The organism is Enterobacter sp. MGH119, assembly GCF_001037675.1.
Classification (GTDB): Bacteria; Pseudomonadota; Gammaproteobacteria; order Enterobacterales; family Enterobacteriaceae; genus Enterobacter; species Enterobacter hormaechei_C.
The window spans coordinates 57,672-114,746 of record NZ_KQ089934.1 but is presented as its reverse complement, the minus strand read 5'-3'; the positions used below and the strand labels follow the sequence as shown (position 1 = coordinate 114,746).

Below are 57,075 nucleotides of genomic sequence, written 5' to 3'. Positions count from 1 at the left end.
AATTGCAGAAGCACGAAGGGCCGCTGAATGTGTTCGAGAACATTGAGATGCCGCTGGTGCCTGTGCTGTCCCGCATTGAGCGCAATGGCGTTAAAATCGACCCAACGGTGCTGCATAACCACTCTGGTGAGCTGGCGCAGCGCCTGACCGAGCTTGAACAGAAAGCGCATGAGCTTGCTGGCGAGGCATTTAACCTGTCTTCACCGAAACAGCTGCAAACCATCCTGTTTGAAAAACAGGGTATCAAGCCGCTGAAGAAAACCCCGGGCGGCGCTCCTTCAACGTCTGAAGAGGTGCTGGAAGAGCTGGCGCTGGACTATCCGCTGCCAAAAGTTATTCTGCAATACCGCGGTCTGGCTAAGCTGAAATCGACCTATACCGACAAACTGCCGTTGATGATCAACCCGAAAACGGGCCGCGTGCACACCTCCTATCACCAGGCTGTGGCGGCGACCGGGCGACTTTCGTCAACCGATCCTAACCTTCAGAACATTCCGGTGCGTAATGAAGAGGGCCGCCGTATTCGCCAGGCTTTCATTGCGCCAGAGGATTACCTGATTGTCTCCGCGGACTATTCGCAAATCGAACTGCGTATTATGGCGCACCTGTCACGCGACAAAGGCCTGCTGACGGCCTTTGCCGAAGGGAAGGACATTCACCGGGCAACCGCTGCCGAAGTGTTTGGGCTGCCGCTGGAGAGCGTGACAAATGAGCAGCGTCGTAGCGCAAAAGCGATCAACTTCGGTCTGATTTACGGCATGAGTGCCTTTGGTCTTTCACGCCAGCTCAATATTCCGCGTAAAGAGTCGCAGAAGTATATGGATCTCTACTTCGAGCGGTATCCGGGCGTGCTGGAATATATGGAACGTACCCGCGCGCAGGCGAAAGAGAAAGGCTACGTTGAAACGCTGGATGGCCGTCGTCTCTACCTTCCGGACATCAAATCCAGCAACGCCGCGCGCCGCGCGGGTGCTGAACGTGCTGCGATTAACGCCCCTATGCAGGGCACTGCGGCGGACATCATTAAACGCGCAATGATCGCCGTCGATGCCTGGTTGGAAAAAGAGAAGCCGCGCGTGAAAATGATCATGCAGGTACACGATGAACTGGTCTTTGAAGTTCATAAAGACGATCTGGAGACGGTCTCTCAGAAGATCCATGAACTGATGGAAAACAGCATGAAGCTGGACGTTCCGTTGCTGGTGGAAGTGGGTAGCGGCGAAAACTGGGATCAGGCTCACTAAGGGCTAACGGAATAACGCGCGTTTTATGTAAGTAAGCAACATAAGTACGCGCGTTTTGTGACGATCATTAGAATTCCCTATGTAAAGAATGAAAAAAAACTACAAAAAGTGCTTTGTCCAGCGATAAAAAAAGAGTAGAGTTAACGACGTAGGGTACAGAGGTAAGATGTTCTATCTTTCAGACCTTTTACTTCACGTAATCGGATTTGGCTGAATATTTTAGCCGCCCCAGTCAGTAATGACTGGGGCGTTTTTTATTGCGGCAAAGAAAGTTTCAGGCGAAAAAAGCGCGGTCATCGCCGCGCCTGTTATTACTCTGCTTCCGCTTCTGTCGCCGGTTCCAGATCGTTAAACCAGCTGTCGAGCTTCTGACGCAGTTTATCCACGCCCTGCTTTTTCAGCGAGGAGAACGGTTCAACCTGTACATCACCGTTGAATGCCAGCACCGCTTCACGAACCTTATTCACCTGTGCCTTGCGCGCGCCGCTCGCCAGCTTATCCGCTTTTGTCAGCAGTACCAGCACCGCAATATCGCTTGCCACCGCCCAGTCAATCATCTGCTGGTCGAGATCTTTCAGCGGATGACGAATATCCATCAGCACCACCAGGCCTTTCAGACACATGCGTTTTTCCAGGTATTCACCCAGCGCACGCTGCCATTTGATCTTCATCTCTTCCGGTACCTGCGCGTAACCGTAGCCCGGTAAATCGACCAGGCGTTTGCCTTCAGCCACTTCAAACAGGTTAATCAGTTGTGTACGGCCAGGTGTTTTTGAGGTACGCGCCAGGTTTTTCTGATTGGTCAGCGTATTCAGGGCACTGGATTTTCCCGCATTGGAGCGGCCAGCAAATGCCACTTCAATCCCTGTGTCTGAGGGCAGGTGGCGAATATCGGGCGCACTGGTGACAAAATGCGTCTGTTGGTAGTTCCAGGTAGTCACGTGGTCGTCTCCAAAAATCGTAATCTGCGGGGATTATACCTGAATGCGGGCAAAAGGCTTTTCCCTTCGTCATTGACATGTAAGTGAAAGCCCTGCGAAATGTAAGAGATTTGCCCTTAAGCGTATGAGAAATTTAAGAGAAATCGCAGGGGCTAAAAAACTCAAGATATTAAAATTCAAAGAGTTATTAATGAGTAATTATCTGAAAATCCGGTTTTGTACCTTTTCGTTGCTTGTTAGTTTAAAGGAACAAGGTAAAGTGTGTGCTACGGCGAGGATGCCAACAGGATAACGACTTAAGGATAAGGGTCAGGAGCGCCAGGAGGCGAAGACTCAGGATTGTCAGGACGACCGGCGCCTGGAGGCGTTTTTAACAGGAAACGGAACCGTATCACGGACGGTAGTAGCCAAGGGATAAACAGGGTTTGTTGCAGGCAAACAGGGAATGTCTGACCCGTTAAGGGTTGTGAGTCAGGAAAAAAGGCGACAGATTGCTCTGTCGCCTTTTTTCTTTGCTTGCTTTCTGCTAGATTTCGCCGGAATTCTATACTGAAGAAAACGACTTAAAGATAAAACATCATGAAAAAACCGACCTCCGCTGCGGGCGCGAAACGCCCTGCAAAAGCACGCCGCAAAACGCGCGAAGAACTGAATCAGGAAGCGCGCGATCGCAAACGCGATAAAAAACATCGTGGCCATGCTGCGGGTAGCCGTGCTAACGGTGGCGGTGCCGCAGGCGCTTCTGCAAAAGGCAAACAGCAGAAAGATCCTCGTATCGGCAGTAAAACTCCCATTCCACTGGGCGTGACAGACACCCCGGTCACTAAGCAGCACAAACCAAAGAGCGAGAAACCTATGCTTTCACCGCAGGCTGAGCTGGATTTGCTGGAGAACGATGAGCGCCTGGACGCGCTGCTGGAACGTCTTGAAGAGGGTGAAACCTTGACCGCCGAAGAGCAGTCATGGGTGGATGCCAAACTGGATCGCATCGACGAGCTGATGCAGAAGCTGGGTCTGTCTTACGATGACGAAGACGACGAAGAAGAAGACGAAAAGCAGGAAGATATGATGCGTCTTCTGAAGGGTGGAAACTAACATTTGCACCCGGCAGGTACACTCGTCCTGCTTATAACCCTTCCGGTTATATGTTATCTGGTGTGGTTATTCGTTAAACTACGGCGGTTGTCGCGGCGACAGAAGTGGCTGCGCACCCGAATGATGGCCCGCAACGGGACCAGAACGGGCCGCCGTATACGAACGCGACACCAACGGAAGGAGTGAGCATGTCTGTACCATCTATCGACTGGGATTTGGCCCTGATCCAGAAATATAACTATTCCGGGCCGCGTTATACCTCATACCCCACCGCGCTGGAGTTTTCTGACGCTTTCGGCGAGGCGGATTTTCAGCATGCTGTGGTGCGCTATCCCGAGCGCCCGCTGTCGCTCTACGTCCATATTCCATTCTGCCATAAGCTCTGCTACTTCTGCGGCTGCAATAAAATCGTTACCCGCCAGCAGCACAAAGCCGATCAATACCTCGATGCGCTCGAACAGGAAATTCTGCACCGCGCACCGCTGTTTAAAGGGCGTCACGTTAGCCAGCTTCACTGGGGCGGTGGTACGCCAACCTATCTGAATAAAGCGCAGATCAGCCGCCTGATGGCGCTGCTGCGCGACAATTTCAGTTTTAACGACGACGCCGAAATTTCGATCGAGGTCGATCCACGTGAAATCGAGCTGGATGTGCTGGATCATTTACGCGCTGAAGGCTTCAACCGCCTGAGTATGGGCGTACAGGACTTCAATAAAGAAGTACAGCGCCTGGTAAACCGCGAGCAGGACGAAGCGTTTATCTTTGCCTTACTCAACCATGCGCGTGAAATCGGCTTTACCTCAACGAATATAGACCTGATTTACGGCCTGCCGAAGCAGACGCCGGAGAGCTTCGCCTACACGCTTAAACGCGTGGCTGAGCTTAACCCGGACCGTCTGAGCGTCTTTAATTACGCGCACCTGCCGACGCTGTTCGCCGCTCAGCGCAAAATCAAAGATGCGGATCTGCCTTCCGCCCAGCAGAAGCTAGACATTTTGCAGGAGACCATCGCCTCGCTGACCGAAACCGGCTATCAGTTTATCGGGATGGATCACTTTGCCCGCCCTGACGACGAACTGGCAATTGCCCAGCGCGAAGGTGTTCTCCACCGTAACTTCCAGGGTTACACCACCCAGGGCGATACCGATCTGCTCGGAATGGGCGTCTCCGCCATTAGCATGATTGGCGACTGCTACGCTCAGAACCAGAAAGAGCTGAAGCTGTACTACCAGCAGGTTGATGAAACGGGTAACGCATTGTGGCGCGGCATTGCGTTAACGCGTGACGACTGCATCCGTCGTGATGTGATTAAGGCGCTTATCTGCAACTTCCGTCTCGAATTCCGCGAGGTGGAGTCGCAATGGGATCTGCAATTCAGCGATTACTTTGCCGAAGACCTGAAACTCCTTGCGCCGCTGGCGAAGGACGGGCTGGTGGATGTGTCGGAAAGCGCGGTGGTCGTCACGCCGAAAGGACGTCTGTTGATTCGTAATATCTGCATGTGCTTCGATGCCTATCTACGTCAGAAGGCGCGTTTACAGCAGTTCTCGCGGGTGATTTAAGTTGAAAAGCCGGGTAAGCGAAGCGCCACCCGGCTTTTCATCAACAGCTCGTTAGCTAAACAGCCCAACCAGCGCCGCACACAGCACCGCCGCAACGGCAGTTTGTGGCGTGTGGCTTTCTGCTGCTCCGCTCGAAAGCAAAGTCACTAATGATTCCAGCATGATGCTCCCCCCTGTTTCCGGGCACGATCATACAAAACTCATCGGAACAGTAAAGCGCAAAATAACGGCACTTTGCGCTCAATTAGTAACCTTTACACAGCGGAGTAAGATCACTCCATTCCCAGCTCTTTCAGCTTGCGCGTCAGGGTGTTTCGACCCCATCCCAACAGGCGAGCCGCTTCCTGTTTGTGGCCCTGGGTATGACGAAGCGCGGTAGTTAACAGCGTGCGCTCCATCTCAGGCTGCGCTTCGGAGAGCAGATTTTGATGACCGGAACGCAGCGCGCGATCTGCCCACTGCGCCAGCAGCGTCGCCCAGCTGTCCGGCAGCGCATGTCCGGCGGTGCTTTCGGGCACGGTGGCTTCAAACAGCTCGGCGGGGAGATCCTGAATCAACACTTCCTGTCCGGCGGCCATCACGGTCAGCCAGCGACAGGTGTTTTCCAGCTGACGCACGTTGCCAGGCCACGCCAGACGGGTGAGGGCGGCATCCGTTTCCGGATGAAGCTGCTTGGCTTCCACGCCCAGCTCGCGGGCCGCCACTTGCAGGAAATGGCGCGCCAGACGCGGGATATCTTCCCGACGCTCGCGCAGCGGCGGCAGGTGGACACGGATCACGTTCAGACGATGGAATAAATCCTCACGGAATTTCCCCTCCTGCACGCGCAGCTCCAGGTTCTGGTGCGTCGCGGCAATAATACGCACGTCCACCTTCACCGGCGCATACCCGCCCACGCGGTAAAACTGGCCATCTGCCAGCACGCGCAGCAGTCGGGTCTGAACATCCAGCGGCATATCGCCGATTTCATCCAGGAAAAGCGTGCCGCCGTCAGCCTGTTCAAAGCGTCCCTGACGAATGGTATTGGCTCCGGTAAACGCCCCTTTTTCGTGGCCGAACAGCTCAGATTCAATTAAATCCTTAGGGATCGCTGCCATGTTCAGGGCGATAAAGGGGGCTTTCGCCCGCGGGCTGTGGCGATGCAGGGCGTGTGCAACCAGCTCTTTACCGGTCCCTGATTCACCGTTAATCAAGACGCTGATAGACGAGCGCGACAGACGCCCGATGATGCGAAACACGTCCTGCATGGCCGGCGCTTCACCGATGATGTCCGTCGTAGGCCCGAAATCCGGCGCGTGGCGGGGCTGCTGTTGCTCCTGATAGTGGCTGATGGCGCGTTCGACCAGGGCAACGGCTTCGTCGATATCAAACGGTTTTGGCAGATAATCAAACGCCCCCTGCTGGTAGGCGCTAACGGCGGCATCCAGGTCGGAGTGGGCGGTCATTATGATGACCGGAAGCATGGGGTGGCGCTGTTTGATCTGCTTTAAGAGCGCCAGTCCGTCCATGCCCGGCATGCGAATATCCGAGAGCAGAACGTCCGGCGTTTTGGTGGTGAGTGCGTCGAGCACCTCGCTGCCGCTCTCAAACGTCGTGCAGCTTAATCCCGCTCCTGTGAGTGCGCGTTCAAGCACCCAACGGATGGAGCTATCGTCATCGACTACCCAGACTATCCCTCGTTGCATAAACGTCACCTTTATTTTTTAATCGGCAGGAAAACCGAAAACTCGGTATGTCCCGGCCAACTGGTAAATTCAATTTTGCCGGAGTGTTGGTCAATCAAATTACGGGCTATGGATAACCCCAGCCCGGTGCCGCCTTCGCGACCGCTGACCATCGGGTAGAACAGAGTGTCCTGGAGATGTGGCGGGATCCCCGGCCCGTTATCTTCCACATCAATACGTGCCGCCAGACGATAACGCACGCCGTGCAGCGTCAGCTGGAACGCGGTGCGGGTACGCAGAATAATTTCGCCACCCTCCGGGCCCAGCGCCTGCAACGCGTTACGCACAATGTTCAACAGCACCTGTTCAATCTGGTCCGGATCGTGCGCCAGCTCCGGCAGGCTTGGGTCGTAATCACGCACCAGCGTGACGTTATCCGGCAGCTCCATAGAGACGAGTTTCACCACCCGCTCCGCGACCTTGTGAATGCTTTCTGAAACATGCATCCCCGGCTGCTGTGGCCCGAGCAGGCGATCGACCAGATTACGCAGACGGTCCGCCTGCTCAATAATGACGTTGGTATACTCCGCCAGGGCAGGGTCAGGCAGCGCTTTGGTCAAAAGCTGTGCCGCACCGCGTAAGCCGCCCAGCGGGTTTTTGATCTCATGGGCCAGCCCGCGCACCAGGTCGCGTGCCGCAATCTGCTGCGCATGCTGAAGCTGCTCCTGGCTGAGACGACGTTGGTTATCCATCGGCGCCATTTCCAGCAGAATCATGCCATCTGGCAGGCGCTGTGCGGTGAGGGACAAAATATGCGAGCGTCCGTCAATCACCAGCGTCACTTCGTTATCGGTGAAGCCCTGACCCGCCTGCAAACTCTCCTGCATCAGACCAATATTCAGCGAGAAATAGCTCAGCAGTTCCGGCAGCGGCGTGCCAAACAGTTTTCTGGCGCTTTGGGCGAGCAGCTGTTGCGCCGCCGGGTTGGCGTAATGCACCGCCAGCTCGTCGTCGACCAGCAAAATACTGTTAATCAAAGAATTGAGGATCTGCCCAGCATCGGGCAGCGTGCCAGTTGCCATTCAGCAGTCTCCTGGAGTCGTTGCACTATTTTAGTGCAGTATAGCGTTTTAGAGGTAAAAAGCGCGTGAGATCAGGTTGTTGGTGGAGAAAAAAGCCCATCCGAAGATGGGCTAAAGTTTCCACGGCAACTACTCCCGACGCGTATGCGCCGAGTAAAACAAAACAATTAAACGCTGTAGTACAGTTCAAACTCAACCGGGTGCGGCGTCATGCGAACGCGGTCGTTTTCTTCGGTACGCAGCGCGATGTAAGCGTCGATAGCTTCATCGGTGAACACGCCGCCAGCGGTCAGGAACTCGCGGTCTGCGTCCAGCGCTTGCAGGGCTTCTTCCAGAGAGCCGGCAACCTGTGGGATCTCTTTCGCTTCTTCTGGCGGCAGGTCGTACAGGTTTTTGTCCATGGCTTCGCCCGGGTGGATCTTGTTCTTGATACCGTCCAGACCGGCCATCAGCAGTGCTGCGAAGCACAGGTATGGGTTAGCCGCCGGGTCCGGGAAGCGCACTTCGATACGACGCGCTTTCGGAGACGCAACCACCGGGATACGGATAGAAGCAGAACGGTTACGGGCAGAGTACGCCAGCATCACGGGTGCTTCGTAGCCTGGAACCAGACGCTTGTAGGAGTTCGTGGTCGGGTTCGCCAGGGCGTTGATCGCTTTAGCGTGTTTGATAACACCGCCGATGTAGTGCAGCGCCTGCTCAGACAGACCCGCATACTTGTCACCAGAGAACAGGTTGGTGCCGTTCTTGGACAGGGACATGTGGCAGTGCATGCCGGAACCGTTGTCGCCAAACATTGGTTTTGGCATGAAGGTCGCGGTTTTACCGAAACGGTGCGCAACGTTGTGTACAACGTATTTGTAGATCTGAATCTCATCCGCTTTTTTGGTCATGGTGTTGAAGCGGGTAGCGATCTCGTTCTGGCCAGCCGTTGCCACTTCGTGGTGGTGCGCTTCAACAACCAGGCCCATCTCTTCCATGATCAGACACATGGTAGAACGGATGTCCTGTGAAGAATCGACCGGAGGAACCGGGAAGTAACCGCCTTTCACGCCCGGACGGTGACCTTTGTTACCACCTTCGTACTTGGTGGAAGAGTTCCATGCGCCTTCGATGTCATCGATAGCGACGTGGGAGCCAGAAATGGAAGCACCAAAACGGATGTCGTCGAACAGGAAGAACTCTGGCTCTGGCCCGAACAGAACGGTGTCTGCGATGCCGGTAGAGCGCAGGTACTCTTCAGCGCGTTTTGCGATGGAGCGTGGGTCACGGTCATAGCCTTGCAGCGTGCCAGGTTCCAGAATATCGCAGCGGATGATCAGCGTAGGTTCTTCGTAGAACGGGTCAATGAGCGCAGTGGTTGCATCTGGCATCAGAACCATGTCGGATTCGTTAATGCCTTTCCAGCCGCCAATGGAGGAGCCGTCAAACATTTTGCCTTCTTCAAAGAATTCGGCGTTCACCTGATGAGCAGGGATCGTGACGTGCTGTTCTTTACCTTTGGTATCGGTGAAGCGCAGATCAACAAACTTCACTTCATGTTCGTTCAGCATCGTCAAAACGTGTTCAGCGGACATACTTAACTCTCCAGATTGGTCATTGTCGTCGTGGTAACGAGGTCTTCAAATCGGCTGGGCTGCCATATTTTTACTGTATTTCTGTAAAGCGAAATCTGTGCCAACTTTTAAAACACCCCAAAAAGGCGTTATCATGCGCACCATAGTGCAGAAGGGCTGCACCACATTGGATTTGTTGCACCATTATAGTGCTTCTGTGTGAACATCGAGCACCATATTGGTGCAATTTACGTTAAAGTGCCCTTTTACCGCTCCGTGAAAGCGATCACAAAGCATCTCTGCAATACTTGTTTGCGGGGGATGTTTGTGATCCTGTTTTGTAGTGCGATTAATCCGTGTACAATAACGCGCTATTTCTAAATGCCTGAGGCAAAGTTGTGATCGAAAAATTGCGTAATATCGCCATCATCGCGCACGTCGACCATGGTAAAACTACCCTGGTTGATAAGCTGCTACAGCAGTCCGGTACGTTTGATGCTCGTGCCGAAACTCAAGAGCGTGTGATGGACTCCAACGATTTGGAGAAAGAGCGTGGGATTACCATCCTCGCCAAAAACACCGCTATCAAATGGAATGACTACCGTATCAACATCGTTGATACCCCAGGGCACGCCGACTTCGGTGGTGAAGTTGAGCGCGTGATGTCCATGGTGGATTCCGTGCTGCTGGTGGTTGACGCATTTGATGGCCCTATGCCGCAAACGCGCTTCGTGACCAAAAAAGCATTTGCCCACGGCCTGAAACCTATCGTTGTGATCAACAAGGTTGACCGTCCTGGCGCGCGTCCTGACTGGGTTGTTGACCAGGTCTTCGACCTGTTCGTTAACCTCGACGCGACCGATGAACAGCTGGACTTCCCTATCGTTTATGCGTCTGCGCTGAACGGTATCGCCGGTCTGGATCACGAAGACATGGCGGAAGACATGACTCCGCTGTACCAGACGATTGTTGACCGCGTTCCTGCGCCAAACGTTGACCTGGAAGGCACCCTGCAAATGCAGATCTCTCAGCTCGACTACAACAACTATGTTGGCGTAATCGGCATTGGTCGTATCAAGCGCGGTAAAGTGAAGCCTAATCAGCAGGTCACTATCATCGATAGCGAAGGCAAAACCCGTAACGGTAAAGTCGGTAAAGTGCTGACTCACCTGGGTCTTGAGCGTATCGAGAGCGACATCGCTGAAGCGGGCGACATCATCGCTATCACCGGTCTGGGTGAACTGAACATCTCCGACACCATCTGCGATCCGCAGAACGTCGAAGCGCTGCCAGCCCTGTCCGTTGATGAACCAACCGTATCCATGTTCTTCAACGTCAACACCTCTCCGTTCTGTGGTAAAGAAGGTAAGTTCGTTACCTCTCGTCAGATCCTTGACCGCCTGAACAAAGAGCTGGTGCACAACGTTGCGCTGCGCGTTGAAGAAACCGAAGACGCTGATGCATTCCGCGTTTCGGGTCGTGGTGAGCTGCACCTGTCTGTTCTGATTGAGAACATGCGTCGTGAAGGTTTCGAGATGGCGGTTTCCCGTCCGAAAGTTATCTTCCGCGAAATCGATGGCCGTAAACAAGAGCCGTTCGAAAACGTAACGCTGGACGTTGAAGAGCAGCACCAGGGTTCTGTGATGCAGGCACTGGGTGAGCGTAAAGGCGACCTGAAAAACATGAATCCAGATGGCAAAGGCCGCGTACGTCTCGACTACGTGATCCCAAGCCGTGGCCTGATCGGCTTCCGTTCTGAGTTCATGACCATGACTTCCGGTACCGGTCTGCTGTACTCCACCTTCAGCCACTACGACGACGTTCGTCCGGGCGAAGTGGGCCAGCGTAACAACGGCGTGCTGATCTCCAACGGTCAGGGTAAAGCGGTTGCGTTTGCGCTGTTCGGTTTGCAGGATCGCGGTAAGCTGTTCCTGGGTCACGGTGCTGAAGTTTACGAAGGCCAGATCATCGGTATTCACAGCCGTTCTAACGACCTGACGGTAAACTGTCTGACCGGTAAGAAACTGACCAACATGCGTGCGTCCGGTACTGACGAAGCAACGGTTCTGGTTCCACCGATCAAGATGACCCTGGAGCAGGCGCTGGAATTCATCGATGATGACGAACTGGTCGAAGTGACGCCTCAGTCAATTCGTATCCGTAAACGTCACCTGACTGAGAACGATCGTAAACGTGCAATGCGCGGTGCGAAAGAAGACTAATTCGGTTATGCCGTAGGCCGGGTAAGCGCATGCGCCACCCGGCAACGAAAAAGCCGCTGAGCGATCAGCGGCTTTTTTATTAGAACGAATACCGTAACCCTAAACGGATCCGGTACTGCTCCCGGTTGTAATCATTCCATCGGTCCAGCCACTGTAGCTCAAGATACGGCAGCCAGTTTCTGTCGATTTTATAGCTGAACTTGTTAGTAATTTCCCAGTGATGATCTTTGCCATTTTTGCTGTGGTAATCATTCACCCGCTGGAAAAAGTGCGGCTCAAAGGTGTAGAAAAACGCATCCGTCACTTTGAAATTCCAGTAGTTGGCGAATTCATGCGTGTCGTTCTTATCCATCTGCCCGTTATAGTCCGGCGTATCGTAATTGTTATGGTTATAGCGATAGCGGAACGTCAGATTAAACCAGTCCGTAAATTTGTAATTGGTATCTAAATAAACCGCGCCACCTGATCCTGCGCTGCTGTCATTAATTAAGCCGCCGGGCTGGAAGGTCAGTTTGTCGGTCGGTTTGAAGAGCGGATACCACCCCTCGATTTCGTTATAGCTGTGTTTCAGTTCGTCCCATTTCCCCACGTTATAAGCGTTGGTGAACATCAGCCCCGCGCCCATATCGAAGTTATAGCCCGCACGCAGGATCACTTCGTGCAGCTCTGAGGCGGTGTTGTAGGCTTCGCGCGTTTCGACGTAGGCCCCGGCAAATACCGGGCAGGACACAGACGACACGATCAGTACGGTGATGATTCTTTTCATAATTTGTCCATGTATCAGGTACAGAAAGGCCTCCCTCCTGATAAACAGGAAGGACATAGTGGCCGGATTTATTGTTATAAAGTGACTGCTGACGCTTTATTGTTGGTGGTTATCTCAGGGGTATTTGCTGTCTGTTTCTTCCGTTTTCCAATCTCCTCGATAATAAAGGCGAAGCGCGCTTCGTTGAGTTTATAAAATAGCCCCATGGTCACGGCGGCGACGATTGCCAGGCCGCACGGCCAGAGGAAAATAAGCTGACGCAACCCAAGCAGCGTGCCCGCGCTCTGCACGGCGTGAGGAACGTAGCCAATCTGGGTCAGCATGATGCCGGGCAGGAAACCGGCGAGCGCGGCGGAGATTTTGCGCGAGAAGGTATAGCCGGTATACACCGACCCTTCGGCGCGAATGCCGGTTTTCCACTCGCCGTAATCAACGGTATCCGGCACCAGCGCCCAGTTCAGGCTATTAACAAACGCCGTGCCGAAGAAGGCCATGCAGGAAAACAGCACGAACAGCAGGGAGCTGGTCCCCCAGAAAAAATTCAGCACGTCGCCCACCGCCCACAGCGTCAGCCCGCCCAGATAGACCGGCTTCTTGCCAAAGCGCTTCACCGCGCCGGGCACCAGAAACACGCCAATCAGAATGCAGCCCATGCTGAAAAAGCCCATCCACGACAGGAGATGCAGATCGTTCAGCACGTACTGGGTGTAATAGACCTGAATCGCCAGCTTGATGTTAAACGCGGCGAGGGTACAGAGGTTGGCGATGCACAGCACCAGCAGCGGCGGATTGCGGAAAATCGCGCAGAATGATTTCAGAATGCCGGGCTTATGGTGATCGGGCGTAAGCTCGACGTAGCGTTCTTTCACCCCGCTGTAGCACCACCACATGCAGAACAGCCCCCCGGTGACGAACACCAGCGCGGCCACCAGATAGCCGAGTGAGGGCTGGCTGATGAACAGCGCCTGAATCGGCATAAAGCCGACGGTGCAGAGCAACAGTCCTACCGTTGCGCCGCCTTGACGCCACGCCGCAAGCTGCGCGCGCTCGTTCGGGTTTTTGGTGATGGCCGGAACCATTGCACCGTAGGCGCAGTTCATCAGGCTGTAGCAGAGGCCAAACATCATGAAGAGCACGGTGGCGAGGGCCGTTTTCACCGTCAGGCTAAAGTCGTTGGCCATAAACTGCGCCGTCGCGACCAGCGCCACCGGAACGGAGGCGTAAAGTATGAATGGCCTGAACTTCCCCCTCGGGCCAATGTTACGCCGGGAATCCAGCAGCACCCCGGTCAGCATGTCGGTGAACGCGGTAAAGAACTTGGCGACCAGAAAAATGATGCCGCCGTAGAACGCGGGCATGCCCAGCTCGTCCGTGTAAAACTTAAGCAGATACAGCGTGCCAATACACAGCATCAGGTTCGAGCCAAAATCACCCATCCCGTAGGCGCACTTCTCTCGCAGGCTCAATTTCAGGGTTAACGGATCAGTATTATGTGTCATGGTCGATCCTCAAAGCGCCCCGCAGGGCGCTCAATCACGTCATTTATGCCGTACGTTTGCGCAGTTCGATCTCTTCCACTATGCGCACATACATTTTCTCGTTGAGGTTGTAGAAGCAGCCCATCGCCACGATGGTGATGACCGCCAGCAGGCTCGGGTAGATAAATATCAGCTGCCGCAGCCCTTCAACCGTCCCGGCGGACTGCACCACGTTCGGCACATAGCCGATCTGGGTGAGCATGATCCCCGGGAAGAAGCCCGCCAGCGCCTGCGAGACCTTCCTGAAGAAGGTAAAGCCGGTGTAGACCGTTCCCTCGGAGCGCACGCCGGTGCGCCACTCGCCGTATTCCACGGTATCGGACACCAGCGCCCAGTTCAGGCTGTTCACGAACGCGGAACCGAAGAACGCCAGGCAGGAGAACGCCACAAAGCTCACCGAGCCGCCGCCGAAGAAGTAGTTAAGCAGATCGCCCGCCACCCAAATCATCAGCCCGCTGATGTAGACCTTTTTCTTGCCGAAGCGCCGCACCGCGCCGGGCATCATAAAGACGCCGATAAAAATACAGCCCATGCTGAAGAAGCCCATATACGACAGCAGGATCGGGTCGTTCAGCACGTACTGCGTGTAGTAGACCTGAATGGCGAGTTTGACGTTAAAGGCGCCCAGCGTGCACAGGTTAGCGATGCACAGGATAAACAGCGGACGGTTCCCGGCGATGGCGCGAAACGACTGCAACAGCCCCGGTTTCTGCGCCGGGTTAGCAGGCTGCGTCTCGACGTAACGCTCGGTAACGCCCTTATAGCACCACCACATAAAGAACAGCCCGAACAGCGAGAAGAGGGTGGCGGCAAAGATGTAGCCAAGCTGGTCGTTGCCCTCAATCAGGTTCATCACCGGGACAAAGCCCACCGTACAGAGCAGCAGACCCAGCGTGGCGCCGCCCTGGCGCCAGGCGGCCAGCGAAGCACGCTCGTCCGGGTTTTTGGTAATGGCGGGCACCATCGCGCCGTAGGAGCAATTCATCATGCTGAAGAACAGGCCGTACAGCATGAACAGCACCGTCGCCATCACCGTTTTACCGGTGATTTCAAACGGTGTTCCGACGAAGTTGGCAATCGCCAGCAACGTTACCGGGAAGGCTGCATACAGCACAAACGGGCGGAATTTCCCTTTCGGGCCGATCTTGCGCCGGGAATCGAGCATGATCCCGGTGCCCATATCGGTGAAGGCGGTAAAAAACTTCGCAATCAGGAAGATAATCCCGCCGTAGGTGCCCGGCAGCCCCAGCACGTCGGTGTAGAACTTCAGCAGATACAGCGTGCCGATATCAAGCAGGATGTTAGAGCCGAGATCGCCCATCCCGTAGGCGAGTTTTTCTTTAAACGGCAGGCGCAGGGTTGCCGGATCAGAAGTATGTTGACTCATTATTGTTCTCCGTCTGCCCGCAGGTTTCCCCGCGGGCGAGCCTTATCAGATATGACGTAAGGTGCTAAACAGATCGGCCCATTCGCTTTGCTGGCGATAGAAGACCGGCGGTTTGCCGAGCGGGGCATCAACGGTGATGTCACCGCCCTGGCAGGTTTCTCCGGTCCACGCATTGACCCAGGTGTCCTGCGGCAGATAGAGCGACCAGTCGCGGCGTCCCTCTTCATGGACCGGCGCCACCAGCAGATCGCGGCCAAACAGATACTGGTATTTCAGCGTGTAGGCGCGCGCGTCGTCCTCGTAGTGCAGGAAAAGCGGACGCATCACCGGCAGGCCGCTTTTCGCGTTCTGCGCAACCGCAGCTTTGATATACGGCTTCAGGGTGGTGAAGACGGTGGTCATGCGCGCGAAGTGCGCAATGGTTTCCGCGTCGCCGTCGAACTGCCAGTTATCGCCAGGGCGGTTGCCCTCGTGGGTACGCATCATCGGCGTAAAGGCGCTGAAATCACACCAGCGCAGCAGCAGCTCTTTGCTGCGCTTCATCTCGAAGAGCGTCGTATAGCCGCCAATGTCGCTGTGGTGCAGGCCGTGCCCGGTCATCGCCAGCGACAGCGCCGCCGGTACGACGGAAGCCAGACCGTCGTCCAGGCTCCAGTCGACGTTCTGATCCCCCGCCCACATCATCACCGAGTGCTTCTGGCTACCGGTGTAGCCTGCGCGCATGAAGAACAGGATCTCCCCGAGCTTGCCGGTCTCCTCCAGCGCTTCGAAGTTACATTTCGCCCACAGGGCAGGCCAGGCGTTATGCATGATCTCCGCGCTCACGCCGTTGTGCAGGAAGGTATCGGTCGGCAGATATTCCCCGAAATCGGCCATCCAGCCGCCGCAGCCCAGTTCGATCAGGTTCTTTTTAATGACCTCTTTGTACCAGTCGTAGGCTGCCGGGTTGGTCAGGTCGATAACGCCCGCGTAGAACTCGCCGAACTCGACGTGGTAGTCCTTGCCGTCGGCGTTTTTGGTCAGATAGCCGCGTTTCGCGGCCTCTTCGCAGAGATCTTTATCGCTGGCGACGTACGGGTTGATATAGGAGAGGAACTGCACGCCTTCCTCTTTCCACTGCGCAATACGCGCATCAAGCTGCGGATAGAGCGCGCTGTTCCACTTCCAGTTCCACATTACGCGTTTGCCAAAGGAGGTCATGCGGATGCCGGACCAGTCCTGCGCCCAGATGCCGTTCACCTTTACGCCGCCGTTACGCATGGTGTCGAGCTTCTGCTGGCACACCTCGGTGCCGCCCTGGATGCCCAGCGTCACGCCGTCGTACACCCAGTCCGGCAGCTCCGGCTGGCGTCCCAGCAGGCCGGTCAGTTTTTCCAGCAGATCGACGTACGTTTCCGCACATTCGAAGCGCAGCGTGGCGTTATCTTCCCAGAACGCCAGCTCGTGGAAGTCAGGGGCGCTGAAGTCAAAGTTCATGTAGCAGCTGTTATCCACGTGGCAGTAGTACTTCTGGGTGCTCACGAAGGTGGGCTGCGGGAAGAAGGTCCAGTAGTAGTCACCGCCCGCGTTCTCTTTGCAGTCGGCCTGCCAGGTGACGTAGGTCTGCTTATTGCGGCCCACGCCCTGCTCGCTGGTCCACAGCGGGAACGGCTTGCCGCGCAAATCGAAATACGAGAACTGCTCGCCGCAGCCGTAAATATGATCGTCAGGCTGAGCTGCCAGCCGCAACCAGATGCGGTTATGGCCGGGAGCATCATTTTTCAGCTTCAGCTCCAGACGGCCTTCACCATCCACGCCCACCAGCAGCGTCGCGCTCACCGCGTCGCCGCGGGTAAAGCGGATCGCCCAGCCCGCGCTTTGCTGCGTAACGGTCGCGTTCGTCAGGGCAATCTTTTCGTTGAGCTTGTCTTTAATGCTGAAGTTGCCGCGAAACATCTCGATATCCGCCTCACCTGCGCCAATCCACAGGCAAGGGGCATCCGCGGTGTGGGATAAAATCAGACGGTCCTGCCAGCGCAGGGTGAAGCCACTTTCGTTATTTTTCAGGTCAATATTGTGTAGGGTACGCATAAAAACTCCGTCTTAATTATTTGGCCAGGCTATCCAGTAATCCGGCGGCGACGGCAGGCGCTAAGCCCGGCGCCAGCGGCAGGCGGGGGATCACCAGGCAGTGCAGCAGATGGTAAATATCCTGCTTGCCGTCCCAGACTTTGGTGGTCACTTCGTTATTGGTGTCCAGCTCCTGCCACCAGGATCCGTTTTCGTAATCCATCAGATACTTGATGCAGTAATCCCACCATTTCTGATACCAGGCTTCGTACTGCGCCTCGCCGGTCACGGTATAGAGGGCATAGGCCGTGCCCATCGCCTCGACGATTGGCCAGCGCACGCGTTCGCGCACGATTGGCTTGCCGTCCCAGCCCACGGAGTAGACAAAGCCGTCCGCCCCGTCGGGTGCCCAGGCGTCGCGGATGGTGGCGTGGAACAGTCCTTTCGCATCTTCCAGCAGCCACTCCGGCGGGGTTTCAAAGCGCGCTTCCAGGGCGGCGCGCAGGTGCAGCATCAGGCGGCCCCACTCGATCCAGTGCCCCGGCGTGCCGCCATAGGCGCGGAAGCGGTGGGCGGGGTTATCGATGTTATAGTCGCGGATCGGGTTCCAGTTGGTGTCAAAATGCTCGTTAACGCGGTACTCCCCTTTGCGCGCCACGTCGTGAATAATCACCGAGGCGATGCGCAGGGCGCGGTCGAGCCATTTGCGGTCGTGGGTCACGTCATAAACGATGAGGAAAGCTTCCACGGCGTGCATGTTGGCGTTACCGCCGCGATAGTCTTCCGTTTTGCTGAAGGCTTCGTCCCAGGACTCCAGGCACATCTGCTCCTGTTCGCTCCAGAAGTAGCGCTCAATCACCTCGATGGCGTCGTCCAGCAACTTGCGTGCCTGCGGGTGACCCGTGGTCACGGCGCTCGCCGCGCCCAGCAGGACGAAGAAGTGCTGATAGCCCTGCTTGGACGCATCAATGACGCCTTCATCGTTAACGCAGGCGTACCAGCCGCCGTGCTGCTTGTCGCGCAGCGGACCGTTCAGGGCATTAATGCCGTGCTCAACCAGGGCGTACGCGCCGGGGCGCCCCATGTTCGCCGCCACCGCGTATACATGCAGCATGCGGGCGGTGATCCACAGATGTGTGCCCATATCGCTACGCACCTGCCCGTTATTGCCCAGCCAGCCAAAGCCGGTCGGTACGGCGGCGTTTTTACCGAAATCGAGAATGCGGTCGGTCTCTTGTTCGAGCCAGCGGTTATGGCTCAGGGTGTTAAACCATTTCATGTTCGGATCCTTTCTTAACGGCGAGCCATCATTTCGTCGACGATCTCACCCAGACGCTGAAGTTTTGGTACGGAAATATCACGCAGCATCAGCTCGGTGTCCGGCAGGCCAATCACAGAGGACCAGACGGCGCGACCGGCTAAAAAGCCCGATGCCCCCGCCTGCATCGCCACGCTCACCGCGCGCGGGAATAACTTATCGTCAACGCCGGACGAGAGGATCACCCACGGCATGGCGATGTTCTCGTTAAGCTTTTGCGAGGCCGCCAGCAGCTCTTGCTGCGTGCCCTTGCCAAACAGTGGCATCTCCACTTTGTAGAGGTCGGCACCGCTGTCGCCCAGCTCTTTGGCCGCGTCGATAATCGCCTGTTCGCGGTTAAACGCGGCACCGCGACGCGGTGGACGCACCACCGGCTCGATAATGCTCAGCAGACCGTTATCGTGGCACAGCGTATTGAACGCTTTCACCATCTCCAGGCGCTGCTGCGGATCTTCATCGCTGCGCCACAGCACCAGCAGCTTCAGTGCTTTGCCGCCATCGCGCTTGACCGCCTGCGCGTCGACGTTCTTGTCGATCGCCACGCTGTCGACCGGAATACCGTTCCCCGGGATAAATTCGTCGGCGGCCACAATCATCGCGCAGCTTTTGGCCACGGCCTGCTGCTCGACAATCTGGCGATAGCAGAACTGCTGGTCGACAAGGATCGCAGAGGCGTACGGCGACAGAATTTTTGCCGCGTTGACTTTAAAATCCGTCAGGTGCTGGTCGGTTACCGGTACCGGCGCGCCTGCCGCCGCAAACATTAGGCGCATCGCTTCGCGCTGATCCACGGCCAGCATCGCAAAACCGCCGGAAGGTCGGGTGATATCTTTCAGGGTGTACATCGTCATTCCTCAGTCCTTTCGTATCAGTGTGATTTTTTCAGCCCGGCAGATGCGCGAACCTGTTCAAGAATGGCCGTCCAGTCCTCGCGCCCGCGCCCGGCGGCGCGAGCCTGGTTGTAAACTTCGCGGGAGGCCGCGCCCAGCGGCATCGGAACGTGGAGCTGGTTGGCCACGTCGAGGGCGATCCCCAGGTCTTTATGCGCAAGGTCGATCATGAAGGCGGGAGAAAGATCCCCTTTCAGCACCTTGTTCGGCCAGGATGTCGTGAAGTGGCCTTTACCCGCAGGTGTGCCGCTCATGACCTTGAGCGCCACGTCAAAGGAGAGGCCAAGCGCTTCGCACAGTACGGCGGCCTCGGCGGAAAGGGCGTTCAGGGCGATGCTCATGTAGTTATTGATAAGCTTCACGCGGATGCCCATGCCTGGCCCGCCGGCGTTAATCAGTTCATTGCCCATCGCCATTAATACCGGGGTGGCGCGCTCAACCTGCTGCGCCGTACCGCCCGCCAGCAGGAGCAGCGTACCGGCGATGGCATGGTCAGAGGTGCGTCCGACGGGCACGTCCATCAGGCTGAAGCCTTGCTCAGCCATGTCGCGTATCAGCGCGTCGGTTTGCAGCGGGTGGATGGTGGACATATCAATCACCAGCGCGTCGCGGGATAACCCTTCGCACACGCCGTGCTCGCCGAACAGCACGCTGCGCACCAGGTCGCCGTTTGGCAGCATGGTAATGACGAATTCCGCGTCCGTTGCTGCCTGTGCGGGCGTAGCCGCCGCCCGAGCGCCGCTCTCTACCAGCGCCTGAACCGCCTGCGGGTTCACATCAAAAACGTTAAGCTGGTGGCCCTGTTTCAACAGATTCTTCGCCATGGGCGCGCCCATCTGTCCTAAGCCGATAAATGCGATTGCTGACATGCCTCTCTCCTGTCACATCGTGTCAATTTTTGCGCGTTTGTGGTGTCTGTTTTTGATCGTATTTGTAATTTATAGTCAAAAAATTGACACGGGTCACTTTTTAAACATTTGGTGAAATTAAAATGAAGGCATCAGAAATCGCAGAAGGAATCACCATGACTCGCATCGTTTGTGTCGGCATTACCGTGCTGGATCGCATCTGGTATCTCGATGATTTACCGAAAGAAGGTGGGAAATATGTCGCAAAAGACTATACGGAAGTGGGCGGCGGCCCGGCGGCAACGGCGGCAGTGGCAGCCGCGAAACTGGGCGCGGAAGTGGATTTTATTGGCCGGGTGGGGGACGACGATACCGGCAGACGACTGCTTGCGGAGCTGGAATCCCTGGGGGTGAACACCCGCTATACGCGCATAGTTAAGGGAGCCCGATCGTCGCAATCGGCGGTGCTGGTGGACGCAGGTGGGGAAAGAGTGATTGCCAACTACCCCAGCCCCGATCTCCCTGCGGCGGCAGACTGGCTGCATGAAATCGACTTCTCGCAGTGGGACATTGTCTTAGCCGACGTGCGCTGGCATGACGGGGCAAAACAGGCATTTACCCTGGCCCGCCAGCAGGGCGTACCGACGTTGCTTGATGCGGATGTCACCCCGCAGGACATCGCGGATCTGATTGCCTTAAGCGACCACGCGGCCTTCTCCGCGCCGGGATTGCGGCGTTTAACGCAGCGGGATGAAACCGAAAACGCGCTGAAGAAAGCACAAACGCTCACAAATGGACATGTGTATGTTACGCAGGGGCGAGACGGCTGCTTCTGGCTGGAAAACGGCGCACTGTGTCATCAGCCCGGCTTTGAGGTGAACGTGGTGGATACCACGGGGGCGGGCGACGTGTTCCACGGTGCGCTGGCGGTCAGTCTGGGGCAACAATCGTCCACTTCAGACGCCGTGCGTTTTGCCAGCGCCGTCGCAGCGCTGAAATGCACAAAGCCCGGCGGGCGCGCGGGTATACCCGACTGTGATCAAACCCGCTCTTTTTTGTCACTTTTTGTATAAAATGCGGGGCGTGATGGTTTTCAGAGGACAGCCCATGAGCCTTACCGAACTGACCGGCAACCCGCGTCACGATCAGCTGCTGACGCTGATTGCCGATCGCGGCTATATGAACATTGATGAACTGGCGCAGCTGCTGGATGTGTCGACGCAAACCGTGCGCCGGGATATCCGTAAGCTCAGCGAGCAGGGGCTGATCACCCGTCATCACGGCGGCGCGGGCAGGGCATCCAGCGTGGTCAACACGGCGTTCGAACAGCGTGAAGTCTCGCTTACCGAAGAGAAACGGGCGATTGCCGAAGCGATTGCGGACTATATTCCCGACGGTTCGACCATTTTTATCACCATCGGGACGACCGTGGAGCACGTTGCCCGGGCGCTGCTTAACCATAATCATCTGCGCATCATCACTAACAGCCTGCGGGTGGCGCACATTCTTTATAAGAATCCGCGCTTTGAGGTGATGGTGCCTGGCGGTACGCTGCGCCCGCATAACGGCGGCATTATCGGTCCTGCGGCAACGGCGTTCGTGTCAGGATTTCGCGCAGATTACCTGGTCACCAGCGTCGGGGCGATAGAGCACGACGGCGCGATGATGGAATTTGACGTTAACGAAGCCAGCGTGGTGAAAACCATGATCGCTCACTCCCGTCACATTTTACTGGCGGCCGATCATACGAAATACCACGCCTCCGCGGCGGTTGAAATTGGCAACGTGGCGCAGGCGACGGCGCTGTTCACCGATGAGCTGCCCGGCCCGGCGCTGCAAAATCACCTCAAATCCAGCAAGGTTGAGGTTGTCGAAGTCAATTCCGGAGAAGAGCAGCAGGCTGGCTGATCATCCTATGGCCCGATATTGCGATTCGGGCCTTTCCTTTCTCTAAGCTGAATCTGGCGCATAGCTAAAGTTTCTCTTTCCCGCTACAGTTACTTCTCCACGGCGAAAGGAGATAAACATGCTTTATATCTTTGACTTAGGAAATGTAATCGTCGATATCGATTTTAACCGGGTGTTGGGCGCATGGAGCGATTTTAGCCGTGTTCCGCTGGCGACGTTAAAGCAGAATTTCGCGATGGGTGAGACTTTCCATCTGCACGAGCGCGGTGAGATCAGCGACGAAGCGTTCGCAGAGCGTTTCTGCCAGGAAATGGGTCTTTCGTTAAGCTACGAGCAGTTTTCCCACGGCTGGCAGGCCATATTTGTCGCGATCCGCCCGGAAGTGATCGACATCATGCACAAGCTGCGCGAGCAGGGGCATCGTGTTGTCGTGCTGTCTAATACTAACCGCCTGCATACCACCTTCTGGCCGGATGAATACCCGGAAATTCACGCGGCGGCAGATAAAGTGTATCTCTCCCAGGAGATGGGGATGCGTAAACCTGAGGCGCGCATCTATCAGGCAGTATTGCAGGAAGAAGGATTCACGGCAGCGGATGCGGTCTTTTTTGACGACAACGCCGATAATATAGAAGGGGCTAATCAGTTAGGTATCACCTCCATTCTGGTGACCGGAAAAGAGACGATACCGAACTACTTTGCGAAGCAGTTATGCTAAAAACCGTTCATCAAAAAGCCAATCACCACACGCGCCCGCTGAGGGCGTGGCTGAAACTCCTCTGGCATCGCATTGATGAGGACAACATGACCACGCTGGCGGGCAATCTCGCTTACGTGTCGTTGCTCTCGCTGGTGCCGCTGGTGGCGGTGATTTTTGCGCTTTTTTCGGCATTTCCAATGTTTGCCGATGTGAGCATGCAGCTTCGCCATTTTGTTTTCGCAAACTTTATTCCTGCCACCGGCGATGTGATCCAGAACTACATTGAGCAGTTTGTCGCAAACTCCAGCAAGATGACGGCGGTGGGGGCGTGTGGGCTTATTGTTACCGCGCTGCTGCTGATGTACTCCATCGACAGTGCGCTCAACACCATCTGGCGGAGCAAAAAAGTCCGCCCGAAGGTTTACTCCTTTGCCGTCTACTGGATGATTTTAACCCTTGGCCCATTGCTGGCGGGGGCAAGCCTGGCGATCAGCTCCTACCTTCTTTCGCTGCGCTGGGCGACCGACTTAAACAGCGTGATCGATAACGTGCTGCGTATCTTCCCGCTGATTTTATCGTGGCTTTCGTTCTGGCTGCTCTACAGCGTGGTACCAACCACGCGCGTACCCAACCGGGATGCCGTGGTGGGTGCGCTGGTCGCGGCGTTGCTCTTTGAGCTGGGCAAGAAAGGATTCGCGCTTTATATCACCATGTTCCCCTCTTATCAGCTGATTTACGGTGTGCTGGCGGTGATCCCCATTTTGTTTGTCTGGGTCTACTGGACGTGGTGTATCGTCTTGCTTGGCGCCGAAATAACTGTCACTCTCGGAGTCTACCGCGAACTCAAAAAAGCAGCAGAAGCTGAAAAACAACAAGAAGCAGACCAACCATGATTGCATTGATTCAGCGCGTAACCCGTGCCAGCGTCACCGTGGCGGATGAGGTGACGGGTGAAATTGGCCCAGGACTTTTGGTGCTCCTGGGTGTCGAAAAAGATGACGACGAACAAAAAGCTAACCGCTTATGTGAGCGCGTGCTGGGCTACCGCATTTTCAGCGATGCGGAAGGCAAGATGAACCTGAACGTTCAGCAGGCGGGCGGCAGCGTGCTGGTGGTTTCCCAGTTTACGTTGGCTGCGGATACCGAACGCGGCATGCGGCCGAGTTTTTCGAAGGGCGCGGCACCGGATCGCGCAGAAGCTCTATACGAGTACTTTGTTGAGCGCTGTCGCCAACAGGACATGAATACACAAACCGGACGATTCGCTGCGGATATGCAGGTTTCGCTGGTGAACGATGGCCCCGTCACATTCTGGCTCCAGGTATGAGCCAACTGGCGGTATGGCCGCGGGTAACAAGAGAGAGTACAGCTATGTATCACCTTCGAGTACCGCAAACGGAAGAAGAATTAGACGCTTATTACCATTTCCGCTGGGAAATGCTGCGCAAACCACTGCATCAACCGAAAGGCTCTGAACGCGACGCCTGGGACGCGATGGCGCACCACCAGATGGTGGTTGATGAAGAGGGCAACCTCGTTGCCGTGGGACGTCTGTACATCAATGCCGACAACGAAGCTTCAATCCGCTTTATGGCCGTTCATCCCTCCGTGCAGGACAAAGGCCTTGGAACGCTGATGGCAATGACGCTGGAATCCGTTGCCCGTCAGGAAGGGGTCAAGCGCGTCACCTGTAGCGCCCGCGAAGATGCCGTTGAGTTCTTTGCCAAGCTTGGTTTCGTGAATCAGGGGGAAATCACCGCCCCGCAAACTACGCCGATTCGTCACTTTTTGATGATCAAACCCATCGCCACGCTGGACGATATTCTCCATCGCGCCGACTGGTGCGGGCAGCTCCAGCAGGCGTGGTATCAGCACATACCGCTCAGTGAAAAAATGGGCGTGCGTATTCAGCAGTATACCGGACAAAAATTTATCACCACCATGCCGGAAACCGGCAACCAGAACCCGCACCATACCCTGTTTGCCGGCAGCCTGTTTTCACTCGCCACGCTCACCGGATGGGGACTGATCTGGCTGATGCTGCGCGAACGTCATCTCGGCGGCACCATTATTCTGGCCGATGCCCATATCCGCTACAGCGCGCCGATCAGCGGCAAGCCGAGCGCGGTAGCTGACCTGGGCGCACTGGGCGGCGATCTCGACCGTCTGGCGCGTGGACGTAAAGCACGCGTACAGATGCAGGTTGAGCTGTTCGGCGATGAAACGCCAGGCGCGGTGTTTGAAGGCACCTATATCGTTCTGCCTGCGAAGCCGTATGGCGCGTATGAAGAGGGTGGGAACGAGGAGGAGTAGTCTCCTTCTCACTCTCGCCCGGCATGGTTAATGCGCCAGGCAATATCTCGCATAATGTCTCGCGCTGACTGGCTAATTCCACCCAACTGGAAGAAGCCGTGAATTACACCCCGCCATTGTTGAGCGGTACACTTCACGCCTTGCGCCGTGAGGCGCTGATAAAGCGCCTCGCCTTCGTCACGTAACGGATCATACTCAGCGGTAACAATATGGACCTTCGGCAGACCGCTAAAGTCGTTGCGCCACAGTGGACTGACTTCAGGATGCTGACGGTCGGCTCCAGCCAGATACATTTCATAGCCGCTCAAAAGGGTATCGCGAGTAATCACGTAATCCATGCCGTTGAGGGTATAGCTTTCAAAACTGGCCGTGGCGTCGAGCATGGGATAGATAAGAATAAGCTGCGCAGGTTGCCACAGCCCTTTAACCTTAAGCCGCAGCGCCGTTACCAGCGCCAAATGCCCTCCTGCGCTGTCTCCACAGAGGGTGAGTCGGTTCTTATCCACGCCTAATTCGTCTGCATACTGCCAGACCAGATTCGCACCTCTTTCAGCATCGTCATGTGCGGCGGGGAAGGTATGCTCCGGCGCCAGTCTGTACTGAATCGCAATCACCCGGCAATTGCCGTAGTAGGCTAACTGACGGAGCTGGTTGTCATGGGTATCAAAGCCGCCGCTGATAAAACATCCGCCGTGGTAGTAGATGGCAGCAGGCAATATTTCAGGCGCATTGAGAGGTGAAAATACCCGAATGGTAAGACCCTCAAGAACAAGCGTCTCCAGCTGAACGCGCGTTTCGGTCTTCCCGGCAAGCTCCGTGCTGGCAATATAGCCTGCTCGTCGTACCTCAATTGTCTGGCGACGCGATGAGGGGCGACCTGCAGCGATAAATCCTTGAACCAGCCGTTCAATACCCTTTTCCAGTGCCATGAAAACACCTTTTAACTGTATGAATGTACAGCTTTATAGCCTGGTTTGATTCAAAAGAAAACAAGAATATTATTGAGGGGAAAAGTCTTGAAAGCTGCTCGCAAAGGCGAGAGCTTTTTTATTATCTGCTTTCGTCACAGACATAAAGTGCGGATGTTGCCTGAGATTTGCCGTGGAAGCGATGCTAAAGCGATAACGCGTCTTTAGACGGATCCTGGACTACGGGCTGAAGAGCATCTGGCATATAAGACGGCAGGTATTGCTGTCGAGGTGTAGGCCGGGCAAGCTCGCGCCGCCCGGCACTGTCACAGGAGATTACTCCCCTTCACCCGGGAACAGGAACGGGTTGATAGAGCTGCGGGCAAAGCCCTCCTGCTCCATTTTGGCGTCCAGAATCAGCGAGGCGAGATCGTCGGCCACCGCTTCGACTTTCGGGTCTTTTTCCTGATACAGAATCTTCAGGTAAGTCCCGCAGTCGCCGCAGCTTTCGGCTTTCACCGCTGCGTCTTCGTTTTCCAGCGACCAGTAGTTCAGATCGCGGGTCTGCTCGCAGTTGCTGCACTTCACGCGCACCACGTGCCACTCGGTTTCACACAGGTTGCAGTGCAGGTAGCGCAGCCCCTGTGTCGTACCAATCTGTACCATGCTGGAGACCGGCATTGAACCACACACCGGACAGAACTGGCGCGCTTCGCCGTATTCGGCGCGGGCTTTGCCTGGGATCAGGCTCGCCATTTGCGCCCAGTAGAGCGACAGCGCAGCCCAGATGAACGGCGCTTTATCGCTGCTCACCAGCGAGAAGTCGGAAGCAAACAGCGCGCTCGCCATCTCTTCCAGCTCTTGCTCTGAGGCTTTTTCCAGGTTCTCAATGACCGCCAGCGCCGTGCCGCTCATCTCGGGCTTCAGCTCGGCAATCAGCGAATGCAGCAGCTTATGCCAGTGCTTGTCGCGCGGCAGGACGTGAATGTCCAGCGGCGGCTTGCCCTGTTCGTTGGCTTCTTTGATGCGTGCGGTCAGGTCCATTTGCAGCGGATGGTCGTACAGCACCACTTCCTGCGCATGGGCGACCAGCGCGGCAAAACGCAGAAAATCGCCCAGCGGGTTGTTCTCTGCCAGCTCGCGCAGACGCTCTGCGCGGCGGTTGTAGAGGTTCTTGAGTCTGGGGAATAACAACGGCGGAATATACTCCGCCGTACGTTTCTCGCTCGACCCCAGCTCATCTTGCGGGATTATGCGAATACTCATTCAGATGACTTTTCCTGTTTCTGGCGGACTTCACGGTACCAGCGCGGGTGATGTTTCTTCGCCCACGTTTTGGTGACCCAGCCTTCCACCATCGCGGTAATGGTGCCTTTCACCCAGAGGGCGGCGTAAATATGCACCATGATAACCACAATTAACGCCACTGCGGCAAATGAATGCAGCATTAGCGCAAATCGGATCACCGGGATTGAGAAAGCAGGCGCAAAGTACGGACGCCAGATGATCACGCCGCTCACCAGCAACAGGACCAGGAAGATAATCGCCGCCCAGAATACGCATTTCTGGCCGAAGTTATAACGCCCGGTATCACCCACTTCCTCGTTGACGACGATCTTACGAATATTCTTCGCCCAAAAGATATCATCCCGATTGATTAGGTTATGGTGCCAGTAACGGAAAAACATGATGATGAACGACGCGAACATGATGACGCCCACAAACGGGTGCAGTATACGCGCCAGCTGTGGTGTCCCCATGATCTGCATCAGCCAGTTGAAGGACGGGAAGAAGAACCCCAGCCCGCTTATCGCCGCCAGCATGAAGCAGAAGGCGGTGACCCAGTGGTTGATACGTTCCGGCGCGGTGTAGCGCACGATGGTGTCACGTTTTCTCATTTGCGCACCTCGTCTTTCTCTTCATGCAGGTTATCGTCTTCCTCTTCCGCGCGGTTCGGACCAACACCGACGTAGTGGAAGATGCTCGCTGCGAAGGTGGCAGCAAAACCGACCGCTGCCAGCGGTTTCCAGATGCCTTTCCAGAACTTCACGGTGGCGCTGATTTCCGGGTTCTCCGGCAGGCCGTGATACAGGTTCGGCTTGTCGGCGTGGTGCAGCACGTACATGACGTGCGTACCGCCAACCCCGGCCGGATCGTACAGGCCCGCGTTATCGTAACCACGAGTTTTCAGCTCGCCCACGCGCTCTGCCGCCAGCGTTTTCATATCCTCTTTAGAGCCAAAGTGGATAGCGCCGGTTGGACAGGTCTTCACGCACGCTGGCTCCAGGCCGACATTTACGCGGTCAACGCACAGCGTACATTTGTAGACGCGGTTGTCTTCCGGGTTCATGCGCGGCACGTCGAACGGACAGCCCGCGATGCAGTAGCCGCAGCCAATGCACTGCTCGGACTGGAAGTCGACGATGCCGTTGGCATACTGAATGATAGCCCCTTCTGACGGACACGCCTTCAGGCAGCCCGGATCCGCACAGTGCATACAGCCGTCTTTGCGAATAAGCCATTCCAGCTTGTCGTTCTGCTCCACTTCCGAGAAACGCATTACCGTCCAGGACTTGGCGGTCAGGTCCGCCGGGTTGTCGTACACCCCGACGTTGTGACCCACTTCGTCACGGATGTCGTTCCACTCAGAGCAGGCCACCTGACAGGCTTTACAGCCGATACAGGTGGTCACGTCGATAAGCTTCGCCACTTCCTGCTGGTGGTCCCGCGCCTGAGGCGCGGGCGTGAAACCGTTAGTCGCGGAACGACGGATAATGTCTTGAGATTGATAAGCCATAAGTCGTCTCCGTTACACCTTTTCCACGTTCACGAGGAAGGCCTTAAACTCCGGCGTCTGCGTGTTCGCATCACCGACGAACGGCGTCAGGGTGTTCGCAATGAACCCTTTCTTCGCCACGCCCTCATAACCCCAGTGAATCGGGATGCCGATGGTATCCACCTGCTGACCGTGAACGTTCAGCGTGCGAATACGCTTGGTCACCACCGCCTTGGCTTTGATGTAGCCGCGGTTAGAGGAGACCTTCACGGTATCGCCATGGGCAATGCCGAGTTTGTTCGCCAGCTTCTCGCCGATCTCCACAAACTGTTCCGGCTGCGCGATGGCATTCAGCAGCGCGTGCTTGGTCCAGTAGTGGAAGTGTTCGGTCAGACGGTAAGTGGTGCCGACATACGGGAACTTGTCCTTTTTACCCAGCGCTTCAAAATCGCCCTTGAAGATACGGGCTGCCGGGTTAGAGACCACGTTCGGGTGCAGCGGGTTAGTACCCAGCGGCGTCTCAAACGGCTCGTAGTGTTCCGGGAATGGCCCTTCCGCCATCTTATCGATAGCAAACAGACGGCCCATCCCTTCAGGCTGCATGATAAACGGCCCGACATCGCTGCCTGGTGCGGCAGTGCTGTAGTCCGGAATATCCACGCCGCCCCATTTCGCGCCGTCCCACTTCAGAAGCTGACGCTTCGGATCCCACGGGTTGCCCTGCGGATCAGCGGAGGCACGGTTATAGAGGATGCGGCGGTTAAGCGGCCACGCCCATGCCCAGCCCAGCGTATTACCGAGGCCCGACGGGTCGGCGTTATCGCGGTTGGCCATCTGGTTGCCTTTCGGCGTCCAGCTCCCGGCAAAGATCCAGCAGCCGCTGGAGGTCGTACCGTCATCGCGCAGGTGCGCGAAGGTGCTGAGCTGATCGCCTTTCTTCGCCAGCACCGCACCGGTCGCCGGGTCGATAACGTCCGCCAGCGCCTTACCGTTGCTCTCCATGGCCACTTCTTCCGGCGCTGGGTTTTCCGGCGTCGAGTAGTTCCAGGTCATGTTCAGTACCGGCTCAGGCGTTGCGCCGCCCTCAGAGGCGTACATCTTACGCAGGCGTAAGAAGATGCCGGCCAGGATCTCGCCGTCGTTCAGGGCGATGCCCGGGGCGTCTGCGCCTTTCCAGTGCCACTGCAACCAGCGGCCGGAGTTGACGATAGACCCGTTCTCTTCCGCGAAGCAGGTGGACGGCAGACGGAACACTTCGGTCTGAATCTTCGACGGATCGACGTCGTTCGACTCACCGTGGTTCTGCCAGAACGTAGACGTTTCGGTATTGAGCGGGTCAATCGTCACCAGGAACTTCAGCTTCGACAGAGACTCGACAACCTTGTTCTTGTTCGGGAACGATGCCACCGGGTTAAAGCCCTGGCAGATATAGCCGTTGACCTGGCCCTGGTGCATCATTTCGAAGTACTGAAGTACGTCGTAACCTTTGTCCCACTTCGGCAGCCAGTCAAAGCCCCAGCTGTTTTCCGCCGTCGCCTTGTCGCCGTAGAAGGCTTTCATCAGCGAGACGAAGAACTTCGGATAGTTGCCCCAGTAGTTCACCTGGCCTTCGAGCAGCGGTTTTGGCGTGCTGGCCGTCAGGTAGGTTTGCAGGTCAGTCTGTTTCTCGCTCGGCAGGTTCATGTAACCCGTCAGGCTCTGAGACAGCAGGCCGAGGTCGGTCAGACCCTGAATGTTGGAGTGACCGCGCAGGGCGTTCACGCCGCCGCCTGCCATCCCCATGTTGCCGAGGAGCAGCTGAACCATCGCCATGGTGCGGATGTTCTGCGCGCCGATGGAGTGCTGCGTCCAGCCGAGCGCATACAGGAACGACGCGGTTTTATCTTTCGCGCTGGTTTCCGCAATCAACTCGCACACCTTCAGGAAATCCGCTTTCGGCGTCCCACAGATGTTTTCGACAACCTCCGGCGTGTAGCGGGAAACGTGCTCTTTCAGCAGGTTCCACACGCAGCGCGAGTGTTGCAGGGTGGTGTCGCGCTTCGCAAAGCCGTTTTCGTCCAGCTCGTAGTTCCAGCTGGTTTTGTCGTACTTGCGTTTTTCGGCGTCGTAACCGCTGAACAGGCCATCTTCGAAGCTGTAATCCTCACGCACGATCAGGCTGGCGTTGGTATAGGCTTCGGTGTACTCGCGGTTATATTTTTCGTTGGTCATCAGGTACAGCAGTACGCCTGACAGGAAAGTGATGTCAGTACCTGAACGAATAGGGGTGTAGAAATCCGCCACTGACGCTGTACGCGTAAAGCGGGGATCGATCACAATCAGCTTCGCGCCGTTGTGGATTTTGGCTTCCATCGCCCAGCGGAACCCGACAGGGTGCGCTTCAGCGGCGTTACCGCCCATCACCACAATAAGGTTGGCGTTCTTGATGTCGACCCAGTGGTTGGTCATCGCACCGCGACCAAATGTTGGAGCAAGACTTGCTACCGTTGGTCCGTGTCAGACACGCGCCTGGTTGTCGACCGCGAGCATACCGAGTGCGCGCGTAAATTTCTGGGTTAAATAGCCGGTTTCGTTACTGGACGCTGAAGCACACAGCATGCCGGTGGAGAGCCAACGGTTAACGGTGGTGCCTTCGGCATTCTTCGCGATAAAGTTGGCATCGCGGTCTTCTTTCATCAGCTTAGCGATGCGATCGAACGCTTCTTCCCAGCTGATTTGCTGCCATTTGTCAGAGCCGGGAGCGCGATACTCAGGAAACTTCAGGCGGCTTTCGGAGTGGATAAAATCTACCAGACCGGCCCCTTTCGGACAGAGTGCACCACGGTTTACCGGGTGATCCGGATCGCCTTCGATGTGGAAAATAGATGCTTTGGCGTTTTTCGCACCGTCGCCGAGGCTATACATTAACAGCCCACAGCCGACGGAGCAGTACGTACAGGTGTTACGGGTTTCGCGGGTGCGCAGCAGTTTATACTGCCGTGTTTCCGCCAGCGCTACACCGGGCGCAAAGCCCAGTGCCGCCGCCGTGGTGCCTGCCATACCGCCAGCGCAGATCTTAAAGAACTGCCTTCTGCTGACCTGCATGGGTCACTCCTTGGTTCATTACGACATTGCTATGTAGTTTTACTCTGCGGTTGAGAATTAACCGCAAAGGAGAAAAATTTGCGTTAATCCCTCATTTCTCCGAGGGATAAGCCCAGAATACCACAATGTCGGTACGCCTGTTCCAACGGGGTTAAAACAAAGTGAATGTATTATCACGGCATTGATTATAAAATGTGATATCAATCACATTTTACCCTGTGCATGTTAAAGAGGTGTAGCAGGTGATCGGTTGCACCCCTCCGTATTGAGTAGGAGAATGGTTGCTGAAAAGTTGATCCATACTATGCGTAAGGCCTGCCGTTTGTGTTGCAATAGCAGGCTCACTTCCGTGGTTGTTCAGGAATACCGTTGTGTCTAAACAAAACCGTGTTGCCCACGCGTCGCCACTGCCTGCGGGTATTGTGGAACTGTCGGTACACAGACCGCCTCACATTTCACATGCCACGCCGGATTTTCTGGCGGAAGAGGTCCCCGTTGCCCTGGTTTACAACGGTATTTCGCATGTGGTGATGATGGCCTCGCCGAAAGATCTGGAGCTGTTCGCCATAGGTTTTTCCCTCTCGGAAGGCATCATTGCGCATCCGCAGGAGATCTACGGCATGGATGTGGTTCATGCCTGTAATGGTCTTGAAGTGCAAATCGAACTCTCCAGCCGCCGCTTTATGGGGCTGAAAGAGCGCCGCCGGGCGCTGGCCGGACGTACCGGCTGCGGCGTGTGCGGCGTTGAACAGCTTAACGATATCGGCAAACCCATTATCCCGCTGCCGTTCACCCAGACGTTCAATCTGGCGCACCTTGATCGGGCGCTTGAGCACCTGAACGACGTGCAACCCATCGGTCAGCTCAGCGGCTGTACCCACGCGGCGGCATGGATATTGCCGTCAGGCAACATTGCCGGCGGTCATGAAGATGTGGGCCGCCACGTCGCGCTGGATAAGCTTTTAGGTCGCCGCGCTCGGGAAAGCAACGTCTGGCAGCAGGGCGCGGCGTTAGTCTCCAGCCGCGCCAGCTATGAGATGGTGCAAAAGTCCGCCATGTGCGGCGTGGAAATTCTGTTTGCGGTGTCAGCGGCAACCACGCTGGCGGTGGAAGTGGCGGAGCGCTGCAACCTGACGCTGGTGGGGTTCTGCAAGCCGGGTAGAGCAACTATTTACACCCATCCGCAGCGATTGATAGTTGATCAGTAATTTTGAATGAGTATAGCAAATCCTTCCGCTTTTAGTTGTTCATGATGAGGTCTAATATTTATCTCATCAAGGCACAGCGCCTTATCTAAACAACTTAACGAAAGGGTTTATCTCATGAAAAGCATCAAAACTTTTGTCGCAGTAATCGCTCTGGCTACCTCTTTTGGTTCTTTCGCTGCGCAGACAGTGACCGCATCCGCCTCTACCCTGGATGGTGCAGAAGCTAAAATCGCTGCACAGGCTCAGGAAGCGGGCGCGTCATCCTACAAAATTACCCAGGCATTCACCGGTAACCGCGTACACATGACCGCTGAACTGAACAAATAATTCCGCTATACCGTCGAAAGAGCGCCCCTGGGGCGCTTTTTAGTTTATGCCTGCCAGACGCAGCAGTGCGGTCACCACCGCCGCCGCGACGATCACCACAATTAACGGCATTTTGCGCCAGGCCAGAAACACCGCGAACCCCACGCCCAGCACACGTGCCATCCCGGCAAAATGGTCCCCTTCATAAAACGTTGTCGCCAACGCGACGGAGAACAGCAAAACGGTAGCCGCGTCTGAAAGCAGCGCCTGCGACCGTTCTGAAAGCGCCAGCCGGTTGCCAAGCTTCGCTCCGCCAAGACGCATCAGATAGGTTCCGGCAGAAAGAATGGCGATGCCGAGAATAAAGACCGTCATGTTTTCCATTATTTTTTCCTCGCGGCAAGGCCGAGCAAAGAGAGCAGTACCGGCAGACCCACCGGCGCAAACGGTACGGCGGCCAGCGACAACACTGCGCCGCTACAGGCGCGGATCAGCGTGGTACGGTTTTTAAATGCCGGCACCACTAACGCCAGCAGGATCGCCGGGAACACCGCGTCCAGCCCGATGGTTTCCGGGTCTGGCAGCAGCTTGCCGACCATCGCCCCCAGTACCGCCCCCAGCGGCCAGATAATTGCCACGCCCAGGCCGCACAGCCAGTAGGCCGCTTTACGCTGCTCGGCGGTTTTTTGCGAAAGGCCGAACACCACGCTTTCATCGTTCATAATATGACAGCCCAGAAAGCTCAGGCCGCGCTTGCCCACCAGGTCACGCACCGTTACGCCGAACGGCACATGGCGCGCGTTTACCAGTAAACCGGCCGCGGCCGCTGCCAGCGGATTGCCGCCGCTTGCCACGATGCCAATAAACATAAACTCGGATGCGCCTGCCAGCACCGTGAGGGAGAGGACAAACGGCACCCACAGCGGGAAACCGTAGGCCATCGCCAGTGAGCCATAAGACATGCCGACTACGCCCACCGCGAGGCAGACCAGGACGATCGCTTTTATCGTGTCGCCTTTCAGACAGGAGAGGTGTTTCTTCATACCATTTTAGCCATATCGAACGTATTTCCATTATAATGAACGCATCAAAATCGTTTTACAAGGCGAACGATTCGTTCGTTATAGAGAGAAAGAGGCCGTTTTTATGACGCAGCCAATCAGCGTGATCGCCAAAAGCCTGGTACGAGAACGCCTGCGAACCGGGCTCTCACTGGCGGAAATTGCCCGCCGTGCCGGGATCGCCAAATCCACGCTTTCACAACTGGAGTCTGGCAACGGCAATCCTAGCCTGGAAACGCTGTGGTCGCTTTGCGTGGCGCTGGATATTCCGTTTGCCCGGTTACTGGAGCCGCAGCAACCCGTCACGCAGGTGATCCGCCGCGGCGAGGGCACAAAAGTCGTCGCCGGGCAGGCGAACTACGAGGCGATTTTGCTCGCGGCGTGTCCGCCGGGCGCGCGTCGTGATATCTATCTGCTGCTGACTCAGCCGGGGGCAGACCGTATTTCCCAGCCCCATCCGCCTGGTTCGGTTGAGCATATTATCGTGACCCAGGGGCGGGCGATGGTCGGTCTGATCGACGCGGCGGAAGAACTCGGCCCGGGAGATTACATTTGCTACCCTGCTGACCAGCCGCATATCTTTAAGGCGCTGGAGCCCGATACGCACGCGCTGCTGGTGGCGGAACAAAACTAAAGAAGATACGGAAAATCATGTCGCTTAAAGCCATTGCCAAAGAACTGGGGCTGTCTGTTACCACCGTCAGCCGCGCCCTCAACGGATATGACGACGTTTCTGCTGAGACGCGCGCCCGCGTGGAAGCGGAGGCCCAGCGCCGTGGCTACCGACCAAATACCTTTGCCCGTCGCCTGAAGATGGGCAAAATCGACGCCGTCGGGCTGGTATTTCCGGTGCATCCTGTTCCGCTCAATAACAGCGTTTTTATGGACATGGTCGGCGAAATTAGCCACGAACTGGCGCGACATGAGATTGACCTGCTGCTCATCGCTGACGACGATCTGGCGGACAAACACAGCTATATGCGCATGGTGCAGAGCCGACGCGTGGATGCGCTGATAGTGGCGCATACGCTGGATCACGATCCGCGTCTTGAGCAGCTTCAGGCCGCCGGGTTTCCGTTTCTGGCGCTAGGCCGCAGCCAGCTCCCGCAGCCGTACGCGTGGTTCGATTTCGACAACTATGCCGGTACGTATCAGGCCACCCGCTGGCTGATCGAGAAAGGCCATCAGCGCATTGCGCTGCTGGGCGAAAGCAACAACCAGGCATTCATCACCCAGCGCCGCCAGGGCTACCTGGACGCGCTGCGGGAAGCCGGACTTTCCAGCGAATGGCTGCGCGCCATGCCTCCTTCGCGCCGCGTGGGTTATGCCACCACGCAAGAACTTCTCTCCCTGCCGCAGCCGCCCACGGCCATCATTACCGACTGCAACACCCACGGCGACGGCGCAGCGATGGCCCTGGCGCAGATGGGACGCTTAACCGGTGAAAATGCCGTCTCGCTGGTGGTCTATGACGGCTTACCGCAGGACAGCATTGTCGATATCGACGTCGCGGCGGTGATCCAGTCTACCCGTCAGGGCGTCGGGAAACAGATTGCCGATATGGTGCGCCAGCTGATTAACGGCGACGACATTGACACCCTTCAGGTGCTCTGGCAGCCAGAATTCTCCCCAGGCCAGACGGCCTAATCACACGAAAAATTCCAAACCCGATCACAGATCCGAAACGTTTTGGTTTGTATCCGAAACGTTTCGGATCAAAACTCAGGACATCCCGATGACAGGAGATGTCCGATGCAAGATGCCATTTTTCGACTTGAAAGCAATACGGTTGACGTGGTGCTAAAAACCCACCCGTTCGCCGAAATTCTCTACTGGGGGCCGCACCTTCAGCACTTCTCGCCGCAGGATGTCCTGAGTATTGCGCGCCCGGTTGCTAACGGCAGGCTGGACGTCGACTCCCCCGTCACGCTGATGGCAGAGCTGGGGCATGGGCTGTTTGGCTCGCCGGGCATCGAGGGGCATCGCCAGGGGCTGGACGGATCGCCGGTATTTAAAACCACGCAGGTGCAGCAGGCGTTAAACGCCCTGACAATCACTGCTGAAGACGAGCATGCAGGCTTGCGCCTGACCAGTGAAATAACGCTGGATGCCAGCGGCGTACTGGTGGTGCGCCATGGGTTAACCAACCTCAAAACGCTGGCGTGGCAGGTGGATCGCTTTGCCGTGACGCTGCCGGTGGCCGAACGCGCGCAGGAGGTGATGGCCTTCCACGGACGCTGGATCAGGGAGTTTCAGCCGCACCGCGTTACGCTTGAGCACGACAGCTTCGTGATTGAAAACCGCCGGGGTAAAACCTCCCACGAACATTTCCCGGCACTGATTTCAGGTACGCCGTCATTCAGTGAAATGCACGGCCACGTCTGGGGTGTGCATCTGGGCTGGAGCGGCAACCACCGCCTGCGCGCAGAGGCGAAAACCGATGGCCGCCGCTATATGCAGGCCGAAGCGCTCTACCTGCCGGGTGAAATGGCGATTGAAGAGGGGGAAACGCTCTGGACGCCGCGCCTGTATGCCAGCCACTCCCCGCACGGGCTGAACGGCATGAGCCAGCAGTTCCACCGCTACCTGCGCGATAACGTTATCCGCTTCCCGGAAGATAAACCGCGCCCGGTGCATCTCAACACCTGGGAGGGGATCTACTTCGACCACGATCCGGACTACATCATGCGCATGGCCGACGAGGCCGCAGCGCTGGGCGTGGAGCGCTTTATCATTGACGACGGCTGGTTCAAAGGCCGCAACGACGACCACGCCGCGCTGGGCGACTGGTATCTGGACGAGAAAAAATACCCGAACGGCCTTAAGCCGGTGATCGATCACGTTAAACAGCTCGGCATGGAGTTTGGTATCTGGGTTGAGCCGGAGATGATTAACCCGGATTCCGATCTGTACCGCGCGCACCCTGACTGGGTGCTGGCGCTGCCGGGCTACGCCCAGGCGACCGGGCGACACCAGCTGGTGCTCAATCTTAATATTCCTCAGGCCTTTGATTATCTGGTCGAGCGCATGAGTTGGCTGCTGGGCGAACACGCGGTCGACTACGTGAAATGGGACATGAACCGCGAGCTGGTGCAGCCAGGGCACAAGGGCAAAGCCGCCGCCGACGCCCAGACGCGCCAGTTTTATCGCCTGCTGGACGTGCTGGGCGAGCGTTTCCCGCACATTGAGTTTGAATCCTGCTCCTCCGGCGGCGGGCGAATCGATTATGAAGTGCTGACCCGCTGCCACCGCTTCTGGGCGTCCGACAATAACGACGCGCTGGAGCGCAACACTATCCAGCGCGGCATGAGCTACTTCTTCCCGCCGGAGGTGATGGGGGCGCATATCGGTCATCATAAATGTCACGCTACCTTCCGCCAGCACAGCATTCAGTTCCGCGGGCTGACGGCGCTGTTTGGTCACATGGGGCTGGAGCTGGATCCGCTCACCGTCGACGCGCAGGAGCGTGAAGGCTATCGACATTACGCCGCGCTGTATAAGCGGTGGCGCGGGGTCATTCATCACGGCACCCAGTGGCGCGTGGATATGCCGGACGCCACCACCCTGGCGCAGGGTATAGTGAGCGAAGACAAGACGCAGGGGCTGTTTTTGGTCAGCCAGCTCGCGATGCCGGATTACACCCTGATGATGCCGCTGCGCATGCCGGGGTTAGACGCCAGCGCGCAGTACCGCATCACGCTGCTCGATCACCCGAACATTCAGATTACGGGCGAGGGCGGGCACACCATGCGCAAGCTGCCGGCGTGGATGGACGCGCCGCAAACGGTAAGCGGTGAATGGCTGATGCAGGCGGGTATTGCGCTGCCGATTCTGGATCCGGAAACCACCATTCTGATTGGTGTGGAACGCGTGTAAGGGTGACGGGCCGGGCAACCGGCCCTCCGTTGAGGATAAAAATAATGAACACAACAACCTGTACCCACAAAGACAACCCTAACTTCTGGATCTTCGGGCTGTTCTTCTTTCTCTACTTCTTCATCATGGCCACCTGTTTTCCGTTCCTGCCGATCTGGCTGTCGGACATCATCGGCCTGAACAAAACCCATACGGGGATTGTTTTCTCCTGCATCTCGCTGTCGGCCATTGCCTTCCAGCCGGTGCTGGGGGTCATTTCGGACAAGCTGGGGCTGAAAAAACATTTGCTTTGGATCATTTCGGTGCTGCTGTTCCTGTTCGCGCCGTTCTTCCTGTACGTCTTCGCCCCGCTGCTGAAAACCAATATCTGGCTGGGGGCGCTGAGCGGTGGGTTGTATATCGGCTTTGTCTTCTCAGCGGGTTCGGGGGCGATTGAGGCCTACATTGAACGCGTGAGCCGCAACAGCTTTTTTGAGTACGGCAAGGCGCGCATGTTCGGCTGTCTCGGCTGGGGGCTGTGCGCCTCAACGGGCGGCATCCTGTTCGGCATCGATCCGTCGTATGTTTTCTGGATGGGATCGGCGGCGGCGCTGTTGCTAATGCTGCTGCTGGTGGTCGCGAAACCGAAGCCCAACCAGACGGCGCAGGTCATGAACGCCCTGGGCGCGAACCAGCGGCAGATCACTGCTAAAACAGTGTTCAACCTGTTCCGCCAGCGCAGAATGTGGATGTTCATCCTGTACGTGATTGGCGTGGCCTGCGTATATGACGTCTTCGACCAGCAGTTTGCTACCTTCTTCAAAACCTTCTTCGCCACGCCGCAGGAGGGGACCCGCGCCTTTGGTTTCGCCACCTCAGCGGGGGAAATCTGTAACGCGATCATCATGTTCTGCTCGCCGTGGATCATTAACCGCATCGGTGCGAAAAACTCGCTGCTGATTGCCGGGGTGATCATGGCGACGCGCATTATCGGATCGTCGTTTGCCACCACCGCCGTGGAGGTGATTGCCCTGAAGATGCTGCACGCGCTGGAAGTCCCGTTCCTGCTGGTGGGGGCATTCAAGTACATCACCGGGGTGTTTGATACGCGCCTGTCGGCCACCATCTACCTGATTGGCTTCCAGTTTGCCAAACAGTCGGCGGCGATCTTCCTCTCCGCCTTTGCCGGAAATATGTATGACCGGGTCGGCTTCCAGGAGACGTATCTGATACTGGGCTGTTTCGTGCTGGCGATCACGGTGGTGTCGGCGTTTACGCTGAGTGGCAGGCGGGAGATTGCTGCTACCGCTGGGGCAGCAGCGTTAACACTTCAGTCCAGGTAAAACACCTCGTTCAGCGCCGCACTCACCGGGCTGTTGTCAGGGTTAGACGGCATAACGTCAGCCATATGTTTCCACCAGCGCTGGCAGACGTCGGTATTCGCTACCGCGTTCCAGCGCTCCTCCGATTCAATCTCCACGGTTGCAAACAGCAGGTTGCGGGCTTTGTCGAGGTAAATGGCGTAGTGGTGCGCACCGTGGGCTTTCAGTACCGCCTCCAGCTCAGGCCAGATCGGGTTGTGGCGACGTGCGTACTCCTCGTGCGCGTCCGGGTTTACCTGCATCACAAACGCTTTGCGGATCATAAAGCCTCCAGGTACAGCTCGCGGACCTCATCGCGGCTGGCGGTGCGCGGGTTACACGGCGCGCACGGGTCGGCGAGAGCTTTATCCAGCCAGCCTTCAATATCGGCTTTGGTCACGCCGAGCTGGCTAAATCCGGACGGAATGCCGACCCGGGCGCTCAGGTCGCGAATCGCCTGAATGGCTGACATGCTGGCCGCTTCATCGCTCATGCCGCGCGTGTCAACGCCCATCGCCTGCGCCACGCGGGCAAATCGGGCAACCGCGTTCGGGCGGTTAAAGTTTTCGATGATCGGCAGCAGAATGGCGTTGCACACGCCGTGCGGCAGGTTGTGCGTCGCGCCCGGCTGGTGCGCCAGGGCATGCACCAGCCCCAGACCGGCGCTGTTAAACGCCATGCCCGCCAGATACTGACCAAAGGCCATCTGCTCGCGCGCTTCCAGGTTGTGACCGTCGTCGACCGCTTTCGGCAGCCAGAGGTTGATCAGGCGAATCGCCTCCAGCGCGTTGGCATCGGTCAGCGGGTGCGCGCCGACGGACACGTAAGCTTCAATGGCGTGGGTCAAGGCATCCATGCCGGTTGCGGCGGTCACGGAGGCCGGAATATCAAGCATCACGCTGGCATCGTCCACGGCGATATCCGGGATGATGTTCGGGTCGATAATCACCTCTTTCACCTGCCGCGCGGCGTCAATGATCACCGCGTTGCTGGTCATCTCCGCTGCCGTGCCTGCGGTGGTGTTGATCGCCACCAGCGGCACGCCCGCGTTTTTCACCTTGCCGACGCCAGAGTAATCGGTTGACGGACCGGGGTTGGCGGAGAGGATTTTGATTGCCTTGGCGGTATCAATCGGGCTGCCGCCGCCAAAGGCAATCAGGTAATCACACTCCGCATCCTGATATGCCGCATAGCCTTTTTGCACCAGCGCTTCCGTCGGATTCGGGAATACCTCATCGAACAGGTGATACGACATCTGATGGGCGTCGAGCGCGGTAAACAGGCTGTCGAGCAGGCCCAGCTTCACCAGCTGACCGTCGGTGACAATCAGCGCTTTTCCCCACTGTTTGTTTGCCACCAGATTGACCATATCGCCGATCGCGCCCGCGCCGTGCAGGCTGATTTTGGGGAGTGCCAACATAAAGCTCATGATAATTCTCCTTAATTACTGTGAATTTTATGCCCGGCGGCGCTGCGCTTGCGCGGGCCTACGGTTAAGCAGGCCGGGTAAACGCAGTGCCACCCGGCTATGAGATCCGTCTTCGCTGCATAATCCGGCGGGTAATAATCGGCAGCGAAATCACTACGATCAGCATCGCGCCGATAATCACCGACATCACAATGCCGGGCACGTTGAGCAGGCTCAGGCCGAAGGTCACCAGCCCCATCAGGAAGGCGGCGATAATCACGCCCACCATGCTGCCGGACCCACCGAGAATATTGACGCCGCCGAGCACCGCCATCGTCACCACCGCCAGCTCCCAGCCCATCGCGATGGTCGGACGGGTGCTGCCCAGACGCGAGGTGAGCAGCACCGACGCCAGGCCGGACATCAGCCCCACCAGCGCGAAGAGGATCAGGTTGTGGCGCTTCACGTTGATGCCGGAGTACCACGCGCCGGTCGGGTTGTTGCCGATGGCGTAGGTGCGGCGGCCAAAGTTGGTACGGTGCAGCACAAAGGCAAACAGAGCGGCCAGGACGATAAACAGCGCGAACTCAAACGACAACGCGCCCCAGACGTAGCCCTGGCCGAACCAGGCAAAGCTCTCCGGGTAGCTGTTCAGCGCCTGGTCCCCGAGCAGGATGTAGGTGATCCCGCGGTACAGGCTCATGGTGCCGATGGTGATGACGATGGACGACAGGTTAAAGCGCGTCACCAGAATGCCGTTGAACAACCCGCACAGTAGCCCGACGCCTAATCCCACGCACACCAGCAGTGGCGTATCGACGCCCGCCGCCGCGCAAAAGCCCATCACCGTGGAGCTGAGCGCGATGGTGGAGGCCACCGACAGGTCAATTTCCCGGGCGATAATCAGCATCGCCATCGGCAACACAATGATCGCTTTTTCCGTGAAGTTGAACGTCGCGTCGGAGAGGTTCCAGATATTGAGGAAGTAGGGCGAGGCGAGCGCGTTCACCACAAACACCGCCAGCGTCACCGCCAGCAGGAAGCCCTCCCAGCACAGCAGACGCTGGAAGATGCCCGGCGCAGAAGTGGGTTTGAACTCTTCAGATGTCATCATTTTGCTCATGGTTTCACCGCCAGTTTCTGACGTGCCAGCGCCGCGTCGCGCAGGATCAGCCTGCCTTTGCGTTTGTTGCCGCGCTCGTTCAGCAGCACAGCGATGACAATGACCGAGCCGGAAATCGCCATCTGCCAGAACGGGGAGACGCCGATCACCGGCAGGGCGTTGTTGATGACGCCAAGGAACAGCGCCCCGAACAGACAGCCGAGCACGCGACCGGTGCCGCCCATGGTGCTGATCCCGCCAATCACGCAGGCTGCCACCACCTGCAATTCAAAACCGTTAGCGACGTCAACATACGCAACGGCAAAGCGCGATATCCACAGGTAGCCGCAGAACCCGGCCAGCAGACCGGAAAGGCAGAAGCTGATGAACTGCATTTTCCCGGCGTTGATCCCGGTGTAGTACGCTGCCGTGGCGTTACCGCCTGCGGTGTAGAGCGCCCGTCCGGTGCGGCTGTAGCGCAGGAAGTAGCCCACCAGCAGCAGTACGGCGATGGCGCACCAGCTCAGCACCGGCAGGCCCAGCACTGACGCACGCGGCAGGCCGAGGAAGTCTGCACCCATCTGGTTGGAGTTCACCCAGCCGCCGCCGGAGAGCAAAAAGATCATTCCGCGGTAGATGCTCATGGTGCCGAGTGTTACCACAATCGCCGGAATGCCCAGCTTCCACATAAGCAGGCCGTTTATCGCGCCCATCAGCAGCCCAAGCGCGCTGGCGAGGATCAGCAGCGCCCAGACGGGCACGTCCGGGTAATGGAAGTTAATCAGGGCGACAATCATCCCGGTCAGGGCCAGATTGGCCGCCATCGACAGGTCGATGCCTTTAGTGAGCAGCACCATCATCTGCCCGAGCGCGAGGACGATCAGAATGGCGGTGTCGTTAAACATCTCCACCAGGTTGCCCGGCGCGATAAACGATGGCACGCGGCTGCCAATGGCGACGATCATCAGGATAATCACCGCGCCCAGCAGGGCTTCGCGGTGTTTTAAGAGTGAGCTAAGCATTTATGCCGCCTCCTGTTTTGCACCGCTGGCGGCGCTGACGATGGTTTCCGCCGTCGCGTCTCCCGCCTGGTATTCGGCCACCATCAGCCCCTCGTGCATGACGATAATGCGATCCGCCATGCCCATCACTTCCGGTAGTTCGGACGAGACCATAATCACCGCCAGCCCCTGACTGACCAGCTCGGACATAAACTGATGAACGGTTGCCTTTGAGCCGATATCGATGCCTTTTGTTGGCTCATCGAGGATGATCACGTCAGGGTGCGTCGCCAGCCATTTGCCGATCACCACCTTTTGCTGGTTGCCGCCAGAGAGGGTCTCCACCGCCTGCTTCCAGCTGAAGGCTTTCACTTGCAGGCGTTTGGCGTACTCGTTCGCCAGTTTCCATTCACGGTCGTCATGCAGCACGCCGTTCGGATTGAGCGTGCTAAGCTGAGGCAGGCTGATGTTCTGGGCAATCGGCAGGGCGATAATCGCCCCCTGTTTCTGCCTTTCTTCCGGCACGCAGACAATACCGGCTTTGATCGCATCCGCAGGCTGGCGGAAGCGCCGGGGCTGTCCGTTGAGGATAATTTCCCCGGACGATGGCCGCGTGACGCCGGAAAGCGCCTGCATCAATTCGGTACGCCCGGCACCCACCAGCCCGTAAAAGCCGAGGATTTCCCCTTTACGCAGGGAGAACGAGATATGCGCAAACTCGGTCGGATGGCAGAGGTTTTGCACCTCCAGCACCGTCTCGCCTTTTTCGCAGTCGATTTTCGGGAAGGTTTGGGTAATGGCGCGCCCGACCATCATCGACACCATCCGCTCCTCGGTGATCTCATTTATTGCCCCTGCACCGACGAACACGCCGTCGCGCAAAATGGTGTAGTGATCGGCCAGCTCAAAAATCTCGTCGAACTTGTGGGAGATAAACAGGATGGCTTTTCCCTCCTGCTTTAAGCGCTCCACAATCTGGTAAAACTCGAGGATTTCATGCTGCGACAACGCCGCCGTGGGTTCGTCGAGGATCACCACCTGCGCCTCAAACGACAGCGCGCGGGCAATCGCCACCATGTGACGCTGGGCGATGCTTAGGGTTTTCAGCGTTGCGCGCGGGTCGATTTGCACCTCAAGGCGGGCGAGAATAGCCTGCGCCCGGCGGTGCATTTCCGGCCAGTCGAGCTTTTTCAGGAAGCCTTTGTGAAGGTACTGACCAACAAAGATATTTTCGGTGACCGAGAGTTCATCAAACAGGACGGTTTCCTGGTGTATGGCGGTGATACCCATTTTATGCGCCGACTCCGGCGTTGGAAGGTGAACGGGGATCGCCTTGTAGAGAATTTCGCCCTCGTCGGGCTGGTATATGCCGGTCATCACTTTGACCAGCGTCGACTTGCCCGCGCCGTTTTCGCCGATAAGCGCCGTCACTTTGCCGGGCCACAGCGCAAGCTGCACGTTCTCAAGAGCACGTACGCCGGGGAACACCTTGGTGATGCCAGAAAGCTGTAGCAATGGGGTCATGATAGTTCTCCGTTTGGTTCACCCTCACCCCGACCCCCTCCCTTTGGGAGAGGGCTAGGGTGAGGGGGGAAAGGATCAAAAGATTTTCGAGAACTTATCAATATTGCTGGCATCGTAGACGAACGGCTCGGCCATCGCGCCGTTGCCGTCCGCATCCAGCTTCACTTTGCCCAGTTTGCCCATGCTGGCCTCACCTTTCGTGGCCGTGCCTTTCACCAGATCGTCCGCTAAGTAAGTCGCGGCATAGCCCAGGTCAATCGGGTTCCAGATGGCAAAGCTCTTGCTCGCGCCGGATTTCACCGCGCCCGCCATCTCAGACGGCAGGCCTAAACCGGTGACGTACACTTTGCCAATCTTGCCCTGGTCCTTCACCGCCTGCGCGGCAGCCACAATGCCCACGGACGACGGCGAGACGATGACTTTCAGCTCCGGGTAGGTTTTCAGCAGGCCGACCGCTTCGCGGTAGCTTTTGTCAGAGAGATCGTCTCCGTAGGCCACGGTCACCAGATTGACGGACGGGTACTTCGGCAGCACCTTTTTCATCTCCGCAATCCAGGTGTTCTGGTTGGTGGAGGTTGGCGTGGCGCTCAGCACCGCTACTTCGCCCTTCTCCACGTTCAGCGCTTTCAGGGCATCGGCGGCGAGCTTGACGTTGGTTTCGCCAATCAGGGCGTTATTGGACGGGTTGAGATGGATCTGACGCCCGGCTTTCGCCACCCCGGAATCCCACGACACAACCTTAATGCCGCGCTGCATCGCTTTTTTCAGCACCGGCACGACGGCGTCCGGATCGTTCGCGGAAATTGCGATCGCATCCACGCCCTGGGCGATCAGCCCGTTCAGCACCTCGATCTGCGCTTCCGCCGTGGTGGTGGTCGGGCCGGTATAAATCACTTTTACATCGCCTAACTCTTTGGCCGCCTCCTGCGCGCCGACGTTCGCTGCCTCGAAGAATCCATTCCCTAAGGACTTCGCCACCAGGGCGATTTTCACTTCTGCTAAAGCGGAACCGGACAACGCCAGAGCGGCAACGGTGAGGATCAAGCTTGCTTTTATTTTCATTGCTTTTACTCCACTGACTTGAGTTAGTTGTAGGGATTGCAGGTGGTTTTCGCCCCGTCTCGGTGAGCGGGGCGCGATGTTGTTATTGGTACAGATCTAACGCCGACTGCATCGGGGTGACGCCAAAGCGTTTGCCCAGGGCAATCAGCTCTTCCCGGGTGATGGTCTGCTTCATGCCGCCCATGGAATAGACCTTCACCAGCACCTCCGCGGATTTCTCGGCGGTGTCGATCAGGCCGAAGGTTTCATCCAGTGTCGGGCCGCTGCCGAAGACGCCGTGGAACGGCCACAGCACCAGTGAGTGCTTCTGCATGTCCGTCGCGGTCGCCTGGCCGATTTCGTCGGTACCCGGCACCATCCACGGCAGAATGCCGACGCCGTCCGGGAACACCACCAGACACTCGGTGCTGCCTTCCCACAATTTGCGGGTGAAGAAATCAGAATTATTTTCCAGCACGTAGGTCAGGGCGATCAGGTTGGTGGCGTGGCAGTGCATGATTACGCGGTCCTTGCCATTGGTCGCCTTAATGCGCTCGCAGTGGGAGAGGAAGTGCGCCGGCAGTTCGGATGTGGGTACCGCGTCGTCCGTCAGTCCCCAGAGAATGTGGTAACCCGCGCCGTCGCTGTCCACCTTCACCACGCCGAGGTTGGCTTCCGGGTCCAGCTGTACGTTGCGGAAAAACTTCCCGGAACCGGTGACGATAAACGGCGTGTTGGCGAGCAGCGGCATCGGCTGGCTCAGGGCGATATAGCGCGGCTTCTGGTGGAAATCGGAGGCAAATGGCTCGATATCCGCGTCGTCCAGGCGTAGCGTCAGGTTGCCGCCGTTGCGCTCATCCCAGCCCTTCAGCCAGGCGTCGGAGGTGGCTTTGATCATGCCCTGGACGAACCAGGAGGTGGTGATGGTCTGCATACTGTAGTTCCTTTGAAAATGCCGGGTGGCGTTACGCTTACCCGGCCTGGTCTTATCTGTAGGCCCGGCAAGCAACGCGCCGCCGGGCGATGTTTTTTACTGACGAGCGGCAAGAACCTCTTTCTCATACGCCCGCACGTTATCCAGCCACTGGCTGCCCGCAGGTGCATCGTGACGCTGGCAGTACATCTCCCACACCGCCTGCCACGGCAGGGATTTCTGCTCTTCCAGCAGCGCCAGGCGCGCGGTGTAGTCGCCGTTTTCTTCCAGCTGTTTCAGGGCGGCGACAGGCTCCAGCAGCGCGCGCAGCAGGGCTTTCTTCATGTTACGGGTGCCGATAACCCACGCCGCGATGCGGTTGATGGAGGCGTCGAAGAAGTCGAGGCCGATATGTACGCGGTCAAAGAGGTTGTGGCGGATGATTTCGCTGGCAATGGCCTGGGTTTCGTCATCCAGCAGCACCACGTGGTCGCTGTCCCAGCGCACCGGGCGGCTGACGTGCAGCAGCAGGCGCGGCACGTAGAGCATGGCGGCGGAGATCTTGTCGGAGATGACTTCCGTTGGGTGGAAGTGGCCGGCATCCAGGCACAGCGCGGTCTGGCGGCTGGTGGCATAACCCATGTAGAACTCGTTTGAGCCCACGGTGTAGCTCTCTGCGCCAATGCCGAACAGCTTGCTCTCGACGGCGTCGATGTGGTGCGCCGGGTCTAGCTTCTCGCTGATGGCTTCATCCAGCGCGGCCAGCAGGCGCTGACGCGGGGCCAGTCGGTCTACGGTGATGTCCTTCATGCCGTCCGGGATCCAGATATTCATTACCGATGGCGTGCCAAGCTGCTCGCCAAAATAAGCCGAGACGCGGCGGCTGGCTTTGACATGGTCGATCCAGAACTGGCGGATTTCATCGTTGGCATGCGCAAGGGTAAACCCGTCCGCGCTCAGCGGGTGCGAGAAGCAGGACGGGTTAAAATCCAGACCCAGCCGGTTGGCTTTCGCCCACGCCACCCAGTTCGTAAAGTGTTCCGGTTTGATTTCGTTACGCGCGACCGGCTCATCGGATTCGAGATAAATGGCGTGCAGGTTCAGGCGCTTTGGCCCGGGGATCAGGCTCAGCGCCAGCTCCAGATCCGCACGCAGTTCGGTGGCGTTGCGCGCTTTGCCAGGATAGTTACCCGTGGCCTGAATACCCCCCGTCAGGGAACCGCCCGGGTTCTCGAAACCGGCGACATCATCACCCTGCCAGCAGTGCATGGAGACGGGCAGACGATCGAGCTGGCGCAGCGCCTCTTCGACATCCACGCCGACGGCGGCGAAACGCTGTTTAGCCAGGTCCCAGGCTTGTTCAAGTTGAGTGGTCATGCGCAAAGCTCCTTAGTCAGTCGTTTTTGCTGAAACTGCGCCCGGTAGCGGGCAATTTCATGGCAGGGATGGGGGGTGAAGGTGGTCAGGCTGTTATTCGCCGTCACCACCGAACGGAAATCGTCGACGTTGGACAGTTCGTCCAGGGTCATCAGCTGAATGCCGATATTGCCGAGCGTGGAGGCTTCAATCGGACCTGCCACCACGGTAATGCCGCATGCATCCGCGCAGAGCTGGTTCAGCAGTTGGTTCTGGCAGCCGCCGCCCACGATATGCAGTTGTGTGAACGGTTTGCCGCGAAGGTCAGCCAGCTCGCTCAGGATGTCGGCATACAGCAGGGCGAGACTGTCAAAAATGCAGCGTGCCAGCTCGGCGGGGCGGGAAGGTACCGGCTGCCCCGCTTCAAAACAGGCGGCCTGGATTTCGGCGCTCATGTGCGCCGGGTTGATAAAGCGGTCATCGTTCGGGTTAATAAGGAAGGTACAGGCCTTCAGCGTTTCGGTTTCGGCGATAAGCTCGGGCAGGTCGGTGATGTTCTGCTCTTTCAGCACCCGCTGGAGCAGCCACAGGCCCATGATGTTCTTCAGCACCCGGTAGCGCCCTTCGGCACCGCCTTCGTTGGTGATGTTCGCGGCCAGCGCGGCATCGCTGGTGTAGGGCGTTTTGCTCTCAAAGCCCATCAGCGACCAGGTGCCGGATGAGAGGTAGGCCGCATCTTTGCCGGCGAGCGGCGAGGCAATGACCGCGCTCGCGGTGTCGTGGCTGGCGACGGCGACAACGGGGATTTTATTCCCCTGCGGGCAAAGCCAGTGGCCGATCACATTGCCCGGATGGGTTGGCGCGCCAAACCAGGACGGCGAGGCGCCCGTCCAGGCCAGCAGATGTTCATCCCAGTTATCGGTGTTGATGTTGACCAACTGCGTGGTGGTGGCGTTGGTGTATTCCCAGTTCATGTTGCCGGTCAGACGGTAGCTTAAGTAGTCCGGGATCAGCAGCGCATGCGCCACCTTTTCGACCAGCTCTGGCTGTTGCTCAACCAGCGCGCGCAGCTGATACAGCGTGTTAAACGGCAGAAACTGAATGCCGCTGCGACCATAGATGTTCTCCTTGCCAAGCTGGGCGATGGCGTGCGCCATTTGCCCATCGGTGCGGCTGTCGCGGTAGGAGACGGGCAGGCCGACGCGTTCGCCGTGACGGTCCAGCAGTACGTAATCCACACCCCAGGTATCAATGCCGATACTGTCGATGCGAATACCGTCTTCGCAGACGTTGTGAAGTCCGGTGCGGATCTCTGCTTCCAGGGCGTCGATATCCCAGGTAACAAAACCGTCCTGTTTTTGCAGACAATTGGCGAAACGGTGCATTTCGCGAAGCGTAAGGGTGTGCAGGTCGCAGTCCCAGGTGGCGAGCATTACACGGCCGCTGGATGCGCCTAAATCGACAGCCACACAATGGCGAAAAGTCATGGTCGGATCCTTTCTTAAGTCATTAGCGAGGAGTGTAAGAAAGGGAAGAAATAGCCACCTTCTCGCCACTGACAGCCCAAATCTCGCGCTGGCAAGAAAGCAAAGATGAACGTGAGGGAGTTCACAGTTTCCAGTAATGGCGGGGTTTGCAGGCAGTGTGACGCTGACCGCATTTCCCGATCTTTCCGCCTGTTTCTTGAAAAACCGACAGCTTTTGCGCGGTTTGCTGTCAAAAATTTAAGGTGAGCGTGAAAGGCCTTAATTACTATTTTGAGAACTTTTCTCATTGGTGGGGGCCGTTATGACCGTACTGCACAGCGTCGATTTTTTTCCTACGGGGGCTTCGCCGGTCGCGATTGAGCCACGGCTGCCTCAGGCTGCGTTCCCGGAGCATCATCATGATTTTCATGAAATTGTGATTGTTGAGCACGGAACGGGCATCCACGTGTTTAACGGTCAGCCGTATACCATCAGCGGCGGTACGGTGTGCTTCGTGCGCGATCACGACAGGCACCTGTATGAACATACCGACAACCTGTGCCTGACCAATGTGCTCTATCGTTCTCCGGATGCGTTCCAGTTTCTCTCCGGGCTGAATCAGCTGTTGCCGCAGGAGAAGGACGGCCATTATCCGTCGCACTGGCGGGTGAATCAGTCCACGTTGCAGCAGGTGCGTCAGCTGGTGAGCCAGATGGAGCAGAGCCAGGATGGACAGGAGACGCACGCCATTGCTACCCGCGAGCTGCTGTTTATGCAGCTGCTGGTGCTGCTGCGGCGCAGCAGCCTGGTGGAAGGGCTGGAAAATAACGACGCGCGCCTGAATCAGCTGATGGCATGGCTGGAAGATCATTTCGCCGAAGATGTCTGCTGGGAAACGCTGGCGGATGACTTTTCGCTCTCGCTGCGCACGCTGCATCGTCAGCTCAAGCAGCATACCGGCCTGACGCCGCAGCGTTACCTTAACCGTCTGCGCCTGATCAAAGCGCGTCACCTTTTACGTCATACCGACGAAAGCGTCACCGATATCGCCTATCGCTGCGGTTTCGGCGACAGTAACCACTTTTCGACGCTGTTTCGCCGGGAGTTTAGCTGGTCGCCGCGCGATATTCGTCAGGGGAAAGACGCGTTGCTTCAGTAACGCGAGGGCAGTCACCGTTTTTTTGCTGCAAAAAGGCTAATAATGTCCGGTTATTCGCCGTAGAGGTTGTGGTGTGGCTGCTCAGCTCATTCTTCGCAAAGATGATTTTTTTGCCTCCGCGAGTCAGGCCGTCGCGGTGGCCGACCGCTACCCGCAAAACGTCTTCGCCGAGCACACCCACGAGTTTTGCGAGCTGGTGCTGGTGTGGCGGGGCAATGGCCTGCACGTCCTCAACGACCGTCCCTACCGCATCACGCGCGGAGACCTGTTCTACATCCGCGCTGAAGACAAACACTCCTACGCCTCGGTTAACGATCTGGTGTTGCAGAACGTCATCTATTGCCCCGACAGACTTAAACTGAATGTCGACTGGGCGGGCAATATCCCCGGTTTTCATGATGCCAGAGGCGAACCGCACTGGCGCTTAAGCAGCAACGGCATGGCTCAGGTGCGCCAGACGATTTCCCAGCTGGAGCAGGAGAGCCAGAAGAGCGATCCGGTGGCAAACCAGATGTCGGAGCTGCTTTTCGCCCAGCTGGTGATGACCCTGAAGCGCCATCGTTACGCTACGGATAATCCCTCTGCCACCATGCAGGAAGCGTTGCTGGATAAGCTCATCACCCGGCTTGCGGGCAGTCTGAACAAGAGTTTCGTGCTGGAAAAATTCTGCGAGCAGGAGCAGTGCAGCGAGCGCGCGCTGCGCCAGCAGTTCCGCACCCAGACGGGGATGACGGTAAACCACTATCTGCGCCAGCTGCGCATCTGCCACGCCCAGTACCTGTTACAGCATACGGAGCTGATGGTGAGTGAAGTGGCGATGCGCTGCGGCTTTGAGGACAGTAACTACTTCTCGGTGGTGTTTAACCGTGAGGTGGGGATGACGCCGGTTCAGTGGCGTCATCGCAGTCGAAAGGCAGCGTAATCAGTTCGCCATGCCGAGGCCGACGATATTGGCCGCAATGATAATCACCACGCAGCCCAGGCTCAGCACGCCAACCGGACGACGCCCGGCGTTGTTCCACTCTTTCAGCACCAGCCCAACCAGCCCGCCGCACAGCACGTAGAAGCTCATGTGCAGCATCCAGCTCATGTAGTCATACTGCGCCGGAATACTGGCGTGACCCCAGGCGTAGAAGAAGAATTGCAGATACCACATCAGGCCGCCAAGGGCGGAGAGCAGGACGTTGGTGACGATCAGCGGTTTTGCCAGCGAGAAGTCGGCTTTTACCGACAGGTTGTTCACTTTTGCCAGACGAATAAAGCAGAAGCCGAGGTTTACCAGCGCGCCGCCGCCCATGATCACCACGTAGCTTGGCAGGGCAACGTACAGCGGATCGACGCCCAGCGCCGCAGCGGCGTCGTGCATCGGTTTGGCGGCATTCATGGCGAACGACATGCCCGCCGAGAAGATGCCGCACATCACCGCCAGCAGCAGCCCTTTCTTCAGGTTGAACTCTTCGGCTTTGATGCCCATCTTGCGTTCTTTCAGCTGGCCCGCGCGGGTGACGATGCCCACGCCGATCACCGCCACCAGCACGCCCAGCAGGGTCATTCGCCCTCCCTGGGTGTTGATCAGCACATCGAAGTTGCCGTTGAGGATTGGCGTCATCAGGGTGCCAACAATCAACGTTATGCCAATCGCGATGCCAATCCCCATCGACATGCCGAGGTAGCGCATGGTGAGGCCGTAGTTGATATTACCGATGCCCCACATCGCGCCGAACAGGAATATCGGCAGCAGGGTGGAGGCGTTGAAGGAGGAGAAGTAGCCCCAGAAATCGGGCAGCAGCATGGCGCTGATTGTCCACGGCAAAATCAGCCAGGACACGGTACCGCCAACGGACCACATGGTTTCCCATGACCAGCCTTTCACCTTTTTAAACGGGGCATAGAAACAGGCTGCACTGGCCGCGCCTATCAAATGCCAGAAGATACCCATCGTAATCGCATGATTCATTTTTACATCCTCATCGTTTTTATAGCCGGAGGCTTCCCGCCGACTTGATGAGTGTAAAAATGAGGCGGTTTGGGAACCTTCAGAAGGTTGCCGCACTTTTGTTCAGGATGGCAATCAGCACGTTAAACACGTGAGCAGACTCACAATTTTGTCATTTATCAAAAACCGAATAACCTTATAAAAACTACGGCATTGATAATCATTTTCAATATCATTTAATTAACTATAATGAACCAACTGCTTACGCGGCATTAACAGCTGTGCCGCCCGACAATAATGGAGAGGATTATGAGTTATACACTGCCATCCCTGCCGTATGCCTACGACGCACTGGAACCGCATTTCGACAAGCAGACGATGGAAATCCATCACACTAAACACCACCAGACCTACGTGAACAACGCGAACGCCGCGCTGGAAAGCCTGCCTGAGTTCGCTAATCTGCCTGTTGAAGAGCTGATCACCAAGCTGGACCAGCTGCCGGCAGACAAGAAAACCGTGCTGCGCAACAACGCGGGCGGTCACGCTAACCACAGCCTGTTCTGGAAAGGCCTGAAAACCGGCACCACCCTTCAGGGCGACCTGAAAGCGGCTATCGAGCGTGACTTCGGTTCCGTTGACAACTTCAAAGCGGAATTCGAAAAAGCCGCTGCAACCCGTTTCGGCTCTGGCTGGGCGTGGCTGGTCCTGAAAGGTGACAAACTGGCGGTCGTTTCTACCGCTAACCAGGACTCCCCGCTGATGGGTGAAGCTATCTCTGGCGCATCCGGCTTCCCAATTCTGGGTCTGGACGTGTGGGAACACGCTTACTACCTGAAGTTCCAGAACCGTCGCCCTGACTACATCAAAGCCTTCTGGGATGTAGTGAACTGGGACGAAGCAGCAGCGCGTTTCGCCGCTAAAAAATAAGGTTGCATTGACGCCTGTGAGAAGCGAGTCTGATGACTCGCTTTTTTTGTATCTGAAGGAGTGGAGATGCATTACCCGGTGAATGTGTTTACAGGCAAGGTAAGGGAGTACGAAGGCAGCCGCCCGAGTGCCATCGCCAAAGTGCAGGTCGACGGTGAGCTGACGTTGACCGATCTCGGGCTTGCGGGTGACCAGCAGGCTGAAAAGAAAATCCACGGCGGGCCCGATCGCGCGCTGTGCCATTATCCGCGCGAGCACTATCAGCACTGGAAAACCGAATTTCCTGAACAGGCTGACCTCTTCGTCGCCCCCGCGTTTGGCGAAAATCTCTCAACGGAGGGGCTGACGGAGAAGAACGTCTTTATCGGCGATATTTACCGCTGGGGCGATGCTTTGATTCAGGTCACCCAGCCGCGCTCACCGTGCTTTAAGCTTAATTACCATTTCGGCATTCAGGATATGTCGGCCCAGTTGCAAAACGCGGGTAAAACCGGCTGGCTGTATCGCGTTGTGCAGGCGGGACAGGTTTCGGCGGATGCGCCGCTTGAGCTGGCTTCGCGTTTGAGTGAGGTGTCGGTGTACGAGGCCTGCGCAATTGCCTGGCATATGCCGTTTGATGACGATCAGTATCACCGTCTGCTGTCAGCGGCGGGATTATCCACCAGCTGGACCAGAACGATGCAGAAGCGGCGGATAAGCGGCAAGATCGAGAGCAGTTCGCGGAGATTATGGGGGAAATAGTTCCCGCAGAAAGTAGGCCGGGTAAGGCGAAGCCGCCACCCGGCACATACGGTTACGAACGCTTATACAGCGGCAGCCACAGCGTTAACCTGAGCCCGCCCAGCGGGCTGTCATCGGCTTTCACCCAGCCACGGTGCTGTTGCATGGCGGTTTCAACAATCGCCAGACCCAGTCCCGTACCGCCAGATTCACGGTCGCGTGCCTCGTCGGTACGGTAGAACGGACGGAAAATCTGCTCGCGGTCTTCCGGGCTGACGCCAGGACCGTCGTCGTCGACGATGACGGTGATCCCGTCTTTATCCACCGAGAACGCCACCTCAATCTTCGTGTGCGAGTAGCGCAGGGCGTTACGCACGATATTTTCCAGCGCGCTTTCCAGCGCGTTGGGGTTACCGTAGAGCGGCCACGGGCCCGGCGGGAAGTTAACGGTGAAGGATTTGCCCATCTGCTCCGCTTCAAACGCCGCGTTGTCCAGCACCTCATGCCACAGATGATTGGCTTTCACCGTTTCGCTCACCAGCGCGTTTTTCTGCTGATTGCGCGACATCACCAGCAGATCGTTTATCATGCTGTCCAGGCGATGCGCTTCCGTCTCAATACGCTCCAGCTCTTTGCTCTCACCGCTGCGGCGGCGCAGCAGGGCGGTACCCAGCTGTAAGCGCGTGAGCGGCGTCCGCAGCTCGTGGGAGATATCCGACAGCAGGCGTTGCTGCGCGGTCATCATGCGGTCAAGAGCAGAGACCATCTGGTTAAAACTGGTTCCGGCGGCCAGGAACTCCTGCGGCCCGGATTCCAGCTCCGGATGCTGCCTCAGGTTGCCCTGCGCCACTTCGTCCGCCGCATTTTTCAGCTTACGCGCCGGTTTCGCCAGGCTCCACGCCAGCCATAATAGCAGCGGGGAACTGACCAGCATCGTGACAATCAACAGCAAAAGCGGACGGTCAAACAGCAGGTTGATGAAGTCGGACTGGGAACTGCTCGCAGGGCGAATCAGGTAGAGCTGATAATTGTCTTCCCCGTCCCGAACCGAGAAAGGACCAACCATCTCTACCCGACCATATTTCTTTTTCTGTGGGTGATCGGCGTTATCCGCCTGGCCAATAAAGTTGCGGATAATCTGCATTTCATTGCGATCGGCCCCAATCACGCGACCTTCGCTGGTGACCAGTAAAAGACGTTGTCCGGGGGGCGCCCACTTGTCGATAGCGCGAAACAGCCTGCGCCACCACATTAAATCGTTCGGCGGATCGTTTGCCAGCTCCGCTTCCACGTGCTGCTCGATCATCACGCCCTGACGTTGCTCGCTGTCGAGTAGCTCCGTCATCTGGCGTGAGTCGAGTTTTGGCAACATCAAAACGAGCATTAAAACCAGTGCCAGCGTCAGCCAGAAGATGGCGAAGATGCGGGCGGTTAAGCTGCCTATCATGAAGCGGAAACCATCAGATAACCACGACCACGCAGGGTTTTGAACCAGGGATGACCGTCTTTACGCTCCGGCAGCTTACGGCGCAGGTTCGAGATATGCATGTCGATGGCGCGGTCAAACGGGGTGAGGCGTTTGCCCAGCACTTCCTGGCTTAAGTGTTCACGCGACACCACCTGGCCGAGATGCTGCGCCAGCAGATACAGCAGGGTGAACTCGGTGCCGGTTAGCTCCAGCGTTTCACCGTCGAAGCTCGCTTCCTGTCGGCCCGGGTTCAGGCTCAGGGAGTCCACTTCCAGCGTAGGTGAGCTGTTGTCGGTATTCTGCTGCTGCTCGCTCCAGTGAGAGCGGCGCAGGATCGCGCGAATACGGGCCACCAGTTCACGGTCGTTGAACGGCTTAGGTAAATAGTCATCCGCACCCAGCTCAAGGCCGAGTACGCGGTCAAGCTCGCTGCCGCGTGCGGTCAGCATAATGACGGGGGTCTGGTGTGTCTGGCGAAGCTCTTTCAACGTATCAATACCGTTTTTCTTCGGCATCATGACGTCGAGCAAAAGTAAATCGATGCTGTCGTCAAGGAGACTCAGCGCCTGCTCGCCATCATGGGCAACCAGGACGTTGAAACCTTCCATGTCGAGCAACTCCTTTAAAAGAGATGTGAGCTCTCGGTCATCATCAACTAACAGGATTTTATTCATTGTTTAAATACCTCCGAGGCAGAAATTACGACATCAAGGCTATCTAATCCATGACTTTACGTTGTTTTACACCCCCTGACGCATGTTTGCAGCCTGAATCGTAGACTGTCTCTCGTTGAATCGCGACACGAAAGATTTTGGGAGCAAGTGATGCGCAAAGTTACCGCTGCCGTCATGGCCTCAACGCTGGCCTTCAGTGCGTTTAGCCAGGCTGCTGTAGCTATCATCAGCGATAACGGTTCCTCAGCAGAGGGCGCAACGCAGCACAGCAGCCAAAGCCATATGTTTGACGGCATAAGTTTAACCGAACATCAGCGTCAACAGATGCGAGATCTGATGCAGAGGGCAAGACACGACCAGCCCCCTGTTAATGTTAGCGAAATGGAGACAATGCATCGCCTTGTCACCGCAGAAAATTTTGACGAAAGCGCTGTACGCGCTCAGGCCGAAAAAATGGCGCAGGAACAGGTTGCCCGCCAGGTAGAGATGGCGAAGGTTCGCAACCAGATGTTCCACCTGCTAACGCCCGAGCAGCAAGCGGTTTTGAATACCAAACATCAGCAACGTATGAACCAGTTGCGTGAGGTTGCACGGATGCAGCGAAGCTCAGATATTACGCTTTTCAGTAGCAATAGCAGTACCCGTAGTAACCAGTAAACCCTGTTTTCCTTGCCATAGACACCATCCCTGTCTTCCCCCACATGATGTGGGGGTTTTTTTTGCCCATCGTTCCGG

At 57.1% G+C, this 57,075-nt stretch carries 52 protein-coding genes (1 of these 52 cut by a window edge); 21 read left to right on the top strand and 31 right to left on the bottom strand.

The genetic code is table 11. The features are described 5' to 3' along the window. On the top strand, positions 1-1,244 hold the 3' portion of the coding sequence (gene polA, locus SK53_RS20685; RefSeq protein ID WP_048209949.1) for a DNA polymerase I. Its footprint begins 1,549 nt before the window's first position; only the last 1,244 of its 2,793 coding nucleotides appear in the window; its start codon lies off the left edge, out of view; it ends in the stop codon at positions 1,242-1,244. Positions 1,245-1,555: 311 nt separating this feature from the next. Here polA and yihA read toward each other — a convergent pair whose 3' ends face one another. After that, positions 1,556-2,185, bottom strand: coding sequence for a ribosome biogenesis GTP-binding protein YihA/YsxC (yihA, locus tag SK53_RS20680; protein WP_003861913.1), 630 nt, complete (start codon positions 2,183-2,185; stop codon positions 1,556-1,558). 579 nt (positions 2,186-2,764) lie between these two features. On the opposite strand from yihA, the gene yihI reads away from it, so the two are divergent. Next, a complete protein-coding gene (gene yihI, locus SK53_RS20675) occupies positions 2,765-3,280 on the top strand; it encodes a Der GTPase-activating protein YihI (RefSeq protein WP_014885763.1) in 516 nt (171 codons plus the stop codon). 188 nt (positions 3,281-3,468) lie between these two features. Next, positions 3,469-4,842, top strand: a complete 1,374-nt coding sequence (gene hemN / locus SK53_RS20670) for an oxygen-independent coproporphyrinogen III oxidase (protein WP_023315061.1) — start codon at positions 3,469-3,471, stop codon at positions 4,840-4,842. A 51-nt stretch (positions 4,843-4,893) separates the two neighbouring features. Here hemN and SK53_RS23680 read toward each other — a convergent pair whose 3' ends face one another. The 4 genes from SK53_RS23680 to glnA all read right to left on the bottom strand — a co-directional run bounded on the left by SK53_RS23680 (position 4,894) and on the right by glnA (position 9,165). Beyond that, entirely contained in the window at positions 4,894-5,004 is a 111-nt protein-coding gene (locus tag SK53_RS23680) for a YshB family small membrane protein (RefSeq protein ID WP_017382667.1), read from the bottom strand. A gap of 110 nt (positions 5,005-5,114) precedes the next feature. Then, on the bottom strand, positions 5,115-6,527 hold the full coding sequence (gene glnG, locus SK53_RS20660; protein WP_003861919.1) for a nitrogen regulation protein NR(I): 1,413 nt from the start codon (positions 6,525-6,527) through the stop codon (positions 5,115-5,117). 11 nt (positions 6,528-6,538) lie between these two features. Next, positions 6,539-7,588: a nitrogen regulation protein NR(II) gene (glnL, locus tag SK53_RS20655; protein ID WP_003861923.1), complete on the bottom strand. Its 1,050-nt coding sequence runs from the start codon at positions 7,586-7,588 to the stop codon at positions 6,539-6,541. Between the two features lie 167 nt (positions 7,589-7,755). Beyond that, positions 7,756-9,165: a glutamate--ammonia ligase gene (glnA, locus tag SK53_RS20650; RefSeq protein WP_003861925.1), complete on the bottom strand. Its 1,410-nt coding sequence runs from the start codon at positions 9,163-9,165 to the stop codon at positions 7,756-7,758. A gap of 377 nt (positions 9,166-9,542) precedes the next feature. Here glnA and typA point away from each other — a divergent pair, with 377 nt between their 5' ends. Beyond that, a complete protein-coding gene (typA, locus tag SK53_RS20645) occupies positions 9,543-11,366 on the top strand; it encodes a ribosome-dependent GTPase TypA (protein WP_003861927.1) in 1,824 nt (607 codons plus the stop codon). A 79-nt stretch (positions 11,367-11,445) separates the two neighbouring features. Here typA and ompL read toward each other — a convergent pair whose 3' ends face one another. The 7 genes from ompL to yihU all read right to left on the bottom strand — a co-directional run bounded on the left by ompL (position 11,446) and on the right by yihU (position 20,183). Next, positions 11,446-12,132: a porin OmpL gene (gene ompL / locus SK53_RS20640; protein WP_003861929.1), complete on the bottom strand. Its 687-nt coding sequence runs from the start codon at positions 12,130-12,132 to the stop codon at positions 11,446-11,448. 74 nt (positions 12,133-12,206) lie between these two features. Next, positions 12,207-13,631 carry an MFS transporter gene (locus SK53_RS20635; protein ID WP_023315060.1) on the bottom strand — a complete coding sequence of 475 codons (1,425 nt, stop codon included), beginning with the start codon at positions 13,629-13,631 and terminating at the stop codon, positions 12,207-12,209. A 43-nt stretch (positions 13,632-13,674) separates the two neighbouring features. After that, positions 13,675-15,057 carry an MFS transporter gene (locus tag SK53_RS20630; RefSeq protein ID WP_003861932.1) on the bottom strand — a complete coding sequence of 461 codons (1,383 nt, stop codon included), beginning with the start codon at positions 15,055-15,057 and terminating at the stop codon, positions 13,675-13,677. Between the two features lie 45 nt (positions 15,058-15,102). Beyond that, positions 15,103-17,127 (bottom strand): alpha-glucosidase, encoded by a 2,025-nt coding sequence (locus SK53_RS20625; RefSeq protein WP_048209948.1) that lies wholly within the window; start codon positions 17,125-17,127, stop codon positions 15,103-15,105. Positions 17,128-17,143: 16 nt separating this feature from the next. Further along, complete coding sequence (gene yihS / locus SK53_RS20620; RefSeq protein ID WP_022649846.1) at positions 17,144-18,385, bottom strand: sulfoquinovose isomerase; 1,242 nt, start codon at positions 18,383-18,385, stop codon at positions 17,144-17,146. 14 nt (positions 18,386-18,399) lie between these two features. Beyond that, on the bottom strand, positions 18,400-19,275 hold the full coding sequence (yihT, locus tag SK53_RS20615) for a sulfofructosephosphate aldolase (RefSeq protein ID WP_003861939.1): 876 nt from the start codon (positions 19,273-19,275) through the stop codon (positions 18,400-18,402). A gap of 17 nt (positions 19,276-19,292) precedes the next feature. Then, positions 19,293-20,183 (bottom strand): sulfolactaldehyde 3-reductase, encoded by an 891-nt coding sequence (yihU, locus tag SK53_RS20610; RefSeq protein ID WP_023323900.1) that lies wholly within the window; start codon positions 20,181-20,183, stop codon positions 19,293-19,295. Positions 20,184-20,338: 155 nt separating this feature from the next. On the opposite strand from yihU, the gene SK53_RS20605 reads away from it, so the two are divergent. The 6 genes from SK53_RS20605 (at position 20,339) to fabY (ending at position 25,083) form a co-directional block, all read left to right on the top strand. After that, positions 20,339-21,235 (top strand): sugar kinase, encoded by an 897-nt coding sequence (locus SK53_RS20605; RefSeq protein WP_003861942.1) that lies wholly within the window; start codon positions 20,339-20,341, stop codon positions 21,233-21,235. Positions 21,236-21,269: 34 nt separating this feature from the next. Beyond that, positions 21,270-22,070, top strand: coding sequence for a DeoR/GlpR family DNA-binding transcription regulator (locus SK53_RS20600; protein ID WP_003861944.1), 801 nt, complete (start codon positions 21,270-21,272; stop codon positions 22,068-22,070). A 118-nt stretch (positions 22,071-22,188) separates the two neighbouring features. Next, positions 22,189-22,788: a glucose-1-phosphatase gene (gene yihX / locus SK53_RS20595; protein ID WP_003861947.1), complete on the top strand. Its 600-nt coding sequence runs from the start codon at positions 22,189-22,191 to the stop codon at positions 22,786-22,788. Next, the gene (locus SK53_RS20590; protein ID WP_003861949.1) at positions 22,782-23,663 is read left to right on the top strand and encodes a virulence factor BrkB family protein; all 882 of its coding nucleotides are present in this window, start codon (positions 22,782-22,784) and stop codon (positions 23,661-23,663) included. Before yihX ends, SK53_RS20590 begins: the two co-directional genes overlap by 7 nt. Further along, positions 23,660-24,097, top strand: a complete 438-nt coding sequence (dtd, locus tag SK53_RS20585) for a D-aminoacyl-tRNA deacylase (protein ID WP_015569909.1) — start codon at positions 23,660-23,662, stop codon at positions 24,095-24,097. The genes SK53_RS20590 and dtd overlap by 4 nt, the downstream gene beginning before the upstream one ends. Positions 24,098-24,141: 44 nt before the next feature. Beyond that, positions 24,142-25,083 (top strand): fatty acid biosynthesis protein FabY, encoded by a 942-nt coding sequence (gene fabY, locus SK53_RS20580; RefSeq protein ID WP_015569910.1) that lies wholly within the window; start codon positions 24,142-24,144, stop codon positions 25,081-25,083. An 8-nt stretch (positions 25,084-25,091) separates the two neighbouring features. Here fabY and SK53_RS20575 read toward each other — a convergent pair whose 3' ends face one another. The 5 genes from SK53_RS20575 to fdnG form a co-directional block, all read right to left on the bottom strand. Next, positions 25,092-26,012 carry an alpha/beta hydrolase gene (locus SK53_RS20575; RefSeq protein ID WP_023323897.1) on the bottom strand — a complete coding sequence of 307 codons (921 nt, stop codon included), beginning with the start codon at positions 26,010-26,012 and terminating at the stop codon, positions 25,092-25,094. A gap of 315 nt (positions 26,013-26,327) precedes the next feature. Beyond that, a complete protein-coding gene (gene fdhE, locus SK53_RS20570; protein WP_023323896.1) occupies positions 26,328-27,257 on the bottom strand; it encodes a formate dehydrogenase accessory protein FdhE in 930 nt (309 codons plus the stop codon). Further along, on the bottom strand, positions 27,254-27,889 hold the full coding sequence (gene fdoI, locus SK53_RS20565) for a formate dehydrogenase cytochrome b556 subunit (RefSeq protein WP_003861958.1): 636 nt from the start codon (positions 27,887-27,889) through the stop codon (positions 27,254-27,256). The genes fdhE and fdoI overlap by 4 nt, the downstream gene beginning before the upstream one ends. After that, a complete protein-coding gene (fdxH, locus tag SK53_RS20560; protein ID WP_048209947.1) occupies positions 27,886-28,788 on the bottom strand; it encodes a formate dehydrogenase subunit beta in 903 nt (300 codons plus the stop codon). The genes fdoI and fdxH overlap by 4 nt, the downstream gene beginning before the upstream one ends. Before the next feature lie 12 nt (positions 28,789-28,800). Next, positions 28,801-31,851, bottom strand: coding sequence for a formate dehydrogenase-N subunit alpha (gene fdnG, locus SK53_RS20555; RefSeq protein WP_156174858.1), 3,051 nt, complete (start codon positions 31,849-31,851; stop codon positions 28,801-28,803). Between the two features lie 371 nt (positions 31,852-32,222). Here fdnG and fdhD point away from each other — a divergent pair, with 371 nt between their 5' ends. Both fdhD and SK53_RS20540 read left to right on the top strand, forming a co-directional pair. After that, complete coding sequence (fdhD, locus tag SK53_RS20545) at positions 32,223-33,059, top strand: formate dehydrogenase accessory sulfurtransferase FdhD (protein WP_003861964.1); 837 nt, start codon at positions 32,223-32,225, stop codon at positions 33,057-33,059. Between the two features lie 114 nt (positions 33,060-33,173). Continuing rightward, positions 33,174-33,386 carry a YdgH/BhsA/McbA family protein gene (locus SK53_RS20540; protein WP_003861966.1) on the top strand — a complete coding sequence of 71 codons (213 nt, stop codon included), beginning with the start codon at positions 33,174-33,176 and terminating at the stop codon, positions 33,384-33,386. A 39-nt stretch (positions 33,387-33,425) separates the two neighbouring features. Here SK53_RS20540 and SK53_RS20535 read toward each other — a convergent pair whose 3' ends face one another. Then, on the bottom strand, positions 33,426-33,749 hold the full coding sequence (locus tag SK53_RS20535) for an AzlD domain-containing protein (RefSeq protein ID WP_003861969.1): 324 nt from the start codon (positions 33,747-33,749) through the stop codon (positions 33,426-33,428). Continuing rightward, the gene (locus tag SK53_RS20530; RefSeq protein WP_022652076.1) at positions 33,749-34,408 is read right to left on the bottom strand and encodes an AzlC family ABC transporter permease; all 660 of its coding nucleotides are present in this window, start codon (positions 34,406-34,408) and stop codon (positions 33,749-33,751) included. Before SK53_RS20530 ends, SK53_RS20535 begins: the two co-directional genes overlap by 1 nt. Positions 34,409-34,511: 103 nt before the next feature. On the opposite strand from SK53_RS20530, the gene SK53_RS20525 reads away from it, so the two are divergent. The 4 genes from SK53_RS20525 to SK53_RS20510 all read left to right on the top strand — a co-directional run bounded on the left by SK53_RS20525 (position 34,512) and on the right by SK53_RS20510 (position 39,624). Beyond that, positions 34,512-35,060 carry a helix-turn-helix domain-containing protein gene (locus tag SK53_RS20525; RefSeq protein WP_003861973.1) on the top strand — a complete coding sequence of 183 codons (549 nt, stop codon included), beginning with the start codon at positions 34,512-34,514 and terminating at the stop codon, positions 35,058-35,060. Positions 35,061-35,077: 17 nt separating this feature from the next. After that, positions 35,078-36,073: a LacI family DNA-binding transcriptional regulator gene (locus tag SK53_RS20520; RefSeq protein WP_003861974.1), complete on the top strand. Its 996-nt coding sequence runs from the start codon at positions 35,078-35,080 to the stop codon at positions 36,071-36,073. A 105-nt stretch (positions 36,074-36,178) separates the two neighbouring features. Beyond that, positions 36,179-38,302: an alpha-galactosidase gene (locus tag SK53_RS20515; RefSeq protein ID WP_032608117.1), complete on the top strand. Its 2,124-nt coding sequence runs from the start codon at positions 36,179-36,181 to the stop codon at positions 38,300-38,302. A 44-nt stretch (positions 38,303-38,346) separates the two neighbouring features. Next, the gene (locus tag SK53_RS20510) at positions 38,347-39,624 is read left to right on the top strand and encodes an MFS transporter (protein ID WP_048209945.1); all 1,278 of its coding nucleotides are present in this window, start codon (positions 38,347-38,349) and stop codon (positions 39,622-39,624) included. Here the strand turns inward: SK53_RS20510 and rhaM are convergent. The 9 genes from rhaM to rhaB form a co-directional block, all read right to left on the bottom strand. Further along, positions 39,612-39,926 carry an L-rhamnose mutarotase gene (gene rhaM / locus SK53_RS20505; protein ID WP_022652074.1) on the bottom strand — a complete coding sequence of 105 codons (315 nt, stop codon included), beginning with the start codon at positions 39,924-39,926 and terminating at the stop codon, positions 39,612-39,614. The two genes, SK53_RS20510 and rhaM, sit on opposite strands and share 13 nt — an antisense overlap. Continuing rightward, positions 39,923-41,071 carry a lactaldehyde reductase gene (gene fucO, locus SK53_RS20500; RefSeq protein WP_048209944.1) on the bottom strand — a complete coding sequence of 383 codons (1,149 nt, stop codon included), beginning with the start codon at positions 41,069-41,071 and terminating at the stop codon, positions 39,923-39,925. The genes rhaM and fucO overlap by 4 nt, the downstream gene beginning before the upstream one ends. A gap of 97 nt (positions 41,072-41,168) precedes the next feature. Continuing rightward, on the bottom strand, positions 41,169-42,173 hold the full coding sequence (locus SK53_RS20495; protein ID WP_003861982.1) for an ABC transporter permease: 1,005 nt from the start codon (positions 42,171-42,173) through the stop codon (positions 41,169-41,171). Continuing rightward, positions 42,170-43,174 carry an ABC transporter permease gene (locus SK53_RS20490; protein WP_048209943.1) on the bottom strand — a complete coding sequence of 335 codons (1,005 nt, stop codon included), beginning with the start codon at positions 43,172-43,174 and terminating at the stop codon, positions 42,170-42,172. The genes SK53_RS20495 and SK53_RS20490 overlap by 4 nt, the downstream gene beginning before the upstream one ends. Next, entirely contained in the window at positions 43,175-44,677 is a 1,503-nt protein-coding gene (locus SK53_RS20485) for a sugar ABC transporter ATP-binding protein (RefSeq protein WP_048209942.1), read from the bottom strand. It lies immediately after the preceding gene. Between the two features lie 75 nt (positions 44,678-44,752). Beyond that, on the bottom strand, positions 44,753-45,739 hold the full coding sequence (gene rhaS, locus SK53_RS20480; protein ID WP_003861987.1) for a rhamnose ABC transporter substrate-binding protein: 987 nt from the start codon (positions 45,737-45,739) through the stop codon (positions 44,753-44,755). 82 nt (positions 45,740-45,821) lie between these two features. Further along, the gene (gene rhaD / locus SK53_RS20475) at positions 45,822-46,652 is read right to left on the bottom strand and encodes a rhamnulose-1-phosphate aldolase (RefSeq protein WP_003861989.1); all 831 of its coding nucleotides are present in this window, start codon (positions 46,650-46,652) and stop codon (positions 45,822-45,824) included. Positions 46,653-46,748: 96 nt separating this feature from the next. Further along, entirely contained in the window at positions 46,749-48,008 is a 1,260-nt protein-coding gene (gene rhaA / locus SK53_RS20470; protein WP_003861990.1) for an L-rhamnose isomerase, read from the bottom strand. Next, complete coding sequence (rhaB, locus tag SK53_RS20465; protein WP_048209941.1) at positions 48,005-49,474, bottom strand: rhamnulokinase; 1,470 nt, start codon at positions 49,472-49,474, stop codon at positions 48,005-48,007. Before rhaB ends, rhaA begins: the two co-directional genes overlap by 4 nt. A gap of 301 nt (positions 49,475-49,775) precedes the next feature. Between rhaB and rhaS (SK53_RS20455) the strand changes: the two genes are divergently transcribed. After that, positions 49,776-50,612: an HTH-type transcriptional activator RhaS gene (gene rhaS / locus SK53_RS20455; RefSeq protein WP_048209940.1), complete on the top strand. Its 837-nt coding sequence runs from the start codon at positions 49,776-49,778 to the stop codon at positions 50,610-50,612. A 73-nt stretch (positions 50,613-50,685) separates the two neighbouring features. Then, positions 50,686-51,534 carry an HTH-type transcriptional activator RhaR gene (gene rhaR / locus SK53_RS20450; RefSeq protein WP_003861996.1) on the top strand — a complete coding sequence of 283 codons (849 nt, stop codon included), beginning with the start codon at positions 50,686-50,688 and terminating at the stop codon, positions 51,532-51,534. Here rhaR and rhaT read toward each other — a convergent pair whose 3' ends face one another. Continuing rightward, complete coding sequence (rhaT, locus tag SK53_RS20445; RefSeq protein ID WP_048209939.1) at positions 51,535-52,569, bottom strand: L-rhamnose/proton symporter RhaT; 1,035 nt, start codon at positions 52,567-52,569, stop codon at positions 51,535-51,537. It lies immediately after the preceding gene. 288 nt (positions 52,570-52,857) lie between these two features. Here rhaT and sodA point away from each other — a divergent pair, with 288 nt between their 5' ends. Further along, positions 52,858-53,478, top strand: a complete 621-nt coding sequence (gene sodA / locus SK53_RS20440) for a superoxide dismutase [Mn] (protein WP_003861999.1) — start codon at positions 52,858-52,860, stop codon at positions 53,476-53,478. 66 nt (positions 53,479-53,544) lie between these two features. After that, the gene (gene yiiM / locus SK53_RS20435) at positions 53,545-54,219 is read left to right on the top strand and encodes a 6-hydroxyaminopurine reductase (RefSeq protein ID WP_003862001.1); all 675 of its coding nucleotides are present in this window, start codon (positions 53,545-53,547) and stop codon (positions 54,217-54,219) included. A 52-nt stretch (positions 54,220-54,271) separates the two neighbouring features. On the opposite strand, the gene cpxA is transcribed toward yiiM, so the two are convergent. Continuing rightward, complete coding sequence (gene cpxA, locus SK53_RS20430; protein WP_003862003.1) at positions 54,272-55,645, bottom strand: envelope stress sensor histidine kinase CpxA; 1,374 nt, start codon at positions 55,643-55,645, stop codon at positions 54,272-54,274. Next, the gene (gene cpxR, locus SK53_RS20425; RefSeq protein WP_003862004.1) at positions 55,642-56,340 is read right to left on the bottom strand and encodes an envelope stress response regulator transcription factor CpxR; all 699 of its coding nucleotides are present in this window, start codon (positions 56,338-56,340) and stop codon (positions 55,642-55,644) included. The genes cpxA and cpxR overlap by 4 nt, the downstream gene beginning before the upstream one ends. A gap of 150 nt (positions 56,341-56,490) precedes the next feature. Here cpxR and cpxP point away from each other — a divergent pair, with 150 nt between their 5' ends. Beyond that, entirely contained in the window at positions 56,491-56,997 is a 507-nt protein-coding gene (gene cpxP / locus SK53_RS20420; protein WP_048209938.1) for a cell-envelope stress modulator CpxP, read from the top strand. Positions 56,998-57,075: the final 78 nt, after the last annotated feature.

What these genes read in the sequence shown, in the direction of transcription:
- yihI (WP_014885763.1), top strand. Translation starts at nt 2,765, where the DNA reads ATGAAAAAACCGACCTCCGCTGCGGGCGCGAAACGCCCTGCAAAAGCA.
- hemN (WP_023315061.1), top strand. Translation starts at nt 3,469, where the DNA reads ATGTCTGTACCATCTATCGACTGGGATTTGGCCCTGATCCAGAAATAT.
- SK53_RS23680 (WP_017382667.1), bottom strand. Translation starts at nt 5,004, where the DNA reads ATGCTGGAATCATTAGTGACTTTGCTTTCGAGCGGAGCAGCAGAAAGC.
- glnG (WP_003861919.1), bottom strand. Translation starts at nt 6,527, where the DNA reads ATGCAACGAGGGATAGTCTGGGTAGTCGATGACGATAGCTCCATCCGT.
- glnL (WP_003861923.1), bottom strand. Translation starts at nt 7,588, where the DNA reads ATGGCAACTGGCACGCTGCCCGATGCTGGGCAGATCCTCAATTCTTTG.
- glnA (WP_003861925.1), bottom strand. Translation starts at nt 9,165, where the DNA reads ATGTCCGCTGAACACGTTTTGACGATGCTGAACGAACATGAAGTGAAG.
- ompL (WP_003861929.1), bottom strand. Translation starts at nt 12,132, where the DNA reads ATGAAAAGAATCATCACCGTACTGATCGTGTCGTCTGTGTCCTGCCCG.
- SK53_RS20635 (WP_023315060.1), bottom strand. Translation starts at nt 13,631, where the DNA reads ATGACACATAATACTGATCCGTTAACCCTGAAATTGAGCCTGCGAGAG.
- SK53_RS20630 (WP_003861932.1), bottom strand. Translation starts at nt 15,057, where the DNA reads ATGAGTCAACATACTTCTGATCCGGCAACCCTGCGCCTGCCGTTTAAA.
- SK53_RS20625 (WP_048209948.1), bottom strand. Translation starts at nt 17,127, where the DNA reads ATGCGTACCCTACACAATATTGACCTGAAAAATAACGAAAGTGGCTTC.
- yihS (WP_022649846.1), bottom strand. Translation starts at nt 18,385, where the DNA reads ATGAAATGGTTTAACACCCTGAGCCATAACCGCTGGCTCGAACAAGAG.
- yihT (WP_003861939.1), bottom strand. Translation starts at nt 19,275, where the DNA reads ATGACGATGTACACCCTGAAAGATATCACCCGACCTTCCGGCGGTTTT.
- yihU (WP_023323900.1), bottom strand. Translation starts at nt 20,183, where the DNA reads ATGTCAGCAATCGCATTTATCGGCTTAGGACAGATGGGCGCGCCCATG.
- SK53_RS20605 (WP_003861942.1), top strand. Translation starts at nt 20,339, where the DNA reads ATGACTCGCATCGTTTGTGTCGGCATTACCGTGCTGGATCGCATCTGG.
- SK53_RS20600 (WP_003861944.1), top strand. Translation starts at nt 21,270, where the DNA reads ATGAGCCTTACCGAACTGACCGGCAACCCGCGTCACGATCAGCTGCTG.
- yihX (WP_003861947.1), top strand. Translation starts at nt 22,189, where the DNA reads ATGCTTTATATCTTTGACTTAGGAAATGTAATCGTCGATATCGATTTT.
- SK53_RS20590 (WP_003861949.1), top strand. Translation starts at nt 22,782, where the DNA reads ATGCTAAAAACCGTTCATCAAAAAGCCAATCACCACACGCGCCCGCTG.
- dtd (WP_015569909.1), top strand. Translation starts at nt 23,660, where the DNA reads ATGATTGCATTGATTCAGCGCGTAACCCGTGCCAGCGTCACCGTGGCG.
- fabY (WP_015569910.1), top strand. Translation starts at nt 24,142, where the DNA reads ATGTATCACCTTCGAGTACCGCAAACGGAAGAAGAATTAGACGCTTAT.
- SK53_RS20575 (WP_023323897.1), bottom strand. Translation starts at nt 26,012, where the DNA reads ATGGCACTGGAAAAGGGTATTGAACGGCTGGTTCAAGGATTTATCGCT.
- fdhE (WP_023323896.1), bottom strand. Translation starts at nt 27,257, where the DNA reads ATGAGTATTCGCATAATCCCGCAAGATGAGCTGGGGTCGAGCGAGAAA.
- fdoI (WP_003861958.1), bottom strand. Translation starts at nt 27,889, where the DNA reads ATGAGAAAACGTGACACCATCGTGCGCTACACCGCGCCGGAACGTATC.
- fdxH (WP_048209947.1), bottom strand. Translation starts at nt 28,788, where the DNA reads ATGGCTTATCAATCTCAAGACATTATCCGTCGTTCCGCGACTAACGGT.
- SK53_RS20540 (WP_003861966.1), top strand. Translation starts at nt 33,174, where the DNA reads ATGAAAAGCATCAAAACTTTTGTCGCAGTAATCGCTCTGGCTACCTCT.
- SK53_RS20535 (WP_003861969.1), bottom strand. Translation starts at nt 33,749, where the DNA reads ATGGAAAACATGACGGTCTTTATTCTCGGCATCGCCATTCTTTCTGCC.
- SK53_RS20530 (WP_022652076.1), bottom strand. Translation starts at nt 34,408, where the DNA reads ATGAAGAAACACCTCTCCTGTCTGAAAGGCGACACGATAAAAGCGATC.
- SK53_RS20525 (WP_003861973.1), top strand. Translation starts at nt 34,512, where the DNA reads ATGACGCAGCCAATCAGCGTGATCGCCAAAAGCCTGGTACGAGAACGC.
- SK53_RS20520 (WP_003861974.1), top strand. Translation starts at nt 35,078, where the DNA reads ATGTCGCTTAAAGCCATTGCCAAAGAACTGGGGCTGTCTGTTACCACC.
- SK53_RS20515 (WP_032608117.1), top strand. Translation starts at nt 36,179, where the DNA reads ATGCAAGATGCCATTTTTCGACTTGAAAGCAATACGGTTGACGTGGTG.
- SK53_RS20510 (WP_048209945.1), top strand. Translation starts at nt 38,347, where the DNA reads ATGAACACAACAACCTGTACCCACAAAGACAACCCTAACTTCTGGATC.
- rhaM (WP_022652074.1), bottom strand. Translation starts at nt 39,926, where the DNA reads ATGATCCGCAAAGCGTTTGTGATGCAGGTAAACCCGGACGCGCACGAG.
- fucO (WP_048209944.1), bottom strand. Translation starts at nt 41,071, where the DNA reads ATGAGCTTTATGTTGGCACTCCCCAAAATCAGCCTGCACGGCGCGGGC.
- SK53_RS20495 (WP_003861982.1), bottom strand. Translation starts at nt 42,173, where the DNA reads ATGAGCAAAATGATGACATCTGAAGAGTTCAAACCCACTTCTGCGCCG.
- SK53_RS20490 (WP_048209943.1), bottom strand. Translation starts at nt 43,174, where the DNA reads ATGCTTAGCTCACTCTTAAAACACCGCGAAGCCCTGCTGGGCGCGGTG.
- SK53_RS20485 (WP_048209942.1), bottom strand. Translation starts at nt 44,677, where the DNA reads ATGACCCCATTGCTACAGCTTTCTGGCATCACCAAGGTGTTCCCCGGC.
- rhaS (WP_003861987.1), bottom strand. Translation starts at nt 45,739, where the DNA reads ATGAAAATAAAAGCAAGCTTGATCCTCACCGTTGCCGCTCTGGCGTTG.
- rhaD (WP_003861989.1), bottom strand. Translation starts at nt 46,652, where the DNA reads ATGCAGACCATCACCACCTCCTGGTTCGTCCAGGGCATGATCAAAGCC.
- rhaA (WP_003861990.1), bottom strand. Translation starts at nt 48,008, where the DNA reads ATGACCACTCAACTTGAACAAGCCTGGGACCTGGCTAAACAGCGTTTC.
- rhaB (WP_048209941.1), bottom strand. Translation starts at nt 49,474, where the DNA reads ATGACTTTTCGCCATTGTGTGGCTGTCGATTTAGGCGCATCCAGCGGC.
- rhaS (WP_048209940.1), top strand. Translation starts at nt 49,776, where the DNA reads ATGACCGTACTGCACAGCGTCGATTTTTTTCCTACGGGGGCTTCGCCG.
- rhaT (WP_048209939.1), bottom strand. Translation starts at nt 52,569, where the DNA reads ATGAATCATGCGATTACGATGGGTATCTTCTGGCATTTGATAGGCGCG.
- sodA (WP_003861999.1), top strand. Translation starts at nt 52,858, where the DNA reads ATGAGTTATACACTGCCATCCCTGCCGTATGCCTACGACGCACTGGAA.
- yiiM (WP_003862001.1), top strand. Translation starts at nt 53,545, where the DNA reads ATGCATTACCCGGTGAATGTGTTTACAGGCAAGGTAAGGGAGTACGAA.
- cpxA (WP_003862003.1), bottom strand. Translation starts at nt 55,645, where the DNA reads ATGATAGGCAGCTTAACCGCCCGCATCTTCGCCATCTTCTGGCTGACG.
- cpxR (WP_003862004.1), bottom strand. Translation starts at nt 56,340, where the DNA reads ATGAATAAAATCCTGTTAGTTGATGATGACCGAGAGCTCACATCTCTT.
- cpxP (WP_048209938.1), top strand. Translation starts at nt 56,491, where the DNA reads ATGCGCAAAGTTACCGCTGCCGTCATGGCCTCAACGCTGGCCTTCAGT.